This window comes from Agromyces sp. C10, from assembly GCF_023217995.1.
GTDB lineage: Bacteria > Actinomycetota > Actinomycetes > Actinomycetales > Microbacteriaceae > Agromyces > Agromyces indicus.
The window spans coordinates 1-56,098 of the sequence record NZ_JALPSX010000013.1; the positions used below are offsets into that span (position 1 = coordinate 1).

General features: G+C 72.9%; 50 protein-coding genes and 1 pseudogene (1 of these 51 cut by a window edge). 27 read left to right on the plus strand and 24 right to left on the minus strand.

The window, feature by feature from the left end; genetic code table 11:
- From M1L56_RS14285 to M1L56_RS14300, 4 genes and pseudogenes are all read right to left on the minus strand, one after another.
- Positions 1–237 (minus strand): annotated as a pseudogene (locus M1L56_RS14285) (hypothetical protein); the annotation flags it as partial.
- The gene (locus tag M1L56_RS14290; protein ID WP_067947445.1) at positions 237–1,007 is read right to left on the minus strand and encodes an amino acid ABC transporter ATP-binding protein; all 771 of its coding nucleotides are present in this window, start codon (positions 1,005–1,007) and stop codon (positions 237–239) included. The gene M1L56_RS14290 and the pseudogene M1L56_RS14285, both read right to left, overlap by 1 nt.
- A complete protein-coding gene (locus M1L56_RS14295) occupies positions 1,004–1,795 on the minus strand; it encodes an amino acid ABC transporter permease (RefSeq protein WP_248599732.1) in 792 nt (263 codons plus the stop codon). The genes M1L56_RS14290 and M1L56_RS14295 overlap by 4 nt, the downstream gene beginning before the upstream one ends.
- Positions 1,796–1,879: 84 nt before the next feature.
- On the minus strand, positions 1,880–2,734 hold the full coding sequence (locus M1L56_RS14300; protein WP_248599733.1) for an ABC transporter substrate-binding protein: 855 nt from the start codon (positions 2,732–2,734) through the stop codon (positions 1,880–1,882).
- A 214-nt stretch (positions 2,735–2,948) separates the two neighbouring features.
- Here M1L56_RS14300 and M1L56_RS14305 point away from each other — a divergent pair, with 214 nt between their 5' ends.
- Positions 2,949–4,007: a LacI family DNA-binding transcriptional regulator gene (locus M1L56_RS14305; protein WP_248599734.1), complete on the plus strand. Its 1,059-nt coding sequence runs from the start codon at positions 2,949–2,951 to the stop codon at positions 4,005–4,007.
- A 12-nt stretch (positions 4,008–4,019) separates the two neighbouring features.
- Here M1L56_RS14305 and M1L56_RS14310 read toward each other — a convergent pair whose 3' ends face one another.
- Complete coding sequence (locus M1L56_RS14310) at positions 4,020–4,880, minus strand: NAD(P)-dependent oxidoreductase (protein ID WP_248599735.1); 861 nt, start codon at positions 4,878–4,880, stop codon at positions 4,020–4,022.
- 112 nt (positions 4,881–4,992) lie between these two features.
- Between M1L56_RS14310 and M1L56_RS14315 the strand changes: the two genes are divergently transcribed.
- Entirely contained in the window at positions 4,993–5,412 is a 420-nt protein-coding gene (locus tag M1L56_RS14315) for a hypothetical protein (RefSeq protein ID WP_248599736.1), read from the plus strand.
- Positions 5,413–5,431: 19 nt separating this feature from the next.
- Here the strand turns inward: M1L56_RS14315 and M1L56_RS14320 are convergent, their stop codons facing one another.
- Together M1L56_RS14320 and M1L56_RS14325 are read right to left on the minus strand one after the other, a co-directional pair.
- Positions 5,432–5,959: a hypothetical protein gene (locus tag M1L56_RS14320; protein WP_248599737.1), complete on the minus strand. Its 528-nt coding sequence runs from the start codon at positions 5,957–5,959 to the stop codon at positions 5,432–5,434.
- An 86-nt stretch (positions 5,960–6,045) separates the two neighbouring features.
- On the minus strand, positions 6,046–7,002 hold the full coding sequence (locus M1L56_RS14325) for a 5'-3' exonuclease (protein ID WP_248599738.1): 957 nt from the start codon (positions 7,000–7,002) through the stop codon (positions 6,046–6,048).
- A 163-nt stretch (positions 7,003–7,165) separates the two neighbouring features.
- Between M1L56_RS14325 and msrB the strand changes: the two genes are divergently transcribed.
- From msrB to M1L56_RS14340, 3 genes are read left to right on the plus strand one after another with little or no spacing between them, the layout of a single operon-like run.
- Entirely contained in the window at positions 7,166–7,663 is a 498-nt protein-coding gene (msrB, locus tag M1L56_RS14330) for a peptide-methionine (R)-S-oxide reductase MsrB (RefSeq protein WP_067945780.1), read from the plus strand.
- Positions 7,660–8,205, plus strand: a complete 546-nt coding sequence (gene msrA / locus M1L56_RS14335) for a peptide-methionine (S)-S-oxide reductase MsrA (protein ID WP_248599739.1) — start codon at positions 7,660–7,662, stop codon at positions 8,203–8,205. Before msrB ends, msrA begins: the two co-directional genes overlap by 4 nt.
- A gap of 21 nt (positions 8,206–8,226) precedes the next feature.
- Positions 8,227–9,312 (plus strand): aromatic acid exporter family protein, encoded by a 1,086-nt coding sequence (locus M1L56_RS14340; protein ID WP_248599740.1) that lies wholly within the window; start codon positions 8,227–8,229, stop codon positions 9,310–9,312.
- Between the two features lie 52 nt (positions 9,313–9,364).
- On the opposite strand, the gene M1L56_RS14345 is transcribed toward M1L56_RS14340, so the two are convergent.
- Entirely contained in the window at positions 9,365–9,586 is a 222-nt protein-coding gene (locus tag M1L56_RS14345) for a hypothetical protein (RefSeq protein ID WP_248599741.1), read from the minus strand.
- 147 nt (positions 9,587–9,733) lie between these two features.
- On the opposite strand from M1L56_RS14345, the gene M1L56_RS14350 reads away from it, so the two are divergent.
- The 6 genes from M1L56_RS14350 to M1L56_RS14375 all read left to right on the plus strand — a co-directional run bounded on the left by M1L56_RS14350 (position 9,734) and on the right by M1L56_RS14375 (position 16,758).
- Entirely contained in the window at positions 9,734–12,640 is a 2,907-nt protein-coding gene (locus M1L56_RS14350; protein ID WP_248599742.1) for an aminotransferase class III-fold pyridoxal phosphate-dependent enzyme, read from the plus strand.
- A 7-nt stretch (positions 12,641–12,647) separates the two neighbouring features.
- Positions 12,648–13,163 (plus strand): adenylate/guanylate cyclase domain-containing protein, encoded by a 516-nt coding sequence (locus M1L56_RS14355; protein ID WP_248599743.1) that lies wholly within the window; start codon positions 12,648–12,650, stop codon positions 13,161–13,163.
- Positions 13,164–13,300: 137 nt separating this feature from the next.
- Positions 13,301–14,527 carry a YbdK family carboxylate-amine ligase gene (locus M1L56_RS14360; protein ID WP_248599744.1) on the plus strand — a complete coding sequence of 409 codons (1,227 nt, stop codon included), beginning with the start codon at positions 13,301–13,303 and terminating at the stop codon, positions 14,525–14,527.
- An 81-nt stretch (positions 14,528–14,608) separates the two neighbouring features.
- Positions 14,609–15,508: a tryptophan-rich sensory protein gene (locus tag M1L56_RS14365; RefSeq protein ID WP_248599745.1), complete on the plus strand. Its 900-nt coding sequence runs from the start codon at positions 14,609–14,611 to the stop codon at positions 15,506–15,508.
- Between the two features lie 109 nt (positions 15,509–15,617).
- Complete coding sequence (locus tag M1L56_RS14370; protein ID WP_248599746.1) at positions 15,618–16,301, plus strand: alpha/beta family hydrolase; 684 nt, start codon at positions 15,618–15,620, stop codon at positions 16,299–16,301.
- Between the two features lie 61 nt (positions 16,302–16,362).
- Complete coding sequence (locus tag M1L56_RS14375) at positions 16,363–16,758, plus strand: TM2 domain-containing protein (protein WP_248599747.1); 396 nt, start codon at positions 16,363–16,365, stop codon at positions 16,756–16,758.
- A gap of 21 nt (positions 16,759–16,779) precedes the next feature.
- Here the strand turns inward: M1L56_RS14375 and M1L56_RS14380 are convergent, their stop codons facing one another.
- Positions 16,780–17,418 carry an SDR family oxidoreductase gene (locus tag M1L56_RS14380; RefSeq protein WP_248599748.1) on the minus strand — a complete coding sequence of 213 codons (639 nt, stop codon included), beginning with the start codon at positions 17,416–17,418 and terminating at the stop codon, positions 16,780–16,782.
- 207 nt (positions 17,419–17,625) lie between these two features.
- Here M1L56_RS14380 and M1L56_RS14385 point away from each other — a divergent pair, with 207 nt between their 5' ends.
- From M1L56_RS14385 to M1L56_RS14395, 3 genes are all read left to right on the plus strand, one after another.
- A complete protein-coding gene (locus M1L56_RS14385) occupies positions 17,626–18,681 on the plus strand; it encodes a zinc-dependent alcohol dehydrogenase family protein (RefSeq protein ID WP_067945766.1) in 1,056 nt (351 codons plus the stop codon).
- An 82-nt stretch (positions 18,682–18,763) separates the two neighbouring features.
- Entirely contained in the window at positions 18,764–20,326 is a 1,563-nt protein-coding gene (locus M1L56_RS14390; protein WP_248599749.1) for a molybdopterin-dependent oxidoreductase, read from the plus strand.
- A gap of 222 nt (positions 20,327–20,548) precedes the next feature.
- Positions 20,549–21,025 (plus strand): hypothetical protein, encoded by a 477-nt coding sequence (locus M1L56_RS14395; RefSeq protein WP_248599750.1) that lies wholly within the window; start codon positions 20,549–20,551, stop codon positions 21,023–21,025.
- Between the two features lie 30 nt (positions 21,026–21,055).
- Here M1L56_RS14395 and M1L56_RS14400 read toward each other — a convergent pair whose 3' ends face one another.
- Genes M1L56_RS14400 through M1L56_RS14410 form a run of 3 tightly spaced genes read right to left on the minus strand, consistent with a single transcriptional unit; the run spans position 21,056 to position 25,343 of the window.
- Positions 21,056–22,801, minus strand: a complete 1,746-nt coding sequence (locus M1L56_RS14400) for an amidase (protein WP_248599751.1) — start codon at positions 22,799–22,801, stop codon at positions 21,056–21,058.
- The gene (locus tag M1L56_RS14405; protein ID WP_248599752.1) at positions 22,798–23,838 is read right to left on the minus strand and encodes an agmatine/peptidylarginine deiminase; all 1,041 of its coding nucleotides are present in this window, start codon (positions 23,836–23,838) and stop codon (positions 22,798–22,800) included. The genes M1L56_RS14400 and M1L56_RS14405 overlap by 4 nt, the downstream gene beginning before the upstream one ends.
- Entirely contained in the window at positions 23,835–25,343 is a 1,509-nt protein-coding gene (locus tag M1L56_RS14410) for a cytosine permease (protein WP_248599753.1), read from the minus strand. The genes M1L56_RS14405 and M1L56_RS14410 overlap by 4 nt, the downstream gene beginning before the upstream one ends.
- A gap of 75 nt (positions 25,344–25,418) precedes the next feature.
- Here M1L56_RS14410 and M1L56_RS14415 point away from each other — a divergent pair, with 75 nt between their 5' ends.
- Positions 25,419–26,078, plus strand: a complete 660-nt coding sequence (locus M1L56_RS14415) for a TetR/AcrR family transcriptional regulator (protein ID WP_248599754.1) — start codon at positions 25,419–25,421, stop codon at positions 26,076–26,078.
- On the opposite strand, the gene M1L56_RS14420 is transcribed toward M1L56_RS14415, so the two are convergent.
- A complete protein-coding gene (locus M1L56_RS14420; RefSeq protein WP_248599755.1) occupies positions 26,032–26,283 on the minus strand; it encodes a hypothetical protein in 252 nt (83 codons plus the stop codon). The two genes, M1L56_RS14415 and M1L56_RS14420, sit on opposite strands and share 47 nt — an antisense overlap.
- A 93-nt stretch (positions 26,284–26,376) precedes the next feature.
- Here M1L56_RS14420 and M1L56_RS16000 point away from each other — a divergent pair, with 93 nt between their 5' ends.
- From M1L56_RS16000 to M1L56_RS14440, 3 genes are all read left to right on the plus strand, one after another.
- The gene (locus M1L56_RS16000; RefSeq protein ID WP_308198881.1) at positions 26,377–29,253 is read left to right on the plus strand and encodes a BREX system ATP-binding domain-containing protein; all 2,877 of its coding nucleotides are present in this window, start codon (positions 26,377–26,379) and stop codon (positions 29,251–29,253) included.
- Positions 29,254–29,394: 141 nt separating this feature from the next.
- Positions 29,395–32,961, plus strand: a complete 3,567-nt coding sequence (locus tag M1L56_RS14435; protein ID WP_248599756.1) for a bifunctional RecB family nuclease/DEAD/DEAH box helicase — start codon at positions 29,395–29,397, stop codon at positions 32,959–32,961.
- An 82-nt stretch (positions 32,962–33,043) separates the two neighbouring features.
- Complete coding sequence (locus M1L56_RS14440) at positions 33,044–33,328, plus strand: glutaredoxin domain-containing protein (RefSeq protein WP_067948064.1); 285 nt, start codon at positions 33,044–33,046, stop codon at positions 33,326–33,328.
- 123 nt (positions 33,329–33,451) lie between these two features.
- On the opposite strand, the gene M1L56_RS14445 is transcribed toward M1L56_RS14440, so the two are convergent.
- Positions 33,452–34,453 carry an LLM class F420-dependent oxidoreductase gene (locus M1L56_RS14445; RefSeq protein WP_248599757.1) on the minus strand — a complete coding sequence of 334 codons (1,002 nt, stop codon included), beginning with the start codon at positions 34,451–34,453 and terminating at the stop codon, positions 33,452–33,454.
- A gap of 115 nt (positions 34,454–34,568) precedes the next feature.
- Here M1L56_RS14445 and M1L56_RS14450 point away from each other — a divergent pair, with 115 nt between their 5' ends.
- Positions 34,569–35,066, plus strand: a complete 498-nt coding sequence (locus tag M1L56_RS14450; RefSeq protein ID WP_248599758.1) for a hypothetical protein — start codon at positions 34,569–34,571, stop codon at positions 35,064–35,066.
- A gap of 58 nt (positions 35,067–35,124) precedes the next feature.
- Here M1L56_RS14450 and M1L56_RS14455 read toward each other — a convergent pair whose 3' ends face one another.
- Both M1L56_RS14455 and M1L56_RS14460 read right to left on the minus strand, forming a co-directional pair.
- Entirely contained in the window at positions 35,125–36,309 is a 1,185-nt protein-coding gene (locus tag M1L56_RS14455) for a hypothetical protein (RefSeq protein WP_248599759.1), read from the minus strand.
- A 141-nt stretch (positions 36,310–36,450) separates the two neighbouring features.
- Entirely contained in the window at positions 36,451–37,887 is a 1,437-nt protein-coding gene (locus M1L56_RS14460) for an FAD-binding oxidoreductase (protein ID WP_248599760.1), read from the minus strand.
- Positions 37,888–38,112: 225 nt separating this feature from the next.
- Here M1L56_RS14460 and M1L56_RS14465 point away from each other — a divergent pair, with 225 nt between their 5' ends.
- On the plus strand, positions 38,113–39,162 hold the full coding sequence (locus tag M1L56_RS14465; protein WP_248599761.1) for an LLM class flavin-dependent oxidoreductase: 1,050 nt from the start codon (positions 38,113–38,115) through the stop codon (positions 39,160–39,162).
- 9 nt (positions 39,163–39,171) lie between these two features.
- Here M1L56_RS14465 and M1L56_RS14470 read toward each other — a convergent pair whose 3' ends face one another.
- From M1L56_RS14470 to M1L56_RS14480, 3 genes are all read right to left on the minus strand, one after another.
- A complete protein-coding gene (locus M1L56_RS14470) occupies positions 39,172–40,908 on the minus strand; it encodes an alpha-glucosidase (protein ID WP_248599762.1) in 1,737 nt (578 codons plus the stop codon).
- Positions 40,909–41,121: 213 nt separating this feature from the next.
- Positions 41,122–41,538: a hypothetical protein gene (locus M1L56_RS14475; protein WP_067948075.1), complete on the minus strand. Its 417-nt coding sequence runs from the start codon at positions 41,536–41,538 to the stop codon at positions 41,122–41,124.
- A gap of 217 nt (positions 41,539–41,755) precedes the next feature.
- Positions 41,756–42,721, minus strand: a complete 966-nt coding sequence (locus M1L56_RS14480; protein ID WP_248599763.1) for an FKBP-type peptidyl-prolyl cis-trans isomerase — start codon at positions 42,719–42,721, stop codon at positions 41,756–41,758.
- Between the two features lie 110 nt (positions 42,722–42,831).
- On the opposite strand from M1L56_RS14480, the gene M1L56_RS14485 reads away from it, so the two are divergent.
- Positions 42,832–43,650 (plus strand): class I SAM-dependent methyltransferase, encoded by an 819-nt coding sequence (locus tag M1L56_RS14485; RefSeq protein WP_248599764.1) that lies wholly within the window; start codon positions 42,832–42,834, stop codon positions 43,648–43,650.
- Positions 43,651–43,656: 6 nt separating this feature from the next.
- On the opposite strand, the gene M1L56_RS14490 is transcribed toward M1L56_RS14485, so the two are convergent.
- A complete protein-coding gene (locus tag M1L56_RS14490; protein ID WP_248599765.1) occupies positions 43,657–44,505 on the minus strand; it encodes a sulfurtransferase in 849 nt (282 codons plus the stop codon).
- A 98-nt stretch (positions 44,506–44,603) separates the two neighbouring features.
- Here M1L56_RS14490 and M1L56_RS14495 point away from each other — a divergent pair, with 98 nt between their 5' ends.
- From M1L56_RS14495 to mnhG, 6 genes are read left to right on the plus strand one after another with little or no spacing between them, the layout of a single operon-like run.
- Positions 44,604–47,624, plus strand: coding sequence for a Na+/H+ antiporter subunit A (locus M1L56_RS14495; RefSeq protein ID WP_248599766.1), 3,021 nt, complete (start codon positions 44,604–44,606; stop codon positions 47,622–47,624).
- Entirely contained in the window at positions 47,621–48,073 is a 453-nt protein-coding gene (locus tag M1L56_RS14500) for a sodium:proton antiporter (RefSeq protein WP_248599767.1), read from the plus strand. Before M1L56_RS14495 ends, M1L56_RS14500 begins: the two co-directional genes overlap by 4 nt.
- The gene (locus M1L56_RS14505; protein ID WP_248599768.1) at positions 48,070–49,686 is read left to right on the plus strand and encodes a Na+/H+ antiporter subunit D; all 1,617 of its coding nucleotides are present in this window, start codon (positions 48,070–48,072) and stop codon (positions 49,684–49,686) included. Before M1L56_RS14500 ends, M1L56_RS14505 begins: the two co-directional genes overlap by 4 nt.
- A complete protein-coding gene (locus M1L56_RS14510) occupies positions 49,683–50,471 on the plus strand; it encodes a Na+/H+ antiporter subunit E (protein WP_248599769.1) in 789 nt (262 codons plus the stop codon). Before M1L56_RS14505 ends, M1L56_RS14510 begins: the two co-directional genes overlap by 4 nt.
- The gene (locus tag M1L56_RS14515; RefSeq protein WP_248599770.1) at positions 50,468–50,740 is read left to right on the plus strand and encodes a monovalent cation/H+ antiporter complex subunit F; all 273 of its coding nucleotides are present in this window, start codon (positions 50,468–50,470) and stop codon (positions 50,738–50,740) included. The genes M1L56_RS14510 and M1L56_RS14515 overlap by 4 nt, the downstream gene beginning before the upstream one ends.
- On the plus strand, positions 50,737–51,135 hold the full coding sequence (gene mnhG / locus M1L56_RS14520; RefSeq protein ID WP_248599771.1) for a monovalent cation/H(+) antiporter subunit G: 399 nt from the start codon (positions 50,737–50,739) through the stop codon (positions 51,133–51,135). The genes M1L56_RS14515 and mnhG overlap by 4 nt, the downstream gene beginning before the upstream one ends.
- A gap of 54 nt (positions 51,136–51,189) precedes the next feature.
- Here mnhG and M1L56_RS14525 read toward each other — a convergent pair whose 3' ends face one another.
- From M1L56_RS14525 to paaD, 4 genes are all read right to left on the minus strand, one after another.
- Entirely contained in the window at positions 51,190–53,814 is a 2,625-nt protein-coding gene (locus M1L56_RS14525) for a cell wall-binding repeat-containing protein (protein ID WP_248599772.1), read from the minus strand.
- 106 nt (positions 53,815–53,920) lie between these two features.
- Positions 53,921–54,694 (minus strand): enoyl-CoA hydratase/isomerase family protein, encoded by a 774-nt coding sequence (locus M1L56_RS14530; RefSeq protein WP_248599773.1) that lies wholly within the window; start codon positions 54,692–54,694, stop codon positions 53,921–53,923.
- Between the two features lie 127 nt (positions 54,695–54,821).
- Positions 54,822–56,045 (minus strand): 1,2-phenylacetyl-CoA epoxidase subunit PaaE, encoded by a 1,224-nt coding sequence (gene paaE, locus M1L56_RS14535; RefSeq protein WP_248599774.1) that lies wholly within the window; start codon positions 56,043–56,045, stop codon positions 54,822–54,824.
- Positions 56,045–56,098: the final stretch of a 1,2-phenylacetyl-CoA epoxidase subunit PaaD gene (gene paaD / locus M1L56_RS14540; RefSeq protein ID WP_067948148.1), read on the minus strand. It continues 444 nt past the right edge of the window; only the last 54 of its 498 coding nucleotides appear in the window; its start codon lies beyond the right edge, outside the window — the gene reads right to left on this strand; the stop codon is at positions 56,045–56,047. The genes paaE and paaD overlap by 1 nt, the downstream gene beginning before the upstream one ends.

A 56,098-nucleotide genomic window follows, 5' to 3' on the forward strand; every position in this document is an offset into this window, starting at 1 on the left:
GGGGTGGCGCCGGTCGGCCGTCGCCCCCCGGTCGGCGCCCGTGCCCCCGGTCGCCGCCGACGGATGCCGCGCCGCGGCGGCCGCGCGACGGGATCCGTCGCGCGTCACGATGACGTCGAGCGAGTACGCCGGATCGGCGTCGAGGAACGGGGCGTGGAACACCCGCCCGCTCGTGCCGAAGCCGACGACGGCGGTGCGGATGGGGTCGCCGACGCGGGCGGATGCGGCATCCGTCATCACAGCACCTCGCTGAGGAAGCGGCGCAGGCGCGGGCTCTGCGGGCGGTCGAAGAGGTCGTCGGGGTGGCCGTGCTCGACGACGCGGCCCTCGTCCATGAACACGACCTGGTCGGCGACCCTGCGGGCGAAGCCCATCTCGTGGGTGACGACGAGCATGGTCATGCCGCGCTGGGCGAGCTGCGCCATGAGGCTCAGCACACCCTTCACGAGCTCGGGGTCGAGCGCGCTGGTGGCCTCGTCGAAGAGCATGACCTCGGGCTCCATCGCGAGGGCCCGGGCGATGGCCACCCGCTGCTGCTGCCCGCCGGACAGGTCGCGCGGGCGGTGGTCGGCGCGCTCGGCCAGCCCCACCTCGGCGAGCCGCTCGTGCGCGATGCGGTTCGCCTCGGGCCGCGACATCCGCTTCACGTTGCGCAGGGCGAGCGCGACGTTCTCGAGCGCGGTGTGGTCGGGGAACAGGTTGAAGTGCTGGAACACCAGGCCGATCCGTCGCCGCACGACGTCGGGCCTCTGGCGCAGCACGCTCTCGCCCGCGAGGAGGACGTCGCCGCCGCTCGGCTCGTGGAGGCGGTTCACCCCGCGCAGCAGCGTCGACTTGCCCGAACCGGACGGGCCGATGATGCACGTGGTGGTGCCCGGCTGGACGGTGAGGCTCACGTCGCGGAGCACCTCGATGTCGCCGTAGGCCATGGTGAGCCCGCGCAGCTCGAGGCTGGAGCCGGTGTAGAGGTGCCCGTCGGTGATCGGCACCGGAGACGTGTACGTCATGTGTTGCTCCCGTAGGTGAGTGCGGTCGGCGGGGTCTGCTGCTCCTCGACCTCGTCGAGGCCGCTCTTGGGCGGCGCGGCCTTGCGCCGGCCGGTGCGGAACCGCTCGTCGAAGTAGTTCACGAGGTGCGTGAGCGGCACGGTGATCACGAGGTAGAAGAGACCGGCCATCACGAGCGGCGACAGGTTGCCGGTGAGGACGGCGGCGTCCTGGCCGACCCGGAACAGCTCCCGCTCGGACACGAGCAGGCCCAGGAAGTAGACCAGGCTCGAGTCCTTCACGATCGCGATGAACTGGTTGACGAGCGCGGGCAGGACCCGGCGCACGCCCTGCGGCACGACCACGAGGCGCATGGCGCTGCCGTAGCTCATGCCGAGCGCGCGGCAGGCCTCGAGCTGGCCGCGGTCGACGCTCTGGATGCCGGCGCGGAAGATCTCGCCGATGTAGGCGCTCGCGATGAGGCTGAGGGCGAGGATGCCGAGCGGGTACGGCGACGGGCCGAAGATCTGCTGGCTCATCCGCGCGAAGCCCTGGCCGATGAGCAGGATGGTGAGGATCGCGGGCAGGCCGCGGAAGACGTCGGTGTACACGCGGGCGGGCACGCGCAGCCAGCGCGAGCGCGAGATGCCCATGATCGCGACGACCATGCCGAGCACGACGCCGATGACGGTGGCCGCGATCGAGATGACGAGCGTGTTCACGAGGCCGACGCCGAGCAGCTGCGGGAAGACCTGCCACATCGCGTCGAAGTCGAGGAAGGTGGCGACGAGGTTGTCGAGCCAGTCCATGTTGTGCTCCGTTTGTTCGGGTGGTGGTCCGGTGCGGGCCGCGCGGGTGCTGTGGGCGGCCCGCACCGGGACGCGAGGCGAGGGCTACTCGCCCTGCTCGCTCGAGGGCAGGTACTGCTCGGGCATGGGCGAGCCCGGGAACCACTTCTGGTAGAGCTCCTTCCAGGTGCCGTCCTCCATGGCCTCGTGCAGGGCCTCGTTGAGGGCCTCCTGGAACTCGGGCTTGCCCTTGGCGATGGCGAAGCCGGCGGGGGCGTCGAACGACGGGATGTCGATGGCGTTCTCCAGGCCGTACTGCGCCGCGTACTCCTTGGCGGCCTCGTAGTCGAGGAAGTGCGCGTCGACCGCACCGGAGTTCACCGCGGAGATCGCGGCGTTGTTGTCGGGGAAGCGGACGAGCTCGGTCTCGGTGAAGTTCTTGACCGCGTACGCCTCCTGCAGGGTGCCCTGCACGACGCCGAGCCGCTTCCCGGCGAGGTCGTCCTCGTCGGCGATGTCGGCGTCGGGGCTCGCCATGACGGTGAGGTAGCCGGCGAGGTAGCCGTCGGAGAAGTCGACGGTCTGCTGGCGCTCCTCGGTGATGCCGATCGCGGCGACGCCGACGTCGAACTGGCCGTTGGCGACCGCGGCGAGCAGGCCCGAGAAGTCCTGGCCGGTGAACACGACGTCGTCGATGCCGATGCGGCCGGCGACGTCGGTGAACAGCTCGACGTCGAACCCGGTGAACTCGCCGCTCTCGTCGGTGAAGGTGTAGGGCTTGGCGTCGCCGAGGCTCGCCACGCGGATCTGGCCGGGGGTGATCAGGCCGTACGGGTTGTCGTCGGCCGCGTCGGTCGCCTGGTCTCCCGCGGCGCCGCTGGCGCAGGCGGACAGGACGAGGGCGGTGGCCGCGGCGACGGCCGCGACGGCCGTGCGGCGGAGGAGGGTGCGCTGCTTCACGGTGCGTTCCTTCGGTTCGGAATGTGGGTGGTGGTGCTGGTCGGATGGTGCTCGGATGGTGCTCGGGTGGTGCGGACGCGAGTCGGGCTGGTGCGGCCCGGCTCTTGTTGAGACCGGTCTCAATCGCGTAGATTGAGACCGGTCTCAATGCGTTTCCGGCACACTAACCGTCGCTCGAGACATCCGTCAACAACTTTTTCCGAGGAGTGCTCGAATGCCGGTGGATCCGCTGAACGGCCGCAGGGAGGTCACGGTCAGCGACGTCGCCGCCGCGGCCAAGGTGTCGAAGGCGACGGCGGCCCGCGTCCTCGGCGGCTACGGGGCCGCCAGCGAGGCCGTGCGCGACCGCGTCCAGGCCGCGGCCGAGCAGCTCGGCTACCACCCGAACGCCCTGGCCAAGACGATGACGACCGGCCGGTCCAACTCCATCGGCATCATCGTCGGCGACATCGAGAACCCGTTCTTCGCCCAGGCGACGCGAGGGGCGGCGGATGTCGCGAAGGCCGCCGGCTACGACCTGATCCTGCTGAACTCCGACGAGCACGCCGTCGCCGAGGAGAACGCGATCTCGGTGCTGCTGGCCAAGCGCGTCGACGGCATCCTCGTGGCGCCCGCCTCCACCACCGACCCGTCGAGCCTGCGGGAGGCGGTCGAGCGGGCCCGGCCGATGGTCCTGTTCGACCGCGTCGCCGACGGGCTCGACGTCGACACGGTCGTCGCCGACAACCTCGCGGGCGCGCGACGACTCGCCCAGCTGCTGCTCGACGCCGGACACCGCCGGATCGCGTTCGTGTCGACCATCGCGCACGCCGACGAGTACCGGGTCGGCGATCGACTCGGCTCGAGCTCGGTCGACGACCGCGTGCGCGGGTTCGTCGGGGCGCTCGCCGACGCGGGCGTCGACGATCCCGCCCGGTTCGTCCGTCTGAACGCGCGCGACGGCGTGCCGGCGGTCGTCCGTGCGCTCGTCGACGACGGCATCACCGCCATCGTCGCCTCCGACAGCCTCATCGCGCAGGCCGCCTTCCGGGAGCTCCGCACGTTGAGGCGCCGGATCCCCGACGACGTGTCGCTCGTCGCGTTCGACGACGCCGACTGGACCAGCCTCTCCGCCCCGGGCATCACCGTCATGGCCCAGCCCATCCACGAGATCGGCGCCGAGGCCGCGCGGCTGCTCATCCGGCGCATCGCCGGCGATGGCGCGCCGACCGAGCACGTGGTCCTGCCCCAGCGCCTCGTCGAACGCGAGTCCATCGCGCCGCCGCGAAGCTGAGGCCGGAGGTCGTCAGGCGTCGCGCCAGCCGTGCTGCGGTTCGAAGCCGAGCTCGGCCCGCGCCCGGTCGATCGCGAAGAGCGACTCGTGCTCGCCGAACTCCCGCCGCAGCTCGACGCCCGGGAAGAACTCCTCGATGAGCGCCGCCGTCGACCGCGACATGACGGTGTCGCGGTTCGCGATCACGTAGCTGCGGGCCCCGGTCACGTCGGCTTCGAGGGCGAGTCGAACGGATGCCGCGGCATCCCGCACGTCGATGTAGCTGAACGCGTTGAACAGCCGCGACTCGGGCGCCTCCTCGAAGCCGGGGAACTCGCCGTAGCGGTCCGGGTCGATGACGTTCGAGAACCGCAGCGCGACGAACGGGATGCCGGACCAGTCCGAGATGTGCTCGGCCATGGTCTCGCCGAGCACCTTCGAGAGCGAGTAGGTCGTCGTCGGCCGCGGGTAGTGGTCCTCGTCGATGGGCAGGTAGGCCGGCGGGGCGTCCCGGGTGAAGTCGAGGCCCAGCGTCGTCTCGCTCGAGGCCCACACGACCCGCTCGACCCCGGCCCGTGCGGCGGCGAGGAAGACGTTCGAATTCACCGCGTTGTTGACGTTGAGCGTGCGGGCGGGCGTGAAGATGGACGGCGCGGGGATCGCCGCGAGGTGCGCGACCGCGTCCACCCCGTCGATCACCTCGAACGCATCGCCGGCATCGGTCAGGTCGGCCTGCGTGTACGTCAGGTCGGGCCGCGACCACCGCGCAGGCAGGAGCGGTGACGGCGCCACCACGTCGGTCGCGAGCACCTCGTAGCCGTGCTCGAGCAGGTCGGTCACGACCGCCCGTCCGGCGAGGCCCGACGCCCCGGTGACGCAGATCCGCTTGCCCATGCCGCTCCCCCTCGTCGCCGTCGCGCGACGGCCCCGCCCATTCTCCGGGCCGGGCCGGACCGCCGTCCACCCCCGCCGACCGATGGGCGCGGCGCCCGCGTACCATCGACCCATGAGCGAGCCGGCCGAGCAGGATCCGCGCGATCCGACCCCGTGGTGGCAGGACCAGACGGATGTCGGCGGACTCGGCATGGCCCGCCTGTTCGCCTGGGCGGCCCTCTTCATGGGCGTCGGCGCGCTCGGCATCGCCGTCTTCGCCCCGCTCGAGGGCGACGCGCTCCGCACGGTGTGGATCGCGGGCTTCGGGACCGTGGCGATCTGGGTCGCCGGAATGGCGGCGCCGCGGTATCGGCGGGAGGGCGTCCGGATCTCGTGGGCGGTGCCCGCCGCGATGGTGCTGGGCGGCCTCGCCATCCTCGTCGCGGCCTACGCGTTCGTCGTCATCGTCGCGGCATCCGGCGGGGTCGAGCTGCCCGCGCCCGAGCACTGGCTGCCGTCGTCGGCACCGGCGCGGCCGGGCGTTCCCACCTGATGCGAGCGGATGCCGCGGGTCAGGCTCCCCCGAGCGATCGGTTGTAGTCGGCGATCGACTCGTCGGCGACGTCGCGCGCGATCGATCCGAACAGCTCCCACTGCGGTTCGCCCATGGTGCCGCCGAGGATGCACTCGCTGCCCGCGACGTCGACGAGCTCAGGTTCCTGGCTCGGGTCCTCGACGTCCATGTAGACGTACCAGAGCCCGTCGTCGCGCTGCAGCACCGTCGCCGCGTCGAACGGCGCGAACACCGTCCGGCCCGGGTCGCCGTAGAAGCGGCCGGTCTGGGCGCGGCAGAGCGCGTACGCGTCGATCGCCTCGAGCGAGCTGCCCGCGCCGCGGGCGGCGGGCTCCTCGGTCGGCGGCGCGGTCTCGGTGGCGGGCGGCGTCGTCTCGGCGGGCTCGCTCGTCGTCGGCGGCGCGCTCGGCGTGGTGGTCGGGTCGGGGTCCCCGGGGGCGCACCCGGCAAGGAGGCCGGCGAGCGCGACCGCGCCGGCCAGGAGCGTGACGGCGGGCGCTGGTCCGATGCGAGTGGTCCGGTTCATCTCCGCAGGCTAACGGCGCCGCAGGGCGGTCGGCCCGAGGGCGCGCCCGCGCGCGCCGGACCGGCCGGAGGCGGCGCGGCCGCCCTTCAGCTCGTGCGGTCGAGCGCGGCGAGCACGCGGGGCACCGCGCCGCCGAGGTTCCACTCGTCGGCGAGCGCGAGCAGCGCCTCACGGGGCCCGTCGGCCGGGGGCGCGAGGCGGGCGCCGGCCTCCTCGGCCGACGGGAGCTCGAGGTCGCGGACGACGTTCACGACCCGGGGCGCGACCGCGAGGTAGTCGTGGGCGCCCGCGAGTTTGGCGCGCATGGTGGCCGACATCCGCGGGGCGGCGTCCGCGACATCCGGATCACCCGATGCCACCACGAGCATCGCATCGAGGGAGCCGAAGTCGCCCAGGAGCCCGGCGGCCGTCTTCTCGCCGATGCCCGCAACGCCCGGGAGGCCGTCGGACGTGTCGCCGCGCAGCACCGCGAAGTCGGCGTACTGGGACGCCTCGATGCCGTACTTCGCGACGACCCACTCGCCGGTCACCAGCTCGAGCCGGCTCATGCCGCGCGCGGTGTAGATCACGCGGATCCCCCGCTCGTCGTCGACGAGCTGGAACAGGTCCCGGTCGCCCGTGACGACGTCGACCGGCATCGTCGCCTGCGTCGCCATCGTGCCGATGACGTCGTCGGCCTCGTGCTCGGCGACGCCCACCACCGGGATGCCGAGCAGGCCCAGCACCTCGCGGATCATCGGCACCTGCGCCTCGAGCGGGTCGGGCACCTCCTCGACGTCGGGGCCGCCCGGCACGACCTCCTCGACGCGGTGCGCCTTGTAGCTCGGGATGAGGTCGACCCGCCACTGCGGCCGCCAGTCGTCGTCCCAGCAGGCGACGAGATGGGTCGGCTCGAAGTCGCTCACGAGCTTCGCGATCATGTCGAGCAGCCCGCGCACCGCGTTCACGGGCGTGCCGTCGGCGCGCCGGATCGAGTCGGGCACGCCGTAGAACGCACGGAAGTACAGCGAGGCGGTGTCGAGCAGCATCAGACGATCGGCCATGGGGCGATCCTGTCACAGCGAACCCACAGCCAGGCGGGCCGGATCGCGGAACAGCCCGGCCCGCTCGACGGTTGTTCCGGATGACGCCGCGACACCGCCCCGTGCGGGTGTCGCGTTCGGGCGCCGCAGCCGGCGGCGACCATGGCGTCCAGGAGGAGGAACCGTGTCCCACGACTACCGCAGCACTCCCGAGGCGATCGCCCGCCTCACCCCCTTGCAGCGCAAGGTCACCCAGGACGACGCGACCGAGCCGGCGTTCCGCAACGAGTACTGGAACAACCACGACCCCGGGCTCTACGTCGACGTCGTGTCGGGGCAGCCGCTGTTCGCGAGCGTGCACAAGTACGACAGCCGCTCCGGCTGGCCGAGCTTCACCCGCCCGATCGACGACGGCGCCGTGACCGAGCACGTCGACCGCTCGCTGTTCATGAAGCGGGTCGAGGTCCGCTCGTCGGGCGCCGACAGCCACCTCGGCCACGTCTTCGACGACGGCCCCACCGAGGCCGGCGGCCTGCGCTACTGCATCAACTCCGCGGCGCTCCGCTTCGTCCACCTCGACGACCTCGAGGCCGAGGGCTACGGCGAGTACCGCCACCTGTTCGAGACGACGGATGCCGCGGCATCCGCCCGCACCACCACCGAGAGCGAGGACCGCGCATGACCACCCCCGGCGCCATCACCACCCTGCCCGGAGCCGAGACCGCCGTCCTCGCGGGCGGCTGCTTCTGGGGCATGGAGGAGCTCATCCGGAAGATGCCCGGCGTGCTCGGCACGCGCGTGGGCTACACGGGCGGCGACGTGCCGAACGCGACCTACCGCAACCACGGCTCGCACGCCGAGGCGATCGAGGTCGTGTTCGACCCCGCCAAGCTCAGCTACCGCGAGCTGCTGGAGTTCTTCTTCCAGATCCACGACCCGACCACGAAGAACCGCCAGGGCAACGACATCGGCACGAGCTACCGGTCGGCGATCTACCCCACGAGCGCCGAGCAGCACGACACGGCGATCGACACGATCGCGGATGTCGACGCGTCGGGCATCTGGCCCGGCCCGGTCGTGACCGAGGTCGCCCCGGCCGGCGCGTTCTGGGAGGCCGAGCCGGAGCACCAGGACTACCTGCAGCGCATCCCGTGGGGCTACACCTGCCACTTCGTGCGTCCGGACTGGAAGCTGCCGAAGCGCGACACGGCGCACGCCGGGTGACGCCCCGCTAGCGTGGGGCGCATGCGGTTCTCGATGCGCGTCCCGGAACGGCTCCGCGTGTCGGAGCGGTTCCGGGCCACGAAGCGGTCACCGCTGCTGCAGGTCCTGAAGTCGGCGGTCGCGACGGTCGCCGCGTGGCTGATCGCCGGGTGGCTGATCCCCGGCCCGCTGCCGGTGTTCGCCGCGATCGCCGCCCTGCTCGTGGTGCAGCCGAGCGTGAACCAGTCGCTCGGCAAGGCCGTCGAACGCAGCGTCGGCGTCATCGCGGGCGTCGTGATCGCGTCGGCGCTCGGCCTCGTCTTCGGACCCGCCGGGTGGGTGGTGCTCGTCGCGATCGTCGCCGCGATCCTCATCGCGTGGGCGCTGCGCATGACCACGGGCACGTCCAACCAGGTCGCGATCAGCGCGATGCTCGTGCTCGCGCTCGGCGGCACCTCCCCGGAGTACGCCCTCGACCGGGTCATCGAGACGCTCATCGGCGCCGCGATCGGCATCGTCGTGAACGTCCTCATCGTGCCGCCCGTGCTCGTGGCGCCGTCGCGCGACCACCTCGCCCGGCTCGGCGGCGAGCTCGCGGCATCCGTCGACCGTCTCGCGACAGCCCTCGAGACGCCGCAGCAGCCGGCCGACCTGAACGGCCTCATGATCGAGGCGCGGCTCATGCGCCCCATGCGCGACGCCGCGGATGCCGCCATCGCCGAGGCCGAGGAGTCCCTGACCCTCAACCCGCGGCGCTCGGCGCACCGCGGCGACCTCGCCGAGCAGCGCAAGCTGCTGAACCGGCTGAGCCCGATCGTCACCCAGGTCGTCGGCATGACCCGCGCCTTCGTCGACCACTACGACGACGGGCTGCACGAGGAGCCCACCGTCCGCGCGATCGCCGAGCAGCTCCGCCGCGCCGCGCACGACGTGCGGCTCGCGGTGCACCTCGCCGACGTCGAGCCGCAGCCGCTCACCTCGGCCGTGCCCGCCCTCACGTCGCCGCTCGTCATCTCGCCGCCGAAGTCCGATCACTGGATCCTCGTCGGCTCGCTCATGGAGGACCTGCGACGCATCCGCGAGGAACTCCTCGAGGACGAGGTCTCGCCCGACGCCGCCGGGTTCTGACGGCTCGGCCACCCTCACCGGACGTCGGGCGGGCCGGAAACGGACGGGCGGGTCAGCTGAGCAGGTCGCGGACCGACTCGCCCCACTCGAAGCCGCAGTCGCGGCAGTCGAAGATCGGGTCGTCGGCGTGGGCACCGGCGGACGCGGCGTCCGTCGCCTCGACCTCGAAGTCGAGGGGGCCGTACACGATCACGCGCACCGCGGCGGAGCCGCAGCGGTGGCAGGGCTCGTCGAGCACGTCGGGCTCGAGCGTCGGATGCGTCTGGTTCGTCATGGCCATCACGGTAGGTGAGCCCTCCGACATCCGGCGGATCCGGCCCGCGCGTCGCCCGCGCGGCGGACGGACGGCCGGCACCTCGACACGGCGGCGGTCGGCTGCGGCATCCGCGGTGGCTAGGGTCGAGGCGGAAAGGGGTGCGCCATGACCGGAACGGTGCGCGTGAGCGGCTTCGACTTCTTCTCGGCCGGCGAACTGCCGGCTCCGAACCTCCCCGCAGCGGAGGTCGCCGCTATCGTGCGCGAGCACTGGGGACTCGACGTCGCCCTCGAGCCGCTCGGCAGCCAGCAGGACCAGAACTTCCTCGCCTCCGCGGGCGGCACGCCGGTCGGCGTCGTGAAGATCACCAACCCGGCATTCACCGCGGCGGAGCTCGACGCGCAGGACCACGCCGCCAGCCGCATCGCCGCCGCGGCGCCGCAGCTGCGCATCGCCACGACCACGCGCGCCGACGACGGCACCCCGCGCTCGGTCGTCGCCGAGACCGGCGAGGGCCCGCTCGCGATCCGCCTGCTCGAGTACCTGCCCGGCGGCACCCTCACCGGCGGCGCGCACCTCTCCCCCGCGGTCGTCGCCCGCATGGGCGAGCTCGCGGGGCACGCGAGCCTCGCGCTCGCCGGCTTCGAGCACCCCGGCCTCGACCGGGTGCTGCAGTGGGACCTCCGCCACGCCGACCGCGTCGTCGACCTGCTCGCGCACTACCACCCCGACGAGGCCAAGCGGGCGATGGTGACGGATGCCGCGGCCCGCGCCTGGGCCGACGTGCAGGCCGTCGCCGCCGACCTCCCCGTGCAGGCCGTGCACCTCGACCTGACCGACGACAACGTCGTCTGCACGACCGAGCGCGGCATCCGCACGCCCGACGGGATGATCGACTTCGGCGACGTCACGGCGAACTGGGCCGTCTCGGAGCTCGCGATCACGATCTCGTCGGTGCTGCACCACGCCGGTGCCGAGCCCGCGTCGGTGCTGCCGGCGGTGCGCGCCTTCCACGCGCTGCGGCCGCTGTCGCCCGCCGAGGTGGCCGCGCTCTGGCCGCTCGTCGTGCTGCGCGGTGCCGTGCTCGTCGTCAGCGGTGAGCAGCAGGTGCAGATCGACGGCGGCGCGAACGCGTACGCCGCCGCGGGCGTCGAGCGCGAATGGCGCATCTTCGAGCAGTCGACGTCGGTGCCGTCCGAGGTGATGACCGGCGTGATCGCCGACGCGCTCGGCGTGCCGCTCGGTAGTCGAGTTGGCGCGCCGAAGACGCCCCATATCGAGACCTCCCCCGGGTTCGACCCCGCTCGCGCGGCGCGCCTCGACGTGTCGATCACCTCGGACGACGTCGATGCGGGCGCCTGGCTCGACCCCGAGCTCGAGGAGCGGCTCGCACTCCGCGCGCTCGACGCCGGAGCCTCCGTGGCCTGGCTCGAGCGCGGCACCCCCCGCCTCTCGGCGAGCCGCATCCGCTCGGCCGGCTCGACCGCCACGGTCCCGACCGGCGTCGACGTCTGGTTCGCCGAGGCGCAGCACCTGGCCCCCGAGGGCGACGCACGCCTCGTGATCGAGACGACGGATGGCGCGACGATCCTCGACGGCACCGTGCCGTCGCGACAGCGCGCCCGGATCCGGCTCGAGGCGCCGGACGCGCCGCGGGTGCCGCACCTCATCCGCCCGGAGTACGCGCCGGGGTGGCTCGCGCTCACCGAGGATCCGGCGGCGGCGATGGGCCTCGAGGACGCGGGCCCCGGTACGCCGCTGCGCGGCTACTCGATCACCGGAGGCGCCGACGCGTCCGAGCTGGTCGCCCGTCGCGAGCGCGCCTTCGCCGAGGTGCAGGAGCACTACTACGCCGCCCCGCCGCGCATCGAGCGCGGCTGGCGAGAGCACCTCGTCGGCACCGACGGCCGCGTCTACCTCGACATGGTGAACAACGTGACGCCGCTCGGGCACGGGCATCCCGGTCTCGCGGCCGCCGTCGCGAAGCAGCTCCGAACGCTCAACACGAACTCGCGCTTCAACTACGGCGCCGTCGTGGAGTTCTCCGAGCGGCTCGCCGCGCTCGCGCCCGACCCGCTCGACACGGTGTTCCTCGTGAACTCGGGCTCGGAGGCGACCGACCTCGCGATCCGCGTCGCCATGGCGGCGACCGGCCGTCGCGACATCGTGTCGCTCCTCGAGGCGTACCACGGCTGGACCTACGCCTCCGACGCCGTCAGCACGTCCGTCGCCGACAACCCGAACGCGCTCGCGACCCGGCCCGACTGGGTGCACCCGATCGATGCACCGAACCCGTTCCGCGGCGTGCACCGGGGGGCGGATGCCGCGCGCTACGCGCCCGAGGCCGCCGACCGCATCCGCGAGCTCGCGGCATCCGGTCGCCCGCCCGCCGGGTTCATCGCCGAGACGTTCTCCGGCAACGCCGGCGGCATCCCGCTGCCCGACGGGTACCTCACCGAGGTCTACGCGGCCGTGCGCGAGGTCGGCGGACTCGCGATCGCCGACGAGGTGCAGGCCGGATACGGCCGGCTCGGGAACTGGTTCTGGGGCTTCGAGCAGCAGGGCGTGGTGCCGGACGTCATCGCGGTCGCGAAGGCCGCCGGCAACGGGTACCCGCTCGGAGCGGTCATCACGACGCGCGAGATCGCGGCGCGGTACCGCACCCAGGGGTACTTCTTCTCGTCGACGGGCGGCAGCCCCGCCTCGAGCGTCGCGGGACTCACCGTGCTCGACGCGTTCCGCGACGAGCGGCTGCAGCAGAACGCCGCCGAGACCGGCGCCTACCTGAAGGGCCGCCTCGAGGCGCTCGCGGAGCGGCATCCGCTCATCGGCATCGTGCACGGACTCGGGCTGTACCTCGGCGTCGAGTTCGTCCGCGACCGGGCGACGCTCGAGCCCGCGACCGAGGAGACGGCGGCGATCTGCGACCGGCTCCTGACCCTCGGCGTGATCATGCAGCCCACCGGTGACCACCAGAACGTGCTCAAGGTCAAGCCGCCGCTCGTCGTCACGCGCGAGAGCGCCGACTTCTTCGTCGACATGCTGGACCGGGTGCTGACCGAGGGCTGGTAGCCGGGCCGTGGAGGCGTCGGGCGCGCACGCGGGACCCGCGCGACCGCCGGCGTTCGCGTTCATCGACCTCGCGGGATACACCGCCATCACCGACCAGCAGGGCGACGCCGAGGCCGCACGCCTCGCCCGGGAACTCAGCTCGATGGTCGACCGCATCGTCGCCGACCACGCCGGCACCCCGGTCAAGTGGTTGGGCGACGGCGTGATGGTGCACTTCCGCGACCCGGGTGACGCCGTGCGCGCCACGGTCCAGATGGTGGCCGCGGCCCCGGTCATCGGTCTGCCCGCCCACGCGGGGATCGCCGCCGGCCCCGTGGTGACGCAGGACGGCGACTACTTCGGCCGCGCGGTGAACCTGGCCTCGCGCATCTCGGGAGCCGCCGCCGCCGGTCAGACGCTCGTCACCGGCTCGGTGGTCGACCTGGCCGACGATCCGTCCCTGGCGTTCCGCGAGGTCGGACCGATCGAACGCAAGGGGTTCGCCGATCGCGTGCCCGTCTTCGAGGCGGCGCCCGTCGGGTGACGCGGAGTCGGCATGCCCCGCGCCCGAAAGCACGGGTCGACGGTCCTCGGGAAGGGCCTTGACAGCCGCTCGCCTGCCATCGGAACCTGCCATCACGTGCGACGGGGCCCGGACCGCCCCGCGCGAGGGGGGCGGCGATGACCACGTTCGGCATCGAGGAGGAGTTCTTCTTCCTCACTCCGGAGCAGATGCTGCCCGCCGACATGGCGGAGGACGTGTATGGACGACTCTCCGAGGATCCGACCTGGGCGCCGGTCGTGCACCGGGAGTTCCTCGCCTCGCAGATCGAGCACGCCAGCGCGGTGTTCACCGACCTCGGCGACGCCGCCGAGGGGCTCCTCGGCTTCCGGCGCGAGATCGACGCCGACGCCGGACGCCACGGCGTGAGCGTCGCGAGCATCGGCACGACGCCGGACGCGCAGGCCTTCCCGACGATCGCCGACGTCGACCGCTACCACCGGGTGGTGCGCGACATGGCCGGGGTGATCGCCGACCACCAGATGTGCGGGCTGCACGTGCACGTCGGCATCCCCAGCCGTGAACACGGGGTCGCCGCGATGAACGCCGTGCGGCCGTGGCTGCCGCTGCTCACCGCGATGTCGGGCAACTCGCCGCTCTGGCGGGGGCACGACACCGGCTACGAGAGCTGGCGCACCGTGCAGCTGCGTCGCTGGACCACCGCCGGCTGCCCGCCGCGGTTCGCGGATGCCGCGGACTACGACCGCCGCATCCACCAGCTCGTCGGCGTCGGCGGCGTGACCGACGTGGCGCTCATCGCCTGGAACGTGCGGCTCTCGGAGCACGCGCCGACGATCGAGTTCCGCATGTCCGACGCGCAGCTCACCACCGACGACACCCTGCTCGTCACCGCGCTGTGCCGCGCGCTCGTGCTGCGCGCCATCGACGACGTCGAACGGGACGGCCTCGCCGCCGCCGCCCGCGTGCGGCCCGTCCGACCCGTCCGGCCGGCAGGCGAACCCGACCTCGACGTGCCCCCCGAGCTGCTCAGTGCGGCCATGGTGCACTCCGCGCACACCGGCCTGTCGGGCACGGCGTTCGACCCGGCGAGCGGATGCCTCGTGCCCGCGGTCGACCTGGTGCATCGCCTCGAACGCCACCTCGCCGAGCCCCTCGAGCGCATGGGCGACCGCGAGATCGTGCACGAGCTGATCGAACGGCTGCTGCGCGACGGCACCGGCGCGGCGCGGCAGGTCGCCGCGTGGCGTCGCAACGGCATCGCCGGGCTCCGCCGGCTGTACGCGTCGACGATCACGGCACCTTCGATCACCCGGCCGACCACCGCGGTGGGCGGCGGCCGGGGACCCGCGCCCGACGTGGAGCGGCTCGCGGGCGGCATCCGCTGATTCAACCGAACGGTTGAGGCGTCGCGTCGTGCGGCGTGCCTACGGTGGAGCCAGCCAGGAGGTCGACCACGAGGAGATCCGATGAGCACGACCCGAGACGCCACGACCGACACCGCCCGCCGCACCGAGACGACCGCGAGACCCGCCGGGCCCGCCGACAGCATCCGGCAGGTGGTCGTCCTCGTCACGAGCGTGCTCGCGATCGTCGCGGCGTTCATCGGTTCCGGCGCGTTCGTGGGCACTCCGATCCAGCAGGCGGCGGGCGGATGGCTCGACGCCGACTCCACGCTCATCGCCCCCGGCCGCCCGGCGTTCTCGATCTGGAGCGTGATCTACACGGGCATGCTCGCGTACGCGATCTGGCAACTGCTGCCCGCGCAGCGCACCGACGCCCGGCACCGCCGGATCGGGTACGCGGTCGCCGCGTCCCTCGTGCTCAACGCGCTGTGGATCGGTGTCGTGCAGCTCGACCTGCTCGGGATGAGCCTGCCGGTCATCGTCGTCCTGCTGGCCGTGCTCGCGTGGCTCTTCGTGCAGCTGCGACGGATGCCGCCGAAGAACCTCGTCGACACCATCGTCACCGACGGATCGATCGGGCTCTACCTCGGCTGGGTCGTCGTCGCCACCGCGGCGAACGCGACCGCCCTGCTCGCCGCCGCCGACTTCTCCGGATGGGGCCTGCCCCAGGAGACGTGGGCCGTGATCGTGATCGCCGCGGCGGCCGCCGTCGGCGTCGGCCTCGCGGTGTGGGGGCGCGGGCGCATCGCGCCGATGCTGTCGCTGTGCTGGGGGCTGTCGTGGGTCGCGGTCGCGCGACTCACCGACCAACCGGAATCGACGACCACGGGCATCGCCGCCGTCGTCGCCGTGGTCGTGGTCGTCCTCGCGACGCTCGGCGCCCGGCTCCTGGCGATGCGAACCGGTCGCGCGGGCGACGCCGGCCGCACCGACCCGTCCGTCGCGGAGCGCGCGACGACCTGACCCCCGGGGGACGCTGCGCGGGGGCGCAGCACGAGGAGCCGGGGCGTGGTTCGGGTCGCCCCGGCTCCGTCGTGTCCGCGGACCGCACGCGCTCGGGCACCATGGGGTGATGCGCCCCGATGAACAGCTCCTCCGCGTCGAGGTCGGCGACGACCTCGGCAGCGTCTCGGCCGTACTCCTGCGCCCCGACGGGTCGCGCGCGACCGTGGTCGTCGCGCACGGCGCGGGCGCCGGGCGGGAGCATCCGTTCATGACCGGATTCTGCCGGGCGCTCGCCGACCTCGGCGTCGCGACGCTGCGCTTCGACTTCCCGTATCGCGAGGCGGGGCGCCGGTTCCCGGACCGGCCGCCGGCGGCGATCGCGACGTGGCGCGCTGCGGCGGCGGTCGCCGCCGGCCACGCCCGTGACGGGGAGCCGGTGTGGGCGGCGGGCAAGTCGTACGGCGGGCGCATGGCGTCGATGGCCGTCGCCGAGGGGATGCCCGCCGCCGGGCTGGTGCTCCTCGGCTACCCGTTGCACGCCCCCGGGAAGCCCGAAAAGCCGCGCGACGAGCACTTCGCCGCGCTCGGCGGCGTGCCGATGCTGTTCCTGCAGGGCCGCAACGACCCGTTCGCGATCCCGAACGAGCAGCTCGACGAGCTCGTCCGCCGGATCGGCGAGCCGGCCGTGCTCGACTGGATCGAGGGCGGCAACCACTCGTTCGAGGTGAAGGGCGCGCGTCGCCCGCCCGCCGAGGTCGGCGCGGGACTGGCTCCGCGCGTCGCCTCGTTCGTCGCGGGCGCGACCGGCTGAGGGACCTTCGGCCCCGCTGCCCTGCCCGGGCTGGGGCAGCATCGTGCGCAGGAGGTGCGCCATGACCGTTGACCCGTCCGGGACGCCCGGATACGTGAATCCGCAGGTCGCCCGCGCGGCCGCCGAGAGCAGTTCCTCACGTTCGTTCATCGCGACGTGGCTGTTCGCGTGGCTCCTGGGGGTGCTCGGCGTGGACCGCTTCTACCTGGGCAAGGTGGGCACCGGCATCCTGAAGCTGCTCACGATCGGTGGCTTCGGCATCTGGTGGCTGATCGACCTCATCCTGACGCTCGCCAACGCGCAGCGCGACGCCGACGGCCGCCGGGTGGTCGGCACCCGACAGGAGCAGGCCATCGGCTGGATCGTCACCGCCGTCGGCGTCCTCCTCGGCTGGGTGCTGAGCGCCATGACCCAGGCGTTCGCCGTGCTCACCGATCAGCTGCCCGGCGTGTCGTAGCGCCGGGCAGCCGGACCCGGCTCAGACGGCCGTGTACCCGCCGTCGACGAGGTGGTAGCTGCCGGTGATGAAGCTCGCGGCGTCGCTCGCGAGGAACGCGACGAGCGCCGCGACCTCCTCGGGCTGCCCGAGTCGGCCGATCGGGTGCTTGCCGACGAGGAACTCCTGCGTCGCCTCGTCGAGGTTCGCGTCGATGAGCGGCGTCTTGATGAACGCGGGCCCGACCGAGTTCACGCGCACGCCCTGCGTGGCGTACTCGAGCGCCGCGTTCTTGGTGAGGCCCACGAGTCCGTGCTTGGCGCGGACGTAGGCGGACGAACTCGCGAATCCGACGCTGCCGAGGATCGAGGCGATGTTCACGACCGCGCCGCCGCCGTTCTCGACCATGGCGGGAAGCTGGGCGCGCATGCCGAGGAACACGGAGCTGAGGTTGACGGCGATGACCTTGTCCCAACCGTCGACGGGGTACTCGCCGATCGGCGCGGCCGGTCCGCCGATGCCCGCGTTGTTCACGGCGATGCGCAGCGGCGCGAGCGCGTTCGCGGCGTGGATGGACGCCTCGAGATCGCCGAACGGTCGGCCACGTCGTACTGGGCCATGAGTCGTCTCCTGTCGATTCGAGGGTGGGGCGTGACGGATGCCACCGGCATCCGCCGTCACACGCTCAGCCTAGGCGCGACCGTGCGGACGCCGACAGGGCCTTGCGACCCCCGCCGGATCGCGCACTCCTCGCCGGCGGCACGGGTCGACGGGACTTTCGACGCGTGCGCCCCGAGCACGTCGGCCTAGCGTCGACGGCGGGGCGGATCCCCATCGGGCCCGTGTACGCGCGGCGCACCCGACCCGACGACAGGAAGCGTGAGGACGATGAAGGCACTCGTGTACGGAGGACCCGGGAAGATCGACTGGACCGACGTCCCCGATCCGCAGATCCAGCAGCCGACGGACGTGATCGTCAGGATCGAGACGACCACCATCTGCGGAACGGACCTGCACATCCTCAAGGGCGACGTGGCCGCGGTCGAGCCCGGTCGCATCCTGGGGCACGAGGGCGTGGGCGTCATCACGGAGGTCGGGTCGTCGGTGACGGACCTCGCGGTGGGCGACCGCGTCATCATCGCGTGCATCAGCGCGTGCGGGCACTGCTCCTACTGCCACGCCGGCATCTACTCGCACTGCCTCGCAGCCGAAGGGGCGCCGGGCGTCGGCTGGATCTTCGGCCACCTGATCGACGGCACCCAGGCCGAGTACGTGCGCGTGCCGTTCGCCGAGAACTCGGTCTACAAGGTCCCCGAGGGCGTCTCGAACGCGCAGGGCGTGATGCTCAGCGACATCCTGCCGACGGGCTTCGAGATCGGCGTGCAGTACGGCGCCGTGAAGCCGGGAGACGTGGTCGCCGTGATCGGCGCCGGCCCCATCGGGCTGTCGATCATCGCGACGGCGGGGCTGTACGGGGCCGCGAAGATCATCTCGATCGACCTCGACGCCAACCGCATCGAACAGGCCCGGCGGTTCGGCGCCACCGACGGCGTGAACTCCGGTGACGAGGACTGGAAGGAGCAGGTGCTGGCGCTCACGGACGGGCTCGGCGTGGACGTCGCCGTCGAGGCCGTGGGCATCCCGCTCACGCTGCAGATGGCGACGGAGATCGTCCGTCCCGGCGGCCACGTCGCGAACGTCGGCGTGCACGGCAAGCCGGTCGAGCTCGCGTTCGAGGACCTCTGGATCAAGAACGTCGTGATCTCGACCGGCCTCGTCAACACGAACACGCTGCCGATGCTGCTCAAGCTGGTCGCGAGCGGGAAGATCGACGCCGACGCCTTCGCGAGCCATCACTTCCGGCTGGCCGACATCCTCGACGCCTACGACACGTTCGGTCGGGCCGCCGAGACGAAGGCGCTCAAGATCGTCATCGACGCGTAGACCGGTCGCCGACTCCTTACGGTCTGCTGACGCTTCGGCCGCCGGAGCCCGGTGAGCCCGGACGCGGACGTAGCCTGAGGCCATGCCAACCGCGAGCCGACCGGTGCCCGCCTGGGCGCTGCCCGCCGTCGCGGGCATCGCCTCGGCGGCGGTCGGCGCGGGCGTGGGCGAGCTCGCCGCGGCAGTGATCGCGCCGGCCGCGTCGCCGTTCGCCTCGATCGGGTCGCTGCTCATCGACCTCGCGCCGCCATGGGCGAAGGATGCCGCGATCGCGCTGTTCGGCACGGGCGACAAGCTCGCGCTGCTCATCGGCATCGGTGTCGTGCTCGCGGCGCTCGGCGCGTTCGCGGGCGTGCTCGAGGCGCGGCATCCGCGCTGGGGACGTGGGCTCTTCGCGTTCGCCGGCGTGTTCGGCGCGCTCGCGGCCGCCACGCGCGCGAATGCGTCGATGCTCGCGATCCTGCCCGCGGCGCTCGGCGCGATCGCGGCCATGGCGGCACTCACCCTGCTGCTGCGTCTGCTGCCGGCGACGGATGCCGCGCCGCGGGCCGCCGACGTCGCTCCGGCTCCCGCCGCACTCGATCGCCGTCGATTCCTCGCGTGGGCCGGCGGCGCGACCGCGCTCGGGGTGCTCGCCGCGATCGGCGCGACCATGCTCACCGCGGGATCGCGCGCGGTCGTCGCGGTGCGCGACGCGCTGCGGCTGCCCGCGCCAGTGCGCCGCGCCGCGGTGCCGGCATCCGCGGAGCTCGGGATCGACGGCCTCGCGCCCGTGATCACGCCGAACCGCGACTTCTACCGCATCGACACGGCGCTGAACGTGCCGCAGGTCGACCCGGCGGACTGGCGGCTGCGCATCCACGGCATGGTCGACCGCGAGGTCGAACTCACGTGGGACGACCTGCTCGCCCTGCCGCTGTCGGAGAGCATCACCACCCTCGCGTGCGTGTCGAACGAGGTCGGCGGCGACCTGATCGGCACGGCCGTGTGGCTCGGGTACCCGATCCGAGAACTGCTCGCCGAGGCGCGTCCGTCCGCCGACGCCGACATGGTGCTCTCGCGCAGCATCGACGGGTTCACCGCCTCGACGCCGCTCGAGGCCCTCACCGACCCCGGCCGCGAGTCGATCCTCGCCGTGGGCATGAACGGCGAGCCGCTGCCGCTCGCGCACGGCTTCCCGGTCCGGATGGTGGTGCCGGGCCTGTACGGCTACGTCTCGGCGACGAAGTGGGTGGTCGACCTCGAGGTGACGCGGTTCGACCTCGACCGCGCCTACTGGTCGGACCGCGGCTGGAGCGAGCGCGGCCCGGTCAAGCTGTCGTCGCGCATCGACGTGCCGCGGCAGGGACAGACCGTCGACGCCGGCCGCGTCGTCGTCGCGGGGGTCGCGTGGCACCAGCACACCGGGATCGCCGCGGTCGACGTGCAGGTCGACGACGGGGACTGGCAGCCCGCGACCCTCGCGACGGCCGTCTCGGCCGACACCTGGGTCCAGTGGCGCTTCGAGTGGGATGCCGCATCCGGCCCCCACACCCTCCGGGTCCGCGCCACCTCGGCCGACGGCGAGGTGCAGACCGCCGAGGTCGCCCCGGTCGCGCCGGACGGCGCCACCGGCCTGCACGAACGCCGCGTCGAGGTGCGCTGACCCGGCCCCCCGCGCCGAGCCGGCGACCCCTCCTCCCCAACCTGCGAGGTCCGACGTTCTCGACTCCGCCCCCCGCTCGTTCCTGTCTCCGCTCGATCCGATGAGAGTCTTCCTTCCACGACAGCCCGGTACTCCGGTACCGGACTCACGGCGGAAACCGTCGTGTGCGCGCGGCGCGGTGGCTGGCGACGCGAGCGTGCAGGCGTGCAACGAGGAGAATCGATGGCGGAGAAGCCGATCAAGGTCGACCAGGCGACGGATCGCGTCGTCACCGAACTGGCGTTCTTCCTCCGCTGCACGAAGAAGTCCGTCGTCGCGGCCGCCGTCGCCGAGTACGCGGCCAAGGCGGACTCCGTTCGAGCCGCCATGGCGGCCGGCCCCGAGCGTCCCACCATGCTCGAGCTCGCGCCGCTCGACCGGCTCGCGCTACGCCGCGGCGAACTCATCCGCGCGTTCGCCGCCCGGAACGCCGCCGAGATCCGCGTCGCCGAACTCGAGCCGGAGGCGATGGGCGCCTCCGACCTCGTGCTGCTGGCCGAGACGGATCCCCTGATGAGCGGGGCAGGTGAGGCGACGCGGCTCTCGCGGATCGCGTCCGACCTGCTCCACGTCCACGTCGAGGTGCTGTGCCTCAGGACGATGCGCCGGTTCGCGCCGGCGTCCCACCGGACGGCCCTCGAGCTGTCGCGTCCGCTGTGACGACGAGGCGCGCCGCGGGCCGGAGCCCGCTCAGGCGAGCGGCGGGGTCCGGGGCGGGGCGACGCGGCGCGGCGCGAGGGCCTCGAACGCGGCGGCGAGACGCAGCAGGGCCGTGTCGTCGTAGGCGCGTCCGGCGAACGTGAGGCCCACCGGCATCCGGATGTCGCCCATGAGCCCCATGGGCACCGTCACGGTCGGGATGCCGAGGTGCCGCGGCACCAGGTTGCCGTTCGCGACCCAGACGCCGTTGCGCCAGCCGAGGTCGGCGGAGGCGGGGTTCACGTCCGTGTCCGCGGGCCCCACGTCGGCGACCGCCGGGAACGCGACGGCGTCGAGACCGAGCCCGTCCATCCACTGCTCGAGGTCGATGCGGCGGGTCTCCTCGAGCCCGCGCAGCCCGTCGGGCAGTTCCGGCATGTCGGTGTACGACGCGCCCGGGTTCGCGCGCACCCAGGCCGGGTACTCGGCGATGTCGTCGTCGAAGCCCGTGTACCGGTCGGGCAGGGCGCCCTCGGGCTGCGGGAAGATCCGCGCCCCGTCGACGTCGGCGAGCGAGTGCAGCGCCGGGTCGCCGTTGGCCTGCAGGAAGTCCTCCCAGCCCCACGCCGACAGGTCGACGATCTCGCGCTTCAGGTATTCCGGCGTCACGAGTCCGCGCGTCGCGATCGTCGGCGCTCCGGGGCGATCGCCCTCGTAGTTCGACACCACGGGGAAGTCGACGAGCACGACCTCCGCGCCGGCCGCCTCGAGGTCGCGGCGGGCCGCTTCCCACAGCTCGATGACCGACTCGCGCGTGTCGATGCGCTGCCCGGTGGGCCCGCCGATGCCGACGCTCCCGCCGGGCCCCGCGGTGCCGGCCTCCGGGTCGGCGTTCACGTACATGCGGGGCACGCCGATGCGCCGGCCCGCGAGTGCGGCGCGGGCCGCGGCGGCATCCGTCACCTGCAGCGCCGGGTACGAGTCGGGGCGAACCGCGGATGCCGCGGGCAGCTCGGCCCACGGCTGCGCCCGCCAGAAGTCGCCGCGGGTCTCCGGGTCGTCGGCGACGATCACGTCGAGCACCTCGAGCAGGTCGGCCACGGTGCGCGTGTGCGGCACGACGACGTCCATCGTGGGCACGAGGGGCCAGTTGCCGCGCACCGAGATGACGCCGCGCGAGGGCGTGTAGGCGCACAGCGCGTTGTTCGACGCGGGCGCGCGGCCCGACGACCAGGTCTCCTCGCCGAGGCCGAACGCCGCGAACGACGCCGCCGTCGCCGTGCCCGAGCCGTTGGACGAGCCCGAGCCGAACGCGGCCGTCAGGTACCCGGCGTCGTACGGGCTCTCGGCGCGGCCGTAGACGCCGCGCTGCATCCCGCCGTTGGCCATGGGCGGCATGTTGGTGAGGCCGAGGCAGACGGCGCCCGCCTCGCGCAGCCGCTCGATCGTGAACGCATCGCGCTGCGCGACGAGGTGCTCGAACGCGGGGCTGCCGGCCGCCGCGGTGAGCCCGCGAACGAGGTAGGAGTCCTTCGCGGTGTACGGGATGCCGTCGAGGGGCCCGCGCGTCTCGCCGCGCGCGCGCCGCTCGTCGGAGGCGCGCGCCTCGGCGAGCGCGTCGGGGTTCCGCACGACGACGGCGTTGAGGGCCGTCTCGGTGTCCGGCCCGTCGTACGCGTCGATGCGCGCCAGGTAGGCCTCGACCAGCTCGACCGCGGTCGTGCGGCCGTCCTCGAGCGCCGCACGCAGGTCGGCGATGGACGCCTCCACCACGTCGAACGGCTCAGTCGTGCTCATCGGGTCGCCTCCACCTTCGGCTGCTGCTGCGTGATGCAGTGGATGCCGCCGCCGCGGGCGAAGATCGGCCGCGAGTCGACCGTCACGACCCGGCGGCCCGGGTACGCGTCGGCGAGGATCGCCGCCGCCCGCGCGTCCGCCTCGGGCTCCCCGAAGCCGCACGCGACGACGCCGTCGTTCACGACGAGGTGGTTCACGTAGCTCCAGTCGACGAACCCCTCGTCGTCGCGCAGCGTCGCGGGGGCGGGCAGGTCGATGATGTCGAAGGCCCGGCCCGCGGCATCCGTCTGCCCCTCGAGCAGGTCGCGCAGCTCGCGCGTGACCGCGTGGTCGGGGTGCGCGGCGTCGGGCTGGTGGTGCAGCAGCAGGCGGCCGGGCGACGGGATGGTCGCGACGATGTCGACGTGCCCGTTGGTGCCGAACTCGTCGTAGTCGCGCGTGAGCCCCTGCGGCAGCCAGATGGCCTTCGTGGTCCCGATCGTGCGCGCGAGTTCGGCCTCGACGCGGGCCCGGTCGGCGTACGGGTTGCGGCGCGGGTCGAGCTGCACCGTGTCGGTGAGCAGCACCGTGCCCTCGCCGTCGACGTGGATGCCGCCGCCCTCGTTGACGAGCACCGAGCTGACGAGCTCGGCGCCGACGTGCGCCGCCGCGAACCGGGCGATCTCGGCGGAGACCCGCCACTCGGCCCACTCGGGCGCGCCCCATCCGTTGAAGATCCAGTCGACCGCGCCGAGCACGCCGGGCCGCTCGTCGTCGAGCACGAACGTCGGCCCGAAGTCGCGCATCCAGAACTCGTCGAGCGGCGCCTCGAGGATCTCGATCTCCGACGACAGCATGCGCCGGGCGCGGTCGAGCTCGGTCGGGTCGACCACCATGGTCACGGGCTCGAACTCGGCGACCGCGTGGGCGACCGCGGTCCACGCCGCGTAGCCCTCCTCGCGTTCGGCGGCGCCCTCGCCGAGGGTGATCCCCTCTCGGGGGAACGCCATCCACGTGCGCTCGTGCGGGGCGGTCTCGGCGGGCATGCGCCAGGTCATGCGGGCACCTCCTGGGTGGTGGGGGCGGATGCCGCGGCATCCGTCTCGGTCTCGGCAGCGGGGTGAGCGGATGCCGCACCCGGCCGTCGCGCCGGGTCGCGGTACGGGGTCGTGGTCAGCCACAGCAGGGCGTAGAGGCCGCCGCCGAGCACGGGCCCGACGATCGCGGAGAGGTCGGCGCCGCCGAGCGCCTCGGAGATCGGGCCGACGTACAGGGTCGTGTTGGCCGAGAGCACGGCGACGACGACCGCGACGACCATGGCGACGACGCCGGCCGGGAAGACGCCGCCGCGGTACCAGAACGGGCTCGCGGGGGTCATGTCGTCGAGGGCGCGACCGTCGTAGCGGTTGCGGCGCAGCACGATGTCGACGGCGTAGATCGACACGAGCGGTCCGAAGACCGTGACCGACAGCTCGAGCGAGGCGCTCAGGGCGTCGAGGAAGCTCGGGGTGAGGAAGAGGACCCATCCCGCGGCGGCCGTGGCGACCACGCCGGTGACGACGGTGACCGCGGCCCGCGAGATGCGGGCGCCGAGCGCCTGCGCGTAGAAGCCGGTGGAGTACGCCACGAGTACGTTGTTCGTGATGCTCGAGAGCACGATCATGCCGAGGAAGACCGGCGTGAACCACGCGGGGACGATCTCGCCGATGGTCAGCTGCGGGTCGGTCATGTCGGTCGCCGTGCCGGCGACGACCCCCAGGGCGCCGATGAGGACCGCGGGGATGAAACCGCCGAGCGCGGTGTACCAGGCGACCTTGCGCTTCGAGACGTCGGCGGGCAGGTACCGCGCGTAGTCGGCGCCGGTCCCCCACGACAGCGGGCTCGACGCGACGATCGCGAAGCCGAGCATGACGAGCGCCCAGTGGTCGGCGACCGGCAGCGGCGCGACCTCGTACGACCAGTCGGCGGCGCCCAGGACGAACCCGGCGAGCACGACGAAGACCACGGCGAGCGCCGCGGAGAACCACGGGGCGAGGGCGAGGATCGTCGCGTGGCCGTAGACGCCGATGATGAAGCTGAGGATGCCGACGACGGCGAGCACCGCCCATTCGCCGCCGGGCGGCAGGCCGATGCCGAAGTGGGCGAGCAGGGCGATCGCCGCGAGGGTGGCGAAGGCCACGTTGATGATCTCGTAGAAGATGCCGATGGCGACGCCGAGCCCGGCACCGAAGACCGTGTTGCCGCGAACGCCGAACATCGCGCGCATGATCGTGACGCTCGGGGCGCCCGCGGCGGGGCCGCTGACGGCGAGCCAGCCGACGAGCGCCCACCAGAGGTTGCCGACGACGGTGATGACGAGCGCCTGCCAGAGCGGCAGGCCGAGCAGGACGAGCACGCCGCCGACCACGAAGTAGAGGTAGCCGACGTTGGCCGACATCCACACCCAGAACAGGCCCGAGGGGCGACCGTGCCGCTCGGTGGTGGGGACGTGCTCGATGCCGTGCGTCTCGACGTGGCCGACGCGGTCGGCGGCGGGCGCGCCCGGCGGGGTGGTGGGGGTCATGTGCGAACCTCGTCGTCCGGAAACTTATTGATCAGTTGATCAATAGTGCAGGAGGTTACATAGACTGGCCGCACGATGTCAACACCCGCCCGCGCGAGGGCGTCGCGCAAGAGCCCGGCCGAACGATCCGCCGAGATCGCGGATGCCGCGCGCGGCGTCGCCCTCGAACAGGGCCTCGCCGCTGTCACGCTGCGCTCCATCGCCGCGCGGGCCGGCGTCGCGCCCGCGCTCGTCGCGCACTACGAACCGAACATGGACGCGCTCGTCGCCAGCACGTTCAGCACCATCGTCGGCGCCGAGACCGACGAGGTGGCCCGGCTCATCGCCGCGCAGCCCGAACCGCGCCGGCGCTTGGGCGCCCTGCTCGACACGCTCCTCGACGGCGCACGCGACGACGTGACGGTGGTCTGGGTCGAGGCGTGGGCACTCGGTCGGCGCAACGACGCGCTCGCGGCATCCGTTCGCGATCAGATGGACGCGTGGCAGGTCGTCGTGCAGGGCGTGATCGAGCAGGGCGTGGCCGAGGCCGGGTTCGAGACGGATGACGCGGCCGCCACCGCCTGGCAGCTGCTCGGCATGATCGACGGCCTGAACGCGCAGGCGCTCGTGCGTTGGGGCGACACGGGCGACCGGGGCTCGCTCATCCACCGAGCGGTGGAAGGACTGCTCGGGCTGCCGCGCGGGGCGCTCAGCGCGGCGCGTTCGGCTTCGGGAGCCGGTCGAACGACGAGGTGAGCGTGCGCTCGGCGGCGTCGGCGGTCAGCGGCACCCCCGTGACGCCCGAGTTCGCGCTCCAGTGCTCCGCTGCGTCGGCCGTGGCCGGCGACGCGACGAACGCCGCGGCGGTCGCCTGCTGGGGAGCCGGCGCTTCGACGTTCGCCGCGACGACCAGTGCCAGGTAGCCGCCGACGAGCACGACGGTCAAGATGATGCGGTCCATGGGGCCACCGTGCCGCGCGGAACGCGCCCCCACATCAGGGGGAGATCCTCAGAATCCCGTGAGGATCCCTCAGATGAGTGCCACACTGGAGGGGTGCCGCGCGACGCGACCCAGCTCGTGGGCCGGGAGCGTGAACTCTCGTCCCTCCGACACGAGCTGACTGCCGCCGCCCGCGGGTCCGCACGCACCGTCCTGATCCGGGGCGAGCCGGGCGTCGGCAAGACCGCGCTCATGCAGGCGGCCTCCGACGCCGCCGACGCCGCCGACGCCGCCGACGCCTCGACCGCAGTCCTCACGGCACGGAACCTCCCCCTCACCACGCGCGTGCCGAACCTCGCCGTGCGAGCCCTCCTCAAGCACGCCGGCGAACTCGAGCGCGCCGACGCCGCGCACCGGCCCGCGCCGCTCGCGCTCGACGACGCGGTCGATCGCCTGCTGGCCGACGGACCCGTCATCGTCGCCATCGACGACCTGCAGTGGGCCGACCCGAGCACCCTCGACGCGCTGATGTTCCTCGCCGGGGGCGCCGAGGACCGCCCACTCGCGATCCTCGCCACCGTGCGGGCCGGTGCAGGACGACCCGTCGACCGCTGGGCGACCGACCTCCTCCGCCTGCCCGGAGCGCGGGCGCTCGACCTCGACCCGCTCGACCGCGCCGCGACGCGCGAGCTCGTGGCCGCGGTGATCGGCGGCACGCCCCACGAGACGCTCGTGAGCGACGTGTTCGAACGGACGCGCGGCAACCCGTACCACGCCCGGCTCCTCCTCGAGGGCGTCGACCCCGCCGCCGCCACCGCGCCCGCGACCGTCGCGCCCGACCTCGGCTCGGCCGTGCTGCAGGCCTGGTCGCAGCTGCCGCCGTCCACCCAGCACCTCTGCGTGATGCTCGCGCTGCACGGCAAGCCGGTCCGCTCCCGCGCGCTCGCCGCCGTCGACCCCGCCTGGGCCGAGGCCGAGCGCGACCTGCGGCCCGCGATCGCCACCCGGGTCCTCGAACACGACGCGGCCGGGCGGCTCTGGTTCCACCACCCGCTCATCGCCGAGGTCCTCGTCGCCGAGATCCCGGAGGCCGAGCGACGCGACCGCCACCGGCAACTGGCCCGCAGCACCGAGCGGGTGATCGACTCGGGCGAGGCATCCGCCGACCTGCTCGTCGACCTCGCCGACCACCTGGCCGCGGCGGGCGACCCGAACGGATGCCGCGACGCGAGCCTGCGCGCCGTCGACGCGCTCGCCGGCACCGGCGACCACGCCACCCGGCTGCGCCTGCTCCGACGCTGCGTCGACCTCCAGGCGGCCGACGTGCACCCGGCTGCACCCGCCGAGCGGCGGCGCCTGCTCGAACAGTGGGCGGATGCCGCGGCGGACGCCGGCAACAGCGACGACGAGTACGCCGCCGTCTCCGAGATGCTCGCCGACGCCGACGCCGACACCGAGCCGCTGCACGTCGCCGCACTGCTCCTGCGCCGCCAGCACCTCCGCTTCCGGGTCGGCGGCGACCTCGCCGACTCCGCCCCGGCCCGTGAGGCCCTGCGCCTCGCGTCCGACCATCCCGACAGCCGCGAGTACGCGCTCGCCATGGTCGAGCTCGCGCACGCCGAGATCCTCGAGGGCGACCCGGCGTGCGCGGTCCACGCCGCCGAGGCGGTGCAGCGGGCCACGGGGCTCGGCGACACCGAGGTGCTCTCGGCCGCACTCGCGACGACCGGCCAGGTCGCGGCGCTCATGCGCGACCTGCCGCGCGCCCGCGAGCTCGCCGAGCGCACCCGCGCCATCGCGCTGCCCGCGCGGCACTTCTGGTCGGCGATGCTCGCGTCGTTCTGGGAGGCGTACGCGGAACCGGACTACCGCTCCGCGGCACGCACGCTGAGCGCCATCCGTGCCGACCTCGAGGCCGCGGGGGCGCCGTACGTCGTCACCGCGACCGTGGCGCTCACCGAGGCGCGCACCCGGATCATCATCGGCGACATCCCCGCCGCCCGCGCCGCCTTCCGGCACGTGCGCGCCGAGGATCCGCCGCGCTTCATCGACCTCGGGCTGCGGACCGCATCGGCGCTGCTCGCCGCGTTCCAGGGCCGCGCGGACGACGCCGAGGCGCACCTCAGGCGCGCCGTCGAGCGCTTCCACGAGCCGCCCGCCTACACGCGATCGTCGATGGCGCACGCGCAGGCGCTCGCCCGGTTCGCGCGCAACGACGCCGCCGGGGCGCTCGCGGCCGTGATGCCGCTCATCGACGCCCGCGCGGGCGACAACTCGTGCGAGTGGCTCATCCCGCTCGCCATCCGGGCCCTCGCCGACCTCGCCGACGAAGCGCGCGACCGGCACGAGGACCCCTCCGAGGTGCTCGACCGCCTCGACCGGCTCGACGCCGAGCACCCGCACGTGCTCGCACGGACGCTCGGCGTCTCGTACCCGGCCGACCTCGTCGCACTCGACGCGCTCACCGCCGCGGAGCGCGCCCGGGCCAGGCGTGCGGCCGACGCCGGCGTCCTGTGGGCGGCCGCGGCCGAGGCGTGCAGGGCCGCCGACCTCGCATGGGAGGAGGCGTACGCGTGCCGCCGCGGCGCCGAGGCCGACCTGACCGGCGACGACGGCGAGCCGGCGCGGGGTCGCGAGCTGCTCCGGCGCGCGGCGAGGCTCGCTCGGCGACTCGAGGCCGATTCGCTGCTCGACGAGGTCGAATCGCTCGCGCTGTGGTCGCGCGTGCGCCTGTACGACGACGAGTCGACGGATGCCGCGGCCCTCGACGCCGACGGCCTCGAGACGCTGAGCGGCGTCGCCCTCACGCGACGCGAACGCGAGCTGCTGCCGTACATCGTGGACGGCCGCACCTACGCCGAGATCGCCGCGCTGCTCACGATCAGCGAGAAGACCGTGAGCTCGCACATCTCGAACCTGCTGCGGAAGACCGGCGCGGCCAACCGCGTCGACCTCGCGCGGATGGCGGAGGCGCGCGAGCGCTCGGCGTGACCCGGGCGGCGCGCCGCTGCCGTCGTCGTCGCCGGGCAGCCGTCGGCCCGTCGCGTCCGGCGTGCCGGCCGTCGCGTCCGCGTGCGCCGGTGTCGGATGTCGCGGCTAGCGTTGATCGCACGACGAGGTCGGGAGGCTCGGATGTACCTGGTGGGCGACACGGTCGTCACGAGCGCGAGCGACCTCAAGAAGGCGTCCGACTGCGAGTTCGCGTTCCTCCGCGAGCTCGACGTCAAGCTCGGCCGCGACACGCTCTTCGAGCCCTCGACGGATTCCATGCTCGAACGCGCCGGCCGGCTCGGCGACGCGCACGAGGAGCGCGTGCTGCAGCGTTACCGCGACGAGTTCGGGGCCGGCGTGGTCGAGATCGCGCGACCCGACCTGCGCGACCCCGAGCAGCTCGACGCCGCCGTCGAGGCGACGCGAGCGGCGTTCGAGTCGGGCGCGCCGGTGGTCTTCCAGGCGACGTTCGTCGACGACGGGTTCGTCGGATTCGCGGACTTCATCGTGCGACAGCCCGACGGGCGCTATCTCGTGCAGGATTCCAAGCTCGCGCGGCGAGCGCGCGTGACCGCGCTCCTGCAGCTCGCCGCGTACGCCGCCCAGCTCGACCGGCTCGGCATCCCGCGCGCCGAGACCGTCGAGCTGCTGCTCGGCGACGGCACCACCAGTTCGCACCGCCTCGACGACATCGAGCCCGTCTACCTCCTCCGTCGCGACCGCCTCCGTCGGATCGTCGACGAGCGCCTCGCCGACGAGGCGCCGGTGGCGTGGGGCGACCCGCGCTACACGTTCGACGGGCGATGCCCGACCTGCGACCTCGAGGTCCAGGCCCACCGCGACCTGCTGCTCGTGGCCGGCATGCGCACCACGCAGCGGGCGCACTTCGTCGACGCCGGCATCACCACGATCGACCAGCTCGCCGCCTCCTCCGGCCCCGTCGAGGGCGTGCTCGACGCCACGCTCGACGGACTCCGCGTGCAGGCGCGGCTGCAGCTCGCGGCCGAGGCGGCCGAACTCGACGCCGCGGCATCCGGCACCCGCACCCCCGACGACCCGCCGCTGCCGCCGCCCGTCGAGGTGCGCGAGCCCGGCGCGCTCGCCGCGATCCCCGAGCCCGACCCCGGCGACCTCTTCTTCGACTTCGAGGGCGACCCGCTCTACACCGAGGGCGCCGCGACGCAGTGGGGCCTCGACTACCTCTTCGGCATGATCGACGTCGACGAGCGGTTCACGCCGATCTGGGCGCACAGCTTCGACGAGGAACGCGAGGCGCTCGTGCGCTTCCTCGCGTTCGTCCGCGAGCGGCGTGAGCGGTACCCGAACCTGCACATCTACCACTACGCCAGCTACGAGCGCACGCACCTGACCTCGATCGCCGCACGGCACGGGGTCGGCGAGGCCGAGGTCGACCAGCTGCTGGCCGACGGCGTGCTGGTCGACCTGTACCCCGTCGTCAAGCGCGCCGTTCGCGTGGGCAGCCGCTCGTACTCGATCAAGAAGCTCGAGCCGCTCTACATGGGCGACGAGCTGCGCGAAGCCGACGTGAAGTCGGGCGGCGACTCCATCCTCGAGTACGTGCGGGCGCGCGAACTGCGCGACACCGGCGGGTTCGACCCGGCGACGGGGCTGTCGGGCGAGGCCGCGGCACAGCACGTGCTCGACGACCTGGCCGAGTACAACCGCTACGACTGCGTGTCGACGCTGCGCCTCCGCGACTGGCTGCTGGGGCTCGCGCGGTCGCGCGGCATCGCGCCCGTTCCGGCGCTCCTGCTCGCCGAGCCCACCGGCAAGCAGTACGCGGCCAGTCCGCTCGCGGTCGAGCTCGAGCGGCTCGCCGGTCCGGCCGAGCAGCGCACCGCCGATCCCGATCGCCGGGCGCTCGCCATGGCGGCGGCCGCGATCGACTACCACGACCGGGAGATGAAGAGCTTCTGGTGGGGGCACTTCTTCCGCGTCGAGCAACCGCTCGAGGCCTGGGAGGACCACCGCGACGTGCTCGTCGTCGACCCGGCGCAGACCCGGGTGACGCAGGACTGGTATCGCGAGGGTCGGCAGCAGCAGGATCGCCGCGAACTGCTGCTGCGCGGCCGGATCGCCCCCGGATCGCGCTTCAGTCCGGGCGCCGAGCTGTACCTCCTCTACGAATGGCCGGCGCCGTTCCCGTCCGACGTGCGGCGTCCCGGGTCCCGTGCGAGCACGCGCGCCACGGTGCTCGAGGCCGCGCCCGACGGCGTGCTCGTGTGCGAGCGCTCGGTCGCCGGCGAGACGTGGCGCGAACTGCCGGCGGCGCTGGTGCCGGGCAACCCCCCGCCCGCGGGCCGCCAGAAGGACGCCATCGCGGAATGGGCGCGCCCGATCGTCGATCGGCAGCCGGACTGGCCGCGCGACCCGGCCGTCGACCTCCTGCGCCGCATCCCGCCGCGCACGAGATCGGGATCGCTCGCTCCGCTGCCCGACCACGACTACGTCGGTGCCGTCGCGCGGTCGCTCGGCGACCTCGACAACTCCTACCTCGCCGTGCAGGGGCCGCCCGGCACGGGCAAGACCTACGTCGCTTCGCGGGTCATCGCGAGACTCGTCGGCCACCACGGCTGGAAGATCGGCGTGGTCGCGCAGTCGCACGCCGTCGTCGAGCACCTGCTCGACGCGGTCGTCGCCGCCGGGCTCGATCCCCGCCTCGTCGCGAAGGCGCCGAAGGACCGCGACGACGGCATCGACCGACCGTGGACCACGATCGAGAAGGACGGCGCGTCCGCCTACCTGGCGGCCAACGCAGCCACCGGGTTCGTCTACGGCGGCACCGCCTGGGACTTCGCGAACGCCGGTCGGGTGGGGCGTCGCGCGCTCGACCTGCTGGTGATCGACGAAGCCGGGCAGTTCTCCCTCGCGTCGACCATCGCCGCGTCGGTCGCGGCGCGACGCCTGCTGCTCCTCGGCGACCCGCAGCAGCTCCCCCAGGTCAGCCAGGGCACGCACCCCGAGCCGGTCGACATGTCCGCGCTGGGGTGGATCGCCGACGGGCACGACGTCCTCCCCGACGAGCTCGGCTACTTCCTCGCACAGAGCCGCCGCATGCATCCCGCGCTCGCCGCGCCCGTCTCCCACCTGTCGTACGAGGGTGAGCTCGAGTCGCACGAGTGCGCCGCGCTCCGCTCGATCGAGGGCGTCGACCCGGGACTCACCCCCGTTCCGGTCGTCCACGACGGCAACACGACGGAATCGCCCGAGGAGGCGGCCGAGGTCGTGCGCATCGCCGCGTCCCTGATCGGCCGCACCTACACCGATGCGAGCGGCGGAACCGACCCGGGCCCCGCCGACGCGCGCCCGCTGACGCAGGCCGACCTCATCGTGGTGACGCCCTACAACGCCCAGCTCTCGCTCGTGCGCGATGCGCTCGACCGCGCCGGGCTCCGCGACGTGCCCGTCGGCACGGTCGACAAGTTCCAGGGGCAGGAGGCGGCCGTGGCCATCGTGACGCTCGCCGCCTCCTCGGCTGCCGCCGCGCCGCGGGGCATCGAGTTCCTGCTGCTCAAGAACCGCCTCAACGTCGCCATCTCGCGGGCGCAGGTCGCGGCCTTCCTGGTGTACTCCCCCGGCCTGCTCGACGCGCTGCCGCGGACCCCGCAGGGCGTGGCGCAGCTCAGTGCCTTCGCCCGGCTGGTCGGCGTGGAACTGCCGACGCTCGACCGCGCCCCGGTCCGCTGACCGCGCCGGACGCGTCGCCCGCGCGAGCCAGCGGCGACCGTCGCTGAGAATCCCTCACAGGGTATCCACGTAGGGTATTCGCATGACCACCTCGACCGACGTGAACCCCGACCGCATCACCATGTACGGCGCCGACTGGTGCGGCGACTGCCGCCGTTCGAAGGCGCTGCTCGATCGCCGCGGCGTCGATTACGAGTACGTCGACCTCGAGGTCGTCGTCGAGGGCGCAGCCCGCGCGAAGGCCATCTCCGGCCGCACGAACATCCCCGTGGTCGTGTTCCCCGACGGCACCCACTTCACCGAGCCGTCCGACGCCGAGCTCGCGGCGAAGCTCGACGAGGTCGAGGCGGACTCCGCCGCCGCCTGAGCCGCGGCATCCGCTGGGACTGCGCTTCTCAGGAGGTCTCGTCGATTCGGCACCGTTCTCAGGACGACACGCCGCTGACCGACACGACCCGCCGGATAACTCCTGAAAACGGCCCCGTACCGGTCAGCGCAGGGCGGGGAGCACCTCGCGCTCGTAGAGCTCGAGCCCGGTGCGGTCGAACGCGAGCTCGGGGAAGTAGTGGATCGCGTAGCCCAGGCCGCGCGCCTTCATGTCGAGGAGCCGCTCGACGACCTGCTCGGGCGTGCCCACGGCGATCGCCGACGGCCCGCGGTAGTCGTTCATGAACCGCTCGGTCACCTCGGGTCCGAGGTACGGGGCGACGCGCGCCTCGATCGCCTCCAGGCGCCGCGCGACATCCGCCTCGTCCTCGCCGATGACCGTGTTGAAGTTGGCGCTGCGCACGATCGAGTCGTCGTCGCGGCCGAGCCTGTCGGTGTGCCCGCGGAGCACCTCGCTCTTGTGGCTGAACTCCTCGGGGCTGCCGAAGAAGTTCGTGTACGACGCGTACTTCGCCGCGATCTTCAGCGTCACCTTCTCACCGCCGCCGGCGACCCACATGGGAATGCCGCCGGGCTGCAGCGGCTGCGGCTGCACGATCGCGCCGTCGACCTGGTAGAACTCCCCGTCGAGGCTCGCACGGCCGGTCGTCCACGCCTGGTGCATGATCTCGACGCCCTCGCGCAGCATCCGCAGCCGCGCGGGAGCGTCGGGGAACCCGTACCCGTACGCGCGCCACTCGTGCTCGTACCATCCGGCGCCGATGCCCATCTCGATGCGCCCGCCGGAGATGAGGTCGGCCGTCGCGGCGACCTTCGCGAGGTAGGCCGGATTGCGGTACGACATGCACGTGCACATCTGGCCGAGCCGCACGCGCGAGGTCGAGGCGGCGAACGCCGACATCAGCGACCACGCCTCGTGCGTCGCCTCGGTGTCGCTCGCGACGGGGACGGTGTGGAAGTGGTCGTAGACCCAGATCGACTCCCACGGCGAGTCCTCGCGGTCGGCGTGCGCGGCGAGGCCGTGCATCGTCGACCAGTGGTCGGCCGGCTCGATGCCGACGAGGTCGTGGCGCCATCCCTGGGGAACGAAGAATCCGAATCGCATCCCGCAAGCCTAGGTCGGCCGGGGAGGCGGTCGCAGGGGTTGCGGAAAACGGATGCCCCGATCTCAGCGTCACCCCTGATGCCGCCGCCGGGCCGCGCCCGTAGCGTCTGCGAACATGTCGCACCTCACCGATCACGCGCACGTGCACCCGGACCAGCTCTCCGCTGTGGCGATCACGTCCGGCGGGGTTCGCCTGATCCACGTCGCCGGCGTCGCCGAGTGCCCGAGCGAGCTGTGGCGGGTCGAGTTCGTCCCCGCCGGGCCCGCGGGCGTCGGCACGTCGCCCGAACGGCTCCGGCTCGGCATCCGCTCCACGCCGCCGCGACGCCGCGGACGCGTCCGCCGCGCACGCGTCGCCTTCGAGGCCATCATCGAGGATCCCCGCACGCGCGAGATCGAGGTGCACCTCGAGTGCCAGCCGGCGGTCGTCGTGCCGGTCCTCGAGGCCGTCCCCGGCTTCGGCGCCGGCGCCCGCGCCTCACGGCCCGACGCGCACCGCCGCCTCGCCCCGATCTCCACGCTGGTCCGGGCGGTGGCGGATGCCGCGACCCGCACGCTCCACGCCGCCCGCGCCGCCGCCGCCGTCGGCGGCCCGGTGGCCGCCACCGCCTGACGCAGACCGCGGGGCCGCCCCGTTCGGAGCGACCCCGCGGCATGACGCGGACTCCTGCCTATGTGAGGGCGAACCGCAGCTCGGCCACGGCCGGTCCCGTCCATTCGGTGTCCTGGAGGTCCTCCCCGCGCACGGTGACGACCTTGCCGCCCCGCGACAGCACCATCATCGCCAGCTCGGGCAGGAGGTCGCCCGCGCGCGTCCCGTCGGCGAGCGCCGGTCCTCCGCCGTTCGAGGTGGCGAACTCGACCGCCCCGGATTCGGGGTCGAGCGTGCCGTTGACCGAGGTGGTGAAGTCGAACCAGTACGTCTCGACGCCGCCCTCGGCGGCCATCCGCCCGATCGCCGCGATGTCGCGCTCGACGCGTCCGGCGCTGCCGTCGGCGAGGTCCTTGAGGGCGGCCTTCGCCTCGCGCACGTTGAGCTCCGCCAACTGGCGGCGGAGCTCCTCGTCGATCTCGGCGGCGTTCAGGCGATCGGCGCCGCCCGGGACGGCCACGACCCGGCGCCCGTTGTGCGCCCGATCCATGAACGACGTGAGCAGCGGCTCGGCCGCGAACACGAACAGCGGCACGCGGCCGTCGGGGTCCTCCGTGTGGAGCGCCTGCCAGACCGCGTCGGCGACCTGCTTGGCGTAGTTGTCCTGGATCTCCGGGCGGCGGTCCTGCTCGGGCGTGCCGCGGTCGCCGTGTCCGGCGCCCTTCTTGCGGATCGGCTCGCCGAGGTCGCGGTTGACGGCCTCCTCGAGGTTCTTCGGCAGGTTCGGGTCGAGTGGCATCTCCTCGGCGCGCGCGGTCGCACGTGCGCGCCAGAGCGCCCACTCGTTCGACGACAGCGTGACCGCGAAGGCCTCCTGGTCCTGGCTCGGCGCGCGGAGCAGCTGCCCGAGCGTGAAGTGCGATCCGACGTGCACGGCGTCGTCCAGCCGGTTGGGGAGCACGTACACCTCGTTGAAGCCCGGCGCCGCGAACACGGCGATCGAACGCGAGAGCGACCTCCACACGTCTTCGTCGCCGAGCACCCGGTCCCGTTCGGCCCTGAGCGCATGGATCGCGGCCGGTTCGACGCCGTCGGCACGGAGGCGGTCGAGCGCCTCGTCGAACCCGCTCTTCACCGCCGTCTCGGCGCGTTCCCGCTCGCTCACGGTCGGCGCCGCCGCGGCGTAGATCGTGACCGCGGGATAGTGCTCACCTGCCAGCGTCCGGAAGTCGCTCGCGGTGGGCAGTTCGTAGTGGACCGTCATTCGTCCTCCTCCGATTCCGGCGACGACGACGTCGCCGTCGCGTGCCCCCCAGCCTAGGAACCTCGGCTCTGATCCGACAGACCCAGAGCGGACGCGAAACTGACCCGACCGTCCGGCCGGGCCCGTCTCCGCGTGATTCCGTCAGCGGCGCACCGGGTGATTCGAGCGGATGACGCCCGTCGGGTCGATCGCCGCCTTGAGCGCCCGCAGCCGGGCGAGTCGTCCGTCGTCGCCGAAGAAGCGCTCACCGGCGGCGGGACGCTCGGTGAAGTTGAGGTACTCCTCGGCCGCGCGCCAAGGCTCGATGCGGGCGAGCAGGCGTCCGAGCGACGCGACGACCGCGTCGATCGTGTCGGGTGCGGCGATGCCGACGCCGAACACGAGGTAGCGTCCCTCGAACCCGGCGATCGCACCGGGGGCGGGCAGGTCCCGCTCGGCGGCGAGCTCGACGGCCGCGGACGGGTCGAACGCTCCCCCGAGGTGGCGGATCTCGGCCGACAGCAGCGCCGTGTCCGACTCCGGTCCGACCGCGGCGATGAACGCGCGCACGGCCTCGGCGGGCAGGTCCTTGAGCATCATGGCGTCGCCGTGGCCGGGGGTCGGTCCGGGCGGGTCCATGTGCAGCTGCAGCAGCTCGGCCGGGGCCTGCAGGTGGATCGTGTCGATCTCGGGCGCGAGCGCGCGCAGCGGCGCGAGCAGGCGGTCGGCGACCTCGGGCGCCTCCTGCACGACGGCTTCGATGAGCGCGAACGAGCGGCCGGAGAGGAACGGCGGCAGCTCGGGCATGATCGGGAAGCGCAGCACCCGCCCGACCGACGTGACGGTGTCGGGCACCGACGCGGTCCACTCGGCCCAGGTCTCGAGGACCTCGCCGGCGCGGTCGATCGGGAAGAACAGCGCCCCGGCGATCACCTGCTCGATCGCGAACAGGCCGAACTCGAGGGCGGTGACGACGCCGAAGTCGCCGCCGCCGCCGCGGACCGCCCAGAACAGCTCGGGGTCGTGCTCGGCGTCGACGCGGCGGAACTCGCCGTCGGCGGTGACGAGCTCGACCGCGACGACGTGGTTCGCCGCGAGCCCGTGGGCGCGTCCGAGGAACGAGACGCCCCCGCCCAGCGTGTACCCGACGACGCCGACGTCGTGCGACGATCCGGCGAGCGCGGTGAGTCCGTGCGGCGCGGTGGCGGCGACCACGTCACCCCAGAGCGCGCCGGGCTCGACGCGGGCGATGCGCTGGTTGGGGCGCACCTCCACGCCGCGGAGCTCGTGCGTGCGGAGCAGGATCGCGTCGGCGAGCCCGTGGCCGTCGACGAGCGGTGCGGCGTTGTGGCCGGTGGCCTGCGGGGCGACGGCGAGTCCGAGGTCGCGTGCGGCGCGCACGGTGGTGGCGATGTCGGCGACGGATGCCGCGACCACGACGGCCGCGGGCCGCTGGTCGACGGCGAGGTTCCAGGCCGCGCGGACGGCGTCCCAGTCGGAGTCGCCGGGCAGGTGGAGCCGACCGTCGAGCCGCTCGTCGAGCATGGCGAAGGCCTCGCGCAGCGAGAGCGCGACGGTGTCGAAGGCAAGGGAGTTCACGGGTGGTTCCTTTCAGGTGCGTGGGTCGCGGGCCGGGCCGAGGTAGGGCGCTTGCTCCGACGGCCGCCCGGGTTGCCGGGGGCGCTCACGACGGGTTCCATCCAATGACGTGCGGGGCGGCCGGGACAGAGGGTCATCCCCCGGATCGGCTCAGGGTTATCCCGTGCTTCCGGTCGCGGTTCGCCGTCCGGAATACCCGCGCGACCGGCCCGGTTGGGGAGAGGGATGCTGCTCACACCCCGTCTCTCAGTGCTCGACCTCGTGCCCGTGCGGAGCGGCCAGACGTCGGCCGATGCCGTCGCGGCATCCGTCGCCCTCGCCCAGGTCGCCGACCGCCTCGGCTTCACCCGCTACTGGTTCGCCGAGCACCACAACATGCCCGCGGTGGCCTCGACGACGCCGCCCGTGCTCATCGCCGCGACGGCCGCGCGCACGGAGCGGATCCGCGTGGGGTCGGGCGGCGTGATGCTGCCGAACCACGCGCCGCTCGTGGTGGCCGAGCAGTTCGCCGCGCTCGAGGCGCTCGCGCCGGGGCGCATCGATCTCGGCATCGGGCGCGCGCCCGGCAGCGACCCGGTGATCACGCAACTGCTGCGCATCTCTGGGCCGACGGCCGATGTCGACCGCTTCCCCGACCATGTCGCCGACATCCTGAGCCTGCTCTCCCCCGACGGGGCGACGCTGCGGCTGACGAGCGGGCGCGAGTACCCGATCCAGGCCACCCCTGCGGCGACGGCGGTGCCCGAGCTGTGGCTGCTCGGCAGCTCGGACTACTCGGCGCGGCTCGCGGCCGAGCTGGGGCTGCCGTACGTGTTCGCGAACCACTTCTCGGGCGAGGGGCTCGAGCGGGCCCTCGAGCTGTATCGCTCCGAGTACCGGCCGAGCGAGCGGCATCCGTCGCCGCAGACGATCCTGACGCTGAACGCGGTGGTCGCCGACACCGCCGACGAGGCCGAGCAGCTCGCGCTGCCCCAGCTGCGCTCGATGGCGCGGCTGCGCCTCAACCGGCCCATGCGCCCGCTCGAGACCGTCGACGAGGCGCTCGCGGCGCCGCGCGACTCCGACGCCGACGAGGTCATCGCGCGCATGCGACCCCGCTGGGTCGTGGCCGACGCGGAGGCCGCGGCATCCGCGGTGCGCACCCTCGCCGAACGGCACGGCGTCGACGAGGTCATGATCGCGCCCGTCGCCGGGTCGCGCGCCGACGAGCCGGCGGATGCCGCGTCCGGCCGCGCCCGCACCCTCGAGCTGCTCGCCGCCGGTCTCGCCGCCTGAGGCGACGCGTCAGGCGCCGGCGGCGTAGACGCGGGCCTCCCAGGGGGCCAGCGGCGCGTCGAACGGGGCCGGCGAGTCCGGGATCGTGTTGGTCAGGATCGGCACGTCGCCCGGCTCCCCCGCGCCCGTCCCCCAGCGCGCCGCGACCTCGTCGGGGAACACGGGGTCGTGCTCGACCGACGTCAGGTTCACGACGACCAGCAGCCGTTCGGCCCCGTGCACGCGCTCGTAGGCGAGGATCGCCGGGTGCCCGGCATCCGCTCGCTCGAACGAGCCGTGGGCGACCACCGGCCGCTCGTGCCGGAGGGCGATGAGTTGCCGGTGGTACTCGAACACCGAGCCCGGGTCGCCGAGCTGCACGGCGGCGTTGATGCGGTCGTGGTTCGGGTTCACGGCGAGCCACGGTGTACCCGACGTGAAGCCCGCGTTGGTCGAGGCGTCCCACTGCATCGGGGTGCGCGCGTGGTCGCGGCTCATGAGGCTGAGGCCGTACAGGGCGTCGGCGACGGCCGTGCCGCTCGCGACCTCCTCGGCGTACGCGTTCAGCGACTCGACGTCGCGGTAGTCGTCGATCACCGAGAACGGCGCGTTCGTCATGCCGAGCTCCTGGCCCTGGTAGACGTACGGCGTGCCGCGCATGAGGTGCAGCATCGTCGCGAGCGCGGTCGCCGAGGCGTACCAGTGCTCGTCGGCGTCGCCGAAGCGGCTGACCGACCGCGCCTGGTCGTGGTTCTCGAGGTAGAGGCTGTTCCAGCCGACGTCGTGCAGGCCCTCCTGCCACTTGACGAGGGATGCCGCGAGCTCGCCGGGCTCGAGCGGCCGGGGCCGGAACTTGCTGATGCCGTGGTCGAGCCCGACGTGCTCGAACTGGAACACCATGTCGACCTCCCGGCGGGCCGGGTCGGTGAACAGGATCGCCTCGTCGAGCGTCACCCCCGGCGTCTCGCCGACCGTGATGAGCCCGTCGCGCCCGTCGAACACCTCGCGGTGCATCTCCTGCAGGAACTCGTGCAGGCGCGGGCCGTTGGTGTACGACGCGCCGCCGTCGCCGTACCGCTTGCCGTCCCGAACGGGCCCGTCGGGCAGTGACGGATGCTTCGAGATGAGGTTGATGACGTCCATCCGGAAGCCGTCGACGCCGCGGTCGAGCCACCAGCGCATCATCTCGTAGACGGCCTCCCGGACCTCCGGGTTCTCCCAGTTCAGGTCGGGCTGCTTCACGTCGAACAGGTGCAGGTAGTACTCGCCGGTCGCCTCGTCCCACTCCCACGTGGGACCGGAGAAGAACGACTCCCAGTTCGTCGGCTCCGCACCGGGGTCGCCGCCCTGCGTGCCCTCGCGCGGCGGGCGCCACCAGTACCAGTCGCGCTTGGGGTTGTCGCGGCTCGACCGCGACTCGACGAACCACGCGTGCTCGTCGGAGGTGTGGTTGACGACGAGGTCCATGACGAGCTTCATGCCCCGGGCGTGCATCGCCGCGAGGAGCTCGTCGAAGTCGGCGAGCGTGCCGAACGCCGGGTCGATGTCCTGGTAGTCGCTGATGTCGTACCCGTTGTCGGCGTGCGGCGACCGGTAGACGGGCGAGAGCCACACCACGTCGACGCCGAGGCGTTCGAGGTGGTCGAGCCGTTGCATGATGCCGCGGAGGTCGCCGACGCCGTCGCCGTCGGAGTCCTGGAAGCTGCGCGGGTACACCTGGTACACGACGGCCGACTTCCACCACTCGGGTGCGATCTCGTTCCCCATGCCCCGATCCTTCCAGCCGGGCGCCCCGGCGTCACCCCGCAGTGCAGGACGTGCGGTGGAATGTCGGACGCGAACGCCGGGTCGCGTCCTGCAGATCGCGGAACGTCCCGCGAAGGCACCGCGCGGACATGACGATGCCCCGGGCGCGGGGCCCGGGGCATCGGGTGGGTCGGGGTGCGGCGGTGCGGCGGTGGCGCGCCGCGCCGCGGCGGGTCAGGCCGCGAGGCCGAGCCGGCGCAGGTCGTCGCCCGACGCGCGGTGCTCGCCGCCCTCGGCGACGTGCGCCTCGCGCGGGACCCGGGCGCCGTTCTGCACGCGCGCGTTCGCGCCGACGGCCGCGTACGGCCCGACGACCGCGAAGCGTCCGACGACGGCGCCGCGTCCGACGTGCGCGTTCACGCCGATGGTCGCCTTCTCGGCGACGATCGCGTCCTGCTCGATCCAGGCGCCGTGCGAGATGACGGCTCCGCGCTGCACCTGCGCGCCCGGATCGACGTAGGCGGTCGGGTCGACGAACGCCGTCGGATCCACCTTCGCGGTCGTGGCGACGAGGCCACGACCGTTGACGTGCTTGCGGTAGCGACGCAGGATGCCGGCTTCGTCCTCGAACTCGACGTAGCTGATGCCCACGTGTCCTCCAATCGCCGGAACCGGGTCGGGTCGGGTCGGTCCCGGATACAGGTACAACATCACCCCTGACCGGGGCATTCCCAGCCTCGTGGCTGCACCTGAATACCCGCGGGGATATCGCTGTGGCGCACCTGCGAGGTCGGCCGCGAACGACGACGCCCGCGGCATCCGCTGCGATGAACGGATGCCGCGGGCGCGGCGTCGACGACGCGTCGGGTCAGTTGTCGCGGACCTCGATGATGTCGACGACGAACACGAGCGTCTGCCCGCCGAGTCCGTTCGCGGACTCCTCCTCGCCGTAGCCGAGCGCCGGCGGGATGGTGACGATGAGCTTGCTGCCGACCTTCTGGCCGACGAGCGCGCCGCCGAAGCCCGGGATGACGTCGCCCGTGCCGAAGCGCGCCGGGTCCTCGTTGCCGAAGCTCTGGTCGAAGATCTCCTTCGTCGCCCAGTTGAGGCCCTGGTAGTGGAGCGAGACGACCTGGCCGGCTTCGACGGTGTCGCCGTCGCCCTCCTCGAGCACCTTGAGCTGGTAGTCGGCCGGCGGCTCGGTGTCGGGGATCGTCACGGTGGGCACGCCGTCGCCGTCGAACTCGACCTCGGGCACGTTCTCGGTCCACTCGCTCGGGGTGGGCAGGTCCTCGGCCTCGACGACGTCCTGCACGTCGGTGACGATGACGAGCGTCTCGCCGGGCTCGACGCCGATCGACTCGTTGCCCTGCTCGCCGTAGACGGACGCCGCGGGCGCGACGGTGACGACGCGGGATCCGATCGGCACGCAGTCGACGCCCGCGAGGAAGCCCTCGTAGAGCGAGCCGTCGCCGATGGTCAGCGACGTGGGCTGCGAGAAGACCTGGTCGCCGGTCGAGCCCTTGAACGCGGTGACGACGACGGAGACCTCGTCGCCGGGGGCGGTCACGTCGCCGTCGCCCTCGATGTCGAGCGTGCGCTGGAGCTCCTCGGCCTCGAGCGGCGTCTCGAACGATGCGGTGGCGGTGGCGCCGAACTCGCCCTCGACCTCGACCGCGTCGCTCTGCTCGCCCGCGTCGACCTCGAGGCACGCGGCGGCCTCCTCGGAGGCGGTGGGCTCGGGCTCGGCGGGGTCTCCGGCGCAACCGGCGAGGAGCAGGGCGGTCACGGAGGCCAGCGCGATGGGCGCACCTCGACGCAGGGCACGGTTCATGAGGAATTCTCGTTTCGATCGGGGAGCGAAGTCGCCCTCCAGTCTGCACGCAATCCGCTTTCCGTTTGCTGAGTCTTCACGGATCGGCCGGTGGGCACCACAATGTGCACATGGGGGATGTCAGGGCCGAGCCCGATTTCATCACGTCGTTCCGAGGCGGATGGGAGGCGTTCGCCGAACTCGACGAGGTGATCTGGAACCCGATCTCGCGCGCGACGGTGCTCCGCTCCCAGCCCCGCTTCGACGAGCGCGTGCTCGACGCGTGCGCCGGCGACGGCGCGTCGGCCCTGCCGACGGCCGAGCTCGTGGGGCCGGGCGGGGTGGTCGACGCGGTCGACCTGGCCGAACCGCTGGTCGAGATGATGCGCGAGCGCGCGGGCGAGCGGATGCCGCAGCTGCGCCCCCAGGTGGGCGACGTCACGACGTGGCCGTACACGGGCTACGACCTCGTGCAGTGCGTGCTCGGCATCCTGTTCTTCGAGGATCCGGCGGCCGGCACGCGGCATCTCGTCGAGTGCGTGCGACCCGGCGGCCGCGCCGTGTTCACCGTGTGGGCGACCGGCGCGATGGACCGCATCGGCGAACTCCTGGCCGAGGCGCTGCCCACCGACGACGAGCGCGTGCCGAGCTTCGACGACGCGCGCCGCGCCACGATCGTGGGCGCCGACACCGCCGGCAACTTCGCCCACTGGCTCACCGAGCGCGGCCTCGCCGAGGTTCGGGCGGAGGTGGTGCCGCGTCACCTCGACCTCGATCCCGAGCTGGCCTGGCGCCTCGTGCTCGGCACGGGGTTCCGCGCGTTCATCGGCGGGCTCGACGACGAGTCGCGCGAGGCGGTCCGCGAGCGGTACGTCGCCGGCCTGTCCCGCGGCCCCGCGACGGTCGACCTCACCACGCTCATCGCCGTGGGCCATCGGCCTGCGGACTGACGGACGTCAGTCGCCGCCCGGCTCGGGTCCGGCGGCGACCGGCCGCTCGGGCACGTTCGACCACTGGCTGAAGGAGCCCGGGTAGAGGGCGGCGTCGAGGCCCACGACGGCGAGCGCGGCGACCTGGTGCGCCGCGTTGACCCCCGATCCGCAGTACACGGCGAGCGGATGCCGCCCGTCGGCGCCGAGCGCCGCGAACCGATCCCGCAGCACCTCGGCGGGCAGGAACCGCCCGTCGGCACCGAGGTTCCCCGTCGTCGGCGCGGACACCGCGCCGGGGATGTGCCCGGCGCGCGGGTCGATCGGCTCGACCTCGCCGCGGTACCGCTCGGCCGCGCGGGCGTCGAGCAGCACCCCCGCCTCGGCGGACGCGAGCGCGTCGGCCTCGTCGAGATCGACGACGGGCATGCCGCCGAAGCGGGCCGTCGCGTCGCCCGGGTCCGGCACGACCTCGCCGGTCTCGAGCGGCAGGCCGGCCTCGCGCCACGCGGCGAGGCCTCCGTCGAGCAGGCGCACGTCGCGCCATCCGGCGTGCCGCAGCAGCCACCAGGCTCGGCCCGCCGACATGCCGCCCACGTCGTCGACCGCCACGACGAGGTCGCCGTCGCGCAGGCCCCAGCGCCGCATGGCCGCCGTGAACGCGGCCTCGCCTGGCAGCGGATGCCGCCCCTCGCCGGTCGCCGAGTGGTCGGCGAGCTCCGTGTCCAGGTCGACGTACACGGCGCCCGGGATATGCCCCGCGCGGTACGCGTCGCGCCCGTCGGGCTCGGCGAGGGTCCACCGCACGTCGAGCACGACCGTGCGGGGGTCCCCGAGCCGGGCGGCGAGGTCGGCGGCGTCGATGAGCACGTGCATGCGGCCATCCTCGCAGTCCGGGGGCTCCCGGCATCCGTTCACACGTGCCTCCGATAGAATGATGGGACTGGATCGGTCGATGCGAGGCGGGAGGGTGGATGATCCTGTCGCTCGTCCTGTTCGGGCTCGTGGCCGTCGTCACCCCGTTCGCAGCGCGGGCGCTGGGTCGCCGCATCTTCGCGGTCATCGCACTGGTGCCCGCGGGCGTCTTCGTGTGGCTGCTCTGGCACGTGCCAGTCACCGCCGAGGGAAGCGTCATCACCGAGCGCATCCCGTGGATCCAGGCGCTCGACATCTCGCTGTCGTTCCGGCTCGACCCGCTCTCGCTGCTCCTCGCGCTGATCGTCACGGGCGTCGGCGCGCTCGTGCTGCTCTACTGCACCTGGTACTTCCGCGACGACGAGCCCCACCTCGGACGGTTCGCGGCCCTGCTGCTCGGCTTCGCGGGCGTCATGCTCGGCCTCGTCACGGCCGACGACGTGTACGTGCTGTTCACGTTCTGGGAGTTCACGAGCGTGCTGTCGTACCTGCTCATCGGCCACGACTCCGCCAAGCGCGAGAGCCGTGGCGCCGCGCTGCAGGCCCTCACCGTCACCGTGTTCGGCGGCCTCACGATGTTCGTCGGCCTCGTCGTGCTCACCGTCGCGGGCGGCACGACGTCGCTCGCCGAACTCGTCGCGAACCCGGTCGGCGGCGTCGCGGGCGAGGTCGGCATCGCCCTGGTGCTCGTCGGGGCCATCTCCAAGAGCGCGCTCGTCCCCTTCCACTTCTGGCTCCCGGCCGCGATGGCCGCTCCCACGCCGGTGTCCGCCTACCTGCACGCCGCGGCGATGGTGAAGGCGGGCGTGTACCTCGTGATGCGGCTCGCGCCGGGGTACGCGGAGCTCGCCGTGTGGCATCCGCTGCTCATCGGCCTGGGCGCGTTCACGATGCTCGTCGGGGGATGGCGCGCTCTGCGGCAGACCGACCTCAAGCTGCTGCTCGCCTACGGCACGGTGAGCCAGCTCGGCTTCCTCGTGCTCGTCGCCTCGATCGGCACCCGTGACGGCCAGCTCGCCGCCGGCGCCCTGCTGCTCGCGCACGCGCTCTTCAAGGCGGCCCTGTTCCTCACGGTCGGCATCATCGACCACGCGACCGGCACGCGAGACGTGCGCGAGCTGTCGGGGCTCGGTCGCAGCATGCCCTGGATCGCGGCGATCGCCACGGTCGCCGCCGCCTCGATGGCCGGGCTGCCGCCCGTGCTCGGGTTCGTCGCGAAGGAGACGGTGTTCCACGCCCAACTCGCCTACGGCGCCGAGGGCGGCGCCTGGGCGTGGGTCGGGCTCGTCGCGGCGATCATCGGCTCGGTGCTCACCGTCGCGTACAGCGCGCGGTTCGTGATGGGCGCTTTCGGTCGCAAGCCCGGCGTGCCCGAGCCGCCGCTTCACCGCGAGTCGCCGCTCATCGCGGTCGCACCCGGCGTGCTCGCGGTGACCTCGCTCGCCGCGTCGATCGGCGTCGCCGCCATCGAGCCGCTCATCACCGCGGCATCCGTCGGCCTGCCCGGCCCGACCGAATACAAGCTGGCGCTCTGGCACGGGTTCGAACCGGCGCTGTTCATCTCGCTCGGCGTCTACGCGCTCGGTGCGCTCATGGTATGGCGCCGCGCCGTGGTCGCGCGCGCGCAGGCGGCGCTGCCGGACACATTCGAGGCCGGCCGCGGGTACCTGCGGATCGTGCGCGGGGTCGACCGGTTCGCCGCCTGGCTCACCACCTTCATCCAGTCCGGCGGGCTGCCCGGCTACCTCGCCGTGACGGTGAGCGTGCTCATCCTCGGCGTCGGCGGCGCGGCGCTGATGAACCACAGCTGGCCCTCCGACGTGCGCTTCGCCGACGAGCCCGCGCAGCCCATGGTCGGGTTCGTGATCGTCGTCGCCGCGATCGCGGTCGTGCTGGTGCGACAGCGGCTCGCCGCAGCTCTGCTGGCGGGCGTCACCGGCTTCGGGCTCGTGGTGCTGTTCGGCACCGGCGGCGCGCCCGACCTCGCGCTGACGCAAGGGCTCGTCGAGGCGATCACGATCGTGGTGTTCGTGCTGGTCCTGCGTCGCCTTCCGCGGAACATCCAGAGCCGCGCCTCGACGGTGAAGGTCCCGGTGCGCGTAGCGATCGGCGCGCTCGCCGCCGTGGTGATGGGCGTCGTCGGCGTGGTCGCGCTCGGCGCCCGCGAGCGGGCGCCGATCTCCGAGGGGCTGCCGCCGCTGTCACTGGAGGCGCACGCCAAGAACATCGTGAACGGTCTGCTCGTCGACATCCGCGCGTGGGACACCCTCGGCGAAGTGTCCGTGCTGGTCGCGGTGGCGACGGGCGTCGCGAGTCTCATCTTCGTCTCGGGGCGCACCGGCGGCGCGCCACGGCTCGACTCCCGCGCTCCGCGCGACCGTCTGCGGCCACTCCCCGAGCCCGCCGACGCGATGCGCGCACCGCGGCGACGGCTCGCCGATGTCGAGGGCGAGACGGATAGGGCGGCCGAGGCCGCAGCGACCCGGCAAACGTGGCTCCTCGCGGGCCGCACGATCTCGCCGCGCAACCGCTCGATCCTCCTCGAGGTGCTTGTGCGACTGCTCTTCCACCCCGCCATCGTCGTTTCGATCTACCTGCTGTTCGTGGGGCACAGCTCCCCCGGCGGCGGCTTCGCCGGCGGGCTGGTCGCGGGGCTCGCGCTCGTCGCGCGCTACCTCGCGGGCGGGCGCTACGAGCTCGGCGAGGCGCTGCCCGTCGACGCCGGCCGCGTGCTCGGGGCCGGCCTGCTGCTCGCCGCCGGCACCGCCGCGGCTCCGCTGCTGTTCGGGGCCACGGTGTTCCAGTCGGCATGGTTCGAGACCGAGGTACCCGTGCTCGGGCTCATCTCCGTCGGAACTTCGACCCTGTTCGACATCGGCGTCTACCTGATCGTCGTCGGGCTGGTGCTCGACATCCTTCGCACGCTCGGCGCCGAGATCGACCGGCAGATCGACGAGGCCGGTGAGGATGCGGTCCCTGCCGACCCCGCCGAGCCGGCCGACCCCACACGACCCGTTCGCGACCCCGACCTGCCCGCCGACCCCGCAGGCGCCACCGGACCCGGGAGGGCCGAGGCATGACTCCAACCCTGGTCCTCGTGATCGTCGCCGCCGTGCTGTTCGGCTGCGGCGTCGCCGTGATGCTCGAGCGCAGCCTGACCCGCGTGCTCATCGGCTTCCTGCTCGTGGGCAACGGTGTGAACCTGTTCATGTTCTCGATGGCTGGAGCGCCCGGCCTGGCACCCCTGCTCGTCGACGGCGTCGACGAGTCCGAGCTGTCCGATCCCCTCCCGCAGGCGTTCGTGCTCACCGCGATCGTGATCAACCTCGGCCTCACCGCGTTCATGCTCGCGCTCGTCTACCGCACCTGGTGGCTCGCCCAGCTCGGCTCCCAGGGCGACATCATCGGCGACGAGGAGGACGCCGAGGAGGACGCCGAGGAGACCGCCGACCTCATCCGCAGCACGGCCGACGACGACCGCGCCGTGCAGGACGTGCTCGACGCGAGCGACGAGGAGGTGCGGCGATGACGGTCGACGCCCTCGTTCCGCTCATGGTGCTGCTGCCGATGCTCGGCGCAGCGGTCGCGCTGATCCTCGGCCGGCACCGTCGGGCGCAGATGGCCGTTTCGACGAGCGTGCTGGCCGCGGTCGCGACGATCGCGGTGGTGCTGCTTGCCGAGGTCGACGCGTCCGGCACTGGCATCGCGGTCGAGGTCGGCGGATGGCCGGCGCCGTTCGGCATCGTGCTCGTGGTCGACCGACTGAGTGCGATCATGATCATCATCTCAGCGCTGATGCTCCTCGGCGTCCTTGTGTACGCCGTGGGGCAGGGCATCGCCGACCAGCATCGCGAGACCCCGGTGTCGATCTTCCACCCGTCCTACCTGATCCTGTCGGCCGGTGTCTTCAACGCGTTCGTCGCGGGCGACCTGTTCAACCTCTACGTCGGGTTCGAGATCCTGCTCTCCGCGAGCTACGTGCTGCTCACCCTGGGCGGCACGGGTGAGCGGATCCGCGCGGGCATCACCTACATCATCGTCAGCCTGATGTCGTCGCTGTTCTTCCTCAGCGCGATCGCGCTGATCTACGGCGCCACCGGCACGGCGACGATCGCCCAGCTGTCGGTGCGCATCGCCGAGCTCCCCCAGGACGTGCAGCTCATGCTGCACCTTCTGCTGCTCATCGCGTTCGGCATCAAGGCCGCGGTGTTCCCGCTGTCGTTCTGGCTGCCCGACTCGTACCCGACGGCACCCGCGCCGGTCACGGCCGTGTTCGCGGGTCTGCTCACGAAGGTCGGCGTGTACGCCATCATCCGCGCCGAGACCGTCATCTTCCCCGAGAGCGACCTGACGACGCTGTTCCTCGTAGTGGGCGGCCTCACGATGGCCGTCGGAATCCTCGGCGCGCTCACGCAGGCCGACATCAAGCGACTGCTCTCATTCACGCTCGTCAGCCACATCGGGTACATGATCTTCGGCATCGGGCTGGCGAGCGTCGCCGGGCTGGCCGCGACCATCTACTACGTCGTGCACCACATCACGGTCCAGACCACGCTGTTTCTCACCACCGGACTCATCGAGCGGTTCGGCGGCGCCACGTCGATCACGAGGCTCGGCGGCCTGCGCAACGCCTCGCCGGTGCTCGCGGTGCTGTTCTTCGTGCCGGCGATGAATCTGGGCGGCATCCCGCCGTTTTCGGGATTCCTGGGCAAGGTGGGGCTCTTCGTTTCCGGGGCCGACGCCGCGAACGGCACGGCCGTGTCGCAGACGGTGGGCGCCTCCTCCCCCGGTCCCGACTGGCTCATCTGGGTGGTCGTGGCGGTCGGCACTGCGACCTCGCTCGTAACGCTCTACGCCCTCGCGCGATTCTGGAACCTCGCGTTCTGGCGTCCGAACGACGATGTCGAGGGCTACCGATCGGCGATGATCGACTCGATGCAGGAGGCGCCGGCGGGCGCGACCCTCGTCGCCACGCGCACCACCCCGCGCCTCATGGTCGCCGCCACGACGGCCCTCGTCCTGCTGACGCTCGCGCTCACCGTTTTCGCCGGTCCGCTCTTCGACCTCGCCGACCGAGCCGCCGAGAACCTCCGCGATCCGGGCGTGTACGTCTCGCTCGTCTTCCCCGAGGTGGTCCAATGACGACAAACGTCGCCGGCGAGCGCGGCACGCACGAGCCCGACGAGTTCTCTCGGTGGGAGGCGGTGTGGCGCCAAGCGCCACTACTGCTCGGCCTCGTGGTGCTCTGGGTCTTCCTCTGGGACCACGTCGACGTGCTCACCGTCGTCACGGGCCTCGCTCTGGCGATCGCGGTCACGCGAGCGCTCTACCTTCCTCCGGTTCTGCTCAGCGGACGGTTCAACCTGTGGCGCGGGCTGCTGCTCGGCCTCCGGATGATGTTCGACGTGGTGATCGCCTCGATCCAGGTCGCGCTGAAGGCGGTCTGGCCCACATGGCAGCCGATGAACTCCATCGTCGACGTCCAGCTGCTCACGCGTTCCGACTTGGTGACCACGCTCACGGCCGAGGCGATCTCAGTCGTGCCGGGCACGGTCGTCATGGACATTGACCGGGAGCGCGGGCTGCTGTACCTGCATGCGCTTGGCACCCGTACTGCCGCGGACATCGGTCGGACGCGCGAGCGCGTCCTCGCGACCGAGGAGCGCATCGTGCTCGCGATCGGCACGCGCGCGCAGGCTCGCGCGGTGCACGAGGCGCGACGACGTCGGAAGGCGGGCGAGACCGGACGCATCAGTCCGGGCCTCGCGCGCGCGCTCGCGCCGTCGGAGACCGCGGAACGGCATCCGCTCGCCGAGCACGACGCGGCGACCGAGCTGCGCGGCGACGGCGACGGTCACGGCAGGGCGCGCAGTCGTGACGAGCCGGACCGACGCGACACGGACGACCGGAACGGAGGAACGCGATGACCGGGCTCACCGTGATCGGCCTCATCGCGGGGGCGATGTTCGGCGTCGGCGCAATCGCCGCCGTGGTCCGCATCATCCGGGGGCCGTCGATCCTCGATCGTGCGCTGGCGACCGATGTGATCCTTGCGATCGCCATGTGCGGCCTCGCCGCCGAGATGGCGATCAACCGACACACCGACACCCTCGTGGTCCTGCTCGTCCTCGCCATGTTCGCGATCGTCGGCTCGATCGCGATCGCCCGATTCGTCGCGAAGCAGGATGCCTCATGACCGGCTACGAGGTCGGCGTCGGCGGGCTCATCCTCCTGAGCGCATTCCTGTCGATGGCAGCAGGGATCGGCATCCTACGCTTCCCGGACGTGCCGACGCGGCTGCACGCCGCGACCAAGCCGCAGGTGCTCGGCCTCGCGGTCGTGCTGCTCGCGATCGTGCTCCGCGTGCCGACGTGGGGCGTCGTGTCGACGGCGGTCCTCATCATGACGTTCCAGCTGCTCACGCAGCCGATGACCGCCCACATGCTGGGACGCGCGGCCTACCGCAGCGACCACGTGCGGCGCGACCTCCTCATCGAGGACGACCTCGGTCGCGACATCGATGAGCACGAGCACGAGCTGGAGCGCCCGCACGAGTCGGACGAAGCCCGCGAGGACGGCCCGACGCGCTGACGGTCCGATCCGCCGTGACGCGCGACGGCCGCGCTGGTCGGCGCCGGCTGCGGGTCAGCCGCCGCCGCCGGCCTGCTCCGGCCGGTGCTCGGCGGCGGGCGTGTCGAGCCACGGCAGCTCCGGTCGCAGCTCCGGCGACACGATGGTCTCGTCCTGCGGACCCGTGTCGGGCACGCTCGGGTCGTTCGGCACCGACTTCAGGGCGATGTTCGGACTGCTCATCGCCGGCGGTGAGAACAGTCCGGCGATGCCCGACGCGACCGACGCCGAGATGACGCCCTCGGAACCGGCGAGGAGCACGACGCGGGGATCGCCACGGACGATCTCCTCGGCGACCGTCGGCGTGAGCGCCGACCCGACGAGCATGAGCACGCCGCCGTTCGCCGCGACGACCGGACCGGCGGCGAGGCCGTCAGGGAAGCTCAGGCCGGTCGCGACGCCGACCATGTTCGCCCCGCCCGCGGCCACGAGGTCGCGCGCCACGGCGGCCGCGGTCTCGTAGCGGTCGGAACCGCCGAGCCGGATGACCTGGGACGCGTACGCCGTCATCGAGGTGCGCACGCTCTCGGAGACCGCACCGGCCGAGCCGACGACGACGATCCGCTGCGGGTTCAGCCGATCGAGCTCGGTCTTGGTCGCGGCGGGCAGCGACGTCGAGGCCGTGAGCAGCACCGGGCCGCCCAGCTGCGCGGCAGCGGCGCCCGCGGAGAGCGCGTCGGGGAAGTCGGCGCCCGAGGCGACGTACGCCACCGGGACGCCCGGCGAGAACGCGCGCTGCGACACCTTCGCGGCCGTCGCGTAGCGGTCGGGACCCGAGTCGCGGACGGCGGTGACGCCGGCTGCCGCCGAGGCCTGCGCGACGACCGCGTCCGTCACGATCGTCGGACCGCCGACGACCACGAGCTTCGCGGGCTTGAGTCGTGCCAGCTCGTCGAGCACGTTCTGCGGAATGCTCGAGCCGGGGACGAGCAGCACCGGGCCTTCGCCGCGCGTGGCCGCGCCGGCCGCGAGCGCGTCGGGGAACGTCGCGCCGGTGGCGAGGTAGACCACCGGGACCCCGGTGTTCGGGAAGCCGCGCTGCGCGAGGGCGACCGCGGTGGCGTACCGGTCGCTCCCGCCGGCCCGGTCGGTCGTCGCATCGAGGGCCATGCCGCTGTAGCGGGTGAACAGGTTGGTGGTCATCGTGCGGACCGTCGGCTGGGGGCTGATGTTGCCGCCCATGAGACCGCCCGTGTAGTTCAGGGTCCCGGCCGAGAAGACGATCGCCGAGGACGGCGCCTGGTAGAGCGTCGACTCGTGGAGGCCGCGCTGGCCGTTGCGGGCGGTGAACGGCGACTGCGCGAGCACCGCCTGCGTGGTCCCGCTCTTCACGGTGGGCGCGGGGTACTGGGTGTGCCGCCGGTCCGCCTCGATACCGACCATCCCGGGGATGGCGGAGCCGTTCGCGAGGCCGGTGCCGCGGTACAGCCAGTGCTCCGGGGTCCGGACGATCCACGACGCGTTGGGCCCGACGAGGCCGGTACCGTCGCCGGTCGGCCACATCTGCCCGATCACCGGCTGCTCGGGTCGTGGGATGGCTCGGAAGAGCACGGTGCTCGTGGCGCCCTTCACGGGATCGAGCGAGGCGCTCTTGTAGCAGACCACGACCCGGTCGGCCGCGCCGGAGGCCGAGGGCTCGACTCGCACCTGCCAGTACATGTTGTTGCCGCCGAGGTAGGCGAGGTCGACGCCGGCGTCCCGGGCGGTCTCCGCGGCGGTGAACATCTCGCTCGTCCAGTACTCGTCGTGGCCGACGGAGACCATGCCCTGCTGCCCGTTGAGCAGGGACGGGTTGCGGTGCAGGTCGAGGTTGGTGGCGTAGGTCATGTCGAAACCGCGCGACTCGGCGTAGCGGATCATCGGCGCCTCTTCGGCCATGATCAACGAGGCGCCGGCGTTGGCGTACGGTCGGTCGAAGCTCACCTTCGCTGCCGCCGTCGACCCGGCGGCGGTCGTGGCGCCGTACGAGTTGTAGCTGTACAGGCTCTTGCCGGTGCTCCCGTTGTCGGGGAAGTTGTTGTACGCCTGGTACGTGAACGACGGCTGGACGTGCACGAGCTTGCCGGTCGCCCCGTCGTCGCGGAGCACGAACGAGGCGTAGGTCTGCTTGGTTCCGCGGGTGAACACGACGGCGTAGACGCCGCTCGTCCAGTCCTCCGTCGTCTGCACGGTGAGCAGGGTGCGCCAGTCGCACGTGACCATGCCCACCGGCATGGCGGTCGTGCACGCCGGCTGCGAGATGCCGTTGAAGGTGCCGCCCGTGACGCGACGTCCGCCGAGGCCCTGGTACCAGCCCAGTCGGTACACGTCGTACCGCACCGACCCGGCCGACGCGACGTGCACCCGGAAGTCGACCTGTTCGCCGTTGTCGATGCTGACCTTGGTCGCGTACGCCTTCACGGCGAGGTCGCGGTCGGTCGACAGCGAGTACCCCGACCACGGGATCTGCCAGGACGAGTGCCCCGCCAACCGGTTCTCGCGGACGATCCGGTTCACGGGTGGGGGCCCGGCGGCCGCGACGAGCGGGCCGGCCGCCTCGGCAGGACCGGCGTGCGCGGGGACGGGGACGGGGACCGGCGCGGCGCCGAGGGTGGCCGCGGTGATGACGATCGCGGCGAGCGATGCGAAGAAGGATTTCATGGCGATCGGGTCTCCGGTGTCGGCCCGACTCGGGCAGCCGTGCCGTCTTCGCGATGCTACGGAGGTTGTTTCACCCGGTCTTCCCCCAGAACGGGGCTCGATCCGCTCAGCCGCGACCGGTGAAGTGCGGGGGCCGCTTCTCCTGGAACGCGGCGAATCCCTCGCGGTAGTCGTCGGTGTCGCAGAGTGCCGCCTGGGCGCGGTTCTCGTCCGACATGGACGACCAGAGCCCGTGCCGGTGGTCGCGCAGGTCGGCGATGAGCCGCTTCGACGCGATGAAGGCCTGCGTGGGGCCGGATGCCGCCTCGTGGGCGGCCCGGCGCGTGGCATCCGTCACCTCATCGGCCGGGAAGACGTGCGAGAACAGGCCGGCAGCGACGGCCTCGGCGCCCGACATGAGGCGTCCGGTCACGATGAGGTCCATGGTGCGGTGCGCGCCGAGGCGCTCGTAGAACAGCGCGTGGCCGCCCGAGTCGAGCGTCGCGCCGAGGTTCTTGAACGGCGAGCCGATCTTCGCGGTGTCGGCGACGTAGACGATGTCGCTCGCGATGAGCAGCCCGAGGCCGACGCCGAGGCATGCGCCGTGGGCGACCGCGAAGGTCGGCGCGGGGAAGCGCGACATCCGCTTCAGCAGGGGTTCGACGATGCCGCCGAGGTAGCCCTGCACGTCGTCGTCGCGCGGGTCGACGCCCGCGATGTCGCGGCCGGCGCAGAACGCGCGCCCCTCGCCGCGCAGCACGAGCGCGCGGACGCCCGCGAACTCGGCCTGCTCGTACGCGTCGGAGAGGTCGCGCAGCGCCGCCTCGCCCAGCGCGTTCAGCTTCGCGGGCGCGTTCAGCACCACCTCGGCCACGCCGTCCCGGATCTCGAGCTCGATCATCGTGTCTCTCTCCTCCTCATCGAGTGCGCGGTTCCGCGACGGTCGCGCGGGTGCTGGCCTGCGCACTCGTCGCGGAATCGCGCGGTCGCGGGTGCTGCGGGTGGGGCGGGCAGCAGATGTCGCGGGGCTACCCGTCGTAGTCCACCACGACGCGGTCCGACGTGGGGTGCGACTGGCAGGTGAGCACGTAGCCGCGCTCCAGCTCGTCGGGCTCGAGCGCGTAGTTCTCGGTCATGTTCACGCTGCCGTCGACGACTCGCGCGCGGCACGTGCCGCACACGCCGCCCGCGCACGCGAACGGCACGTCGCCGCGCACCCGCAGCGCCGCGTTGAGGATGGACTCGTTCGCGCTCATCGGGCTCTCGACGGTGGACGACAGCCCGTCGAGCGTGAACTCGATCTCGACCGTCTTCTCGCCGCGCTCGACCACGACGGGACGGCCCTGCCGGGGCTCGGTGGCACGGTCGGCGTCGGTCGTGAACAGCTCGTAGCGCACCTGGCCGACGGGCACGCCGCGGGCCTCGAGGGTGTCGCGTGCGAGCTGCACGAGCTCGAACGGCCCGCACAGGAACCACTCGTCGACCGTCGCCGGCGGGATGAGCGCGTCGAGCATGCGCTCGAGCTTCTCCGCGTCGATGCGTCCGGACAGCAGCGGCGCGGTGCGCTGCTCGCGCGAGAGCACGTGGTGCAGCGCGAGCCGCGACGGGTAGCGGTCCTTCAGCTCGGCGAGCTCCTCGAGGAACATCACGTCGCGCGTCGACCGGTTCGTGTAGACGAGCGTGAACCGCGAGTCGTCCGAGCGGGCGAGCACGGTGTGGGCGAGCGCCATGAGCGGCGTGATGCCGGAGCCCGCGGCGATACCCACGACGTGCTTGCCGTCGAGCGACGCGAGCCCCGAGGTGAAGGTGCCCTGCGGGCTCATCACGTCGATGCGGTCCCCCGCGGCGAGCTCGGTGTTCGCCCACGTCGAGAAGCGGCCGCCGAGGTCGCGCTTGATCGCGACCGAGACGCTGCCGCGCACCGGCGGCCGGCAGATCGAGTACGACCGGCGCAGCTCGTGCCCGTCGAACTCGCGCCGGAGCGCCACGTACTGGCCGGGCAGGTAGGTGTAGTCGTCGGCGAGCTCGTCGGGCACCGCGAAGGTCACCTCGACCGAGTCGTCCGTGAGCGGGCGCACCTCGGCGACCTCGAGCGAGTGGAACCGGGCGCGGCGCCGCTTCGGGGCGGTGTCGCCGCCGACCGCGCTCGCGAGGAACGCGTCGGCGATCGCGGCATCCGTCTCGAGGGCGCCGGCGGCGCTGCCGGCAGGGCGGGTCGGGGCTCCGGTGGAGCCCAGGTTGATCGCGGCCATCAGAGCACCTTGAAGTAGTCGAAGGGCTCGAGGCAGTCGCGGCACTCGTAGAG

Bases quoted from the DNA above. Each gene is read 5' to 3' on its own strand.
- M1L56_RS14340 (WP_248599740.1), top strand. From the start codon at position 8,227: ATGCGGTTCTCGATGCGCGTCCCGGAACGGCTCCGCGTGTCGGAGCGG.
- M1L56_RS14435 (WP_248599756.1), top strand. From the start codon at position 29,395: ATGTACCTGGTGGGCGACACGGTCGTCACGAGCGCGAGCGACCTCAAG.
- M1L56_RS14415 (WP_248599754.1), top strand. From the start codon at position 25,419: ATGTCAACACCCGCCCGCGCGAGGGCGTCGCGCAAGAGCCCGGCCGAA.
- M1L56_RS14465 (WP_248599761.1), top strand. From the start codon at position 38,113: ATGCTGCTCACACCCCGTCTCTCAGTGCTCGACCTCGTGCCCGTGCGG.
- M1L56_RS14295 (WP_248599732.1), bottom strand. From the start codon at position 1,795: ATGGACTGGCTCGACAACCTCGTCGCCACCTTCCTCGACTTCGACGCG.
- M1L56_RS14400 (WP_248599751.1), bottom strand. From the start codon at position 22,801: ATGAGCACGACTGAGCCGTTCGACGTGGTGGAGGCGTCCATCGCCGAC.
- M1L56_RS14455 (WP_248599759.1), bottom strand. From the start codon at position 36,309: ATGACGGTCCACTACGAACTGCCCACCGCGAGCGACTTCCGGACGCTG.
- M1L56_RS14485 (WP_248599764.1), top strand. From the start codon at position 42,832: ATGGGGGATGTCAGGGCCGAGCCCGATTTCATCACGTCGTTCCGAGGC.
- M1L56_RS14365 (WP_248599745.1), top strand. From the start codon at position 14,609: ATGAGCACGACCCGAGACGCCACGACCGACACCGCCCGCCGCACCGAG.
- M1L56_RS14375 (WP_248599747.1), top strand. From the start codon at position 16,363: ATGACCGTTGACCCGTCCGGGACGCCCGGATACGTGAATCCGCAGGTC.
- M1L56_RS14470 (WP_248599762.1), bottom strand. From the start codon at position 40,908: ATGGGGAACGAGATCGCACCCGAGTGGTGGAAGTCGGCCGTCGTGTAC.
- M1L56_RS14530 (WP_248599773.1), bottom strand. From the start codon at position 54,694: ATGATCGAGCTCGAGATCCGGGACGGCGTGGCCGAGGTGGTGCTGAAC.
- M1L56_RS14500 (WP_248599767.1), top strand. From the start codon at position 47,621: ATGACTCCAACCCTGGTCCTCGTGATCGTCGCCGCCGTGCTGTTCGGC.
- M1L56_RS14525 (WP_248599772.1), bottom strand. From the start codon at position 53,814: ATGAAATCCTTCTTCGCATCGCTCGCCGCGATCGTCATCACCGCGGCC.
- M1L56_RS14370 (WP_248599746.1), top strand. From the start codon at position 15,618: ATGCGCCCCGATGAACAGCTCCTCCGCGTCGAGGTCGGCGACGACCTC.
- M1L56_RS14310 (WP_248599735.1), bottom strand. From the start codon at position 4,880: ATGGGCAAGCGGATCTGCGTCACCGGGGCGTCGGGCCTCGCCGGACGG.
- M1L56_RS14290 (WP_067947445.1), bottom strand. From the start codon at position 1,007: ATGACGTACACGTCTCCGGTGCCGATCACCGACGGGCACCTCTACACC.
- M1L56_RS14510 (WP_248599769.1), top strand. From the start codon at position 49,683: ATGACGACAAACGTCGCCGGCGAGCGCGGCACGCACGAGCCCGACGAG.
- M1L56_RS14505 (WP_248599768.1), top strand. From the start codon at position 48,070: ATGACGGTCGACGCCCTCGTTCCGCTCATGGTGCTGCTGCCGATGCTC.
- M1L56_RS14495 (WP_248599766.1), top strand. From the start codon at position 44,604: ATGATCCTGTCGCTCGTCCTGTTCGGGCTCGTGGCCGTCGTCACCCCG.
- M1L56_RS14420 (WP_248599755.1), bottom strand. From the start codon at position 26,283: ATGGACCGCATCATCTTGACCGTCGTGCTCGTCGGCGGCTACCTGGCA.
- M1L56_RS14350 (WP_248599742.1), top strand. From the start codon at position 9,734: ATGACCGGAACGGTGCGCGTGAGCGGCTTCGACTTCTTCTCGGCCGGC.
- M1L56_RS14490 (WP_248599765.1), bottom strand. From the start codon at position 44,505: ATGCACGTGCTCATCGACGCCGCCGACCTCGCCGCCCGGCTCGGGGAC.
- M1L56_RS14445 (WP_248599757.1), bottom strand. From the start codon at position 34,453: ATGCGATTCGGATTCTTCGTTCCCCAGGGATGGCGCCACGACCTCGTC.
- M1L56_RS14440 (WP_067948064.1), top strand. From the start codon at position 33,044: ATGACCACCTCGACCGACGTGAACCCCGACCGCATCACCATGTACGGC.
- M1L56_RS14410 (WP_248599753.1), bottom strand. From the start codon at position 25,343: ATGACCCCCACCACCCCGCCGGGCGCGCCCGCCGCCGACCGCGTCGGC.
- M1L56_RS14320 (WP_248599737.1), bottom strand. From the start codon at position 5,959: ATGAACCGGACCACTCGCATCGGACCAGCGCCCGCCGTCACGCTCCTG.
- M1L56_RS14390 (WP_248599749.1), top strand. From the start codon at position 18,764: ATGCCAACCGCGAGCCGACCGGTGCCCGCCTGGGCGCTGCCCGCCGTC.
- M1L56_RS14305 (WP_248599734.1), top strand. From the start codon at position 2,949: ATGCCGGTGGATCCGCTGAACGGCCGCAGGGAGGTCACGGTCAGCGAC.
- M1L56_RS14325 (WP_248599738.1), bottom strand. From the start codon at position 7,002: ATGGCCGATCGTCTGATGCTGCTCGACACCGCCTCGCTGTACTTCCGT.
- M1L56_RS14480 (WP_248599763.1), bottom strand. From the start codon at position 42,721: ATGAACCGTGCCCTGCGTCGAGGTGCGCCCATCGCGCTGGCCTCCGTG.
- M1L56_RS14315 (WP_248599736.1), top strand. From the start codon at position 4,993: ATGAGCGAGCCGGCCGAGCAGGATCCGCGCGATCCGACCCCGTGGTGG.
- M1L56_RS14395 (WP_248599750.1), top strand. From the start codon at position 20,549: ATGGCGGAGAAGCCGATCAAGGTCGACCAGGCGACGGATCGCGTCGTC.
- M1L56_RS14385 (WP_067945766.1), top strand. From the start codon at position 17,626: ATGAAGGCACTCGTGTACGGAGGACCCGGGAAGATCGACTGGACCGAC.
- M1L56_RS14360 (WP_248599744.1), top strand. From the start codon at position 13,301: ATGACCACGTTCGGCATCGAGGAGGAGTTCTTCTTCCTCACTCCGGAG.
- M1L56_RS14405 (WP_248599752.1), bottom strand. From the start codon at position 23,838: ATGACCTGGCGCATGCCCGCCGAGACCGCCCCGCACGAGCGCACGTGG.
- M1L56_RS14515 (WP_248599770.1), top strand. From the start codon at position 50,468: ATGACCGGGCTCACCGTGATCGGCCTCATCGCGGGGGCGATGTTCGGC.
- mnhG (WP_248599771.1), top strand. From the start codon at position 50,737: ATGACCGGCTACGAGGTCGGCGTCGGCGGGCTCATCCTCCTGAGCGCA.
- M1L56_RS14450 (WP_248599758.1), top strand. From the start codon at position 34,569: ATGTCGCACCTCACCGATCACGCGCACGTGCACCCGGACCAGCTCTCC.
- msrA (WP_248599739.1), top strand. From the start codon at position 7,660: ATGACCACCCCCGGCGCCATCACCACCCTGCCCGGAGCCGAGACCGCC.
- paaE (WP_248599774.1), bottom strand. From the start codon at position 56,045: ATGGCCGCGATCAACCTGGGCTCCACCGGAGCCCCGACCCGCCCTGCC.
- M1L56_RS14345 (WP_248599741.1), bottom strand. From the start codon at position 9,586: ATGACGAACCAGACGCATCCGACGCTCGAGCCCGACGTGCTCGACGAG.